The organism is Jonesia quinghaiensis DSM 15701 (assembly GCF_000423205.1).
GTDB lineage: Bacteria > Actinomycetota > Actinomycetes > Actinomycetales > Cellulomonadaceae > Jonesia > Jonesia quinghaiensis.
Genome location: NZ_AUHN01000005.1, coordinates 461,191 through 508,625, shown reverse-complemented (window position 1 = coordinate 508,625; position 47,435 = coordinate 461,191). Strand labels below are relative to the sequence as shown.

The following is a 47,435-nucleotide window of genomic DNA, read 5'->3' as shown; positions in this document are numbered from 1 at the left end:
CAGGATCAAACTCTCCATAAAAACCAAACAAAAACCAACCACAAAAAGCAGTCAGCCTTCATCCATACAAAGAAAATCCCAACCCCACAACAACCACAAAAAGCAGTCATCGCAAAATTGAATAAAAACGATCCCCCAACCACCAACAAATGGTAGCCAGAAAACCACAAACAAACTCTACAAAACAAACACACTATTGAGATAACAAACAACAAACCCACCACGCGAAACCAACCAAAAACCCGGCCAATCCCGCCGCTAAGGCAACTTCTCAACCCTACCAGAACCTCACCAGCGATGCAAACCCCGTGTGTGACACACAGTCACACAACAACAGCCCAACACCAACCAGCAAAAACCCACACACAAGGCCAAGAACAACCCGCCAAGCGGGCCGAGAAACAACACTACAACACCCCACCCCCACAACGCAACAAACGCTAAATATCAACGATTCTTGCGTGTGAACCACTGTCGCGAACCAGATGTGCACTGAGCGAAGATGGCGGCTGTGAGGTGCAGGTCACGCTAGAGAGACTCTTCAGGCTCAGCATCATCAGTGGCGAACGCGGCAGGGCCATTGTCGAGGAGTAGGCGGAACTGCTCTTCATCGAGGATACGCAAGCCCAACTCACGCGCTTTGGTTTCCTTCGACCCTGCATTGGCACCAACAACGACGAAGTCCGTTTTCTTCGACACTGAGCCAGATGCTTTCCCGCCACGGGACAAAATGGCCTCCTTCACACTGTCACGCGTGAAGTTTTCTAGCCCCCCAGTCACCACGACAGTCAGACCGTCCAATGTTTTCTCGATGGACTCATCCTGGATGTCCTCCATCGAAACGCCTGCATGGTTCCACGCCTCAACGATGTTAAGGCGCCAGCGGTTACTCTCATCCTCGCTGAACCACTCGATCACTGACTCCGCGATCGTTGTGCCCACACCATCAACGGCAGCGAGCTCTTCAACAGTAGCTTGGCGAATTCGCTCAAGAGAGCCAAATGCGGCTGCGAGCGCACGTGCAGCAGTAGGGCCAACATGCCGGATAGACAAGGCAACCAACACCCGCCATAGCGGTTGAGTTTTCGCTTTCTCGATCTCGGTGAACAGTTTTTCAGTTGTTGCCGTTGGAACAGAGGGCTTACTTGCTGTCGCTTTGGAGTAAAAGTAGGGAATCAGCTCCCACTTTGTTCCCGACTTCAGTTTGCGTTCGCGCCAGACGACGATGTCCTGCAACCCTGCTCTCAGCGCACTGGAGGGGTCCGCTAAATCAAACAGTTGTGCTTCACTCGTTAGCAGTGGCACAAGTTCGGGCCCTTCAAGTTCTGGCGCCTCCGGGCCAACGGGCCGTGAACTCTCCGGGTCGCACAGGGCAACCGCTGCTTCCCACCCCAGCGCTTCAATATCAAACGCACCACGCGAGGCAATGGCAAAAACTCGTTCACGTAACTGAGATGGGCACGAAGCCGCATTGGGGCATCGGAGGTCTTTGTCGCCCTCTTTCGCCTCACGGATTTGTGTGCCACACGAAGGACAATGCGTAGGAGCCTGCCACTCAGGTAACCCTTCCGGGCGCAATGACTCCACGGCACCAAGGATTTCTGGAATGACGTCGCCAGCCTTGCGCACAATCACCGTGTCGCCGGGGCGCACATCTTTACGCCGTACCTCATGAAAGTTATGCAGCGTAGCCATACTGACCGTGGAGCCAGCAACAAGAACAGGCTCCATCATGCCAAAGGGAGTGACTCGACCGGTGCGCCCGACATTCACCTGGATATCAAGGAGACGAGTAGTGACCTCCTCTGGCGGATACTTAAACGCAATAGCCCACCGTGGTGCACGACTCGTTGATCCTAAGTGCTTCTGAGACGACACCTCATCAATTTTGATGACGAACCCGTCAAGTTCATGCTCAATGGAGTGCCGGTGATCCCGGTAGTACTCAATCTTTTGTTGAACAGCGTCGAGAGTAGTTTCCACAGAGTTGTGGGAAGACACTGGAATGCCCCACTGCTCATACAGGGTGTACATACCTGACTGGCGTGAAAGGTCACTGGGCGCTGCACCCTCCCATTCCACAGCTCCCACACCGTGGGCGTACATCGATAAACGACGGGCCGCGGTAACACGGGGATCTTTTTGCCGTAGTGACCCGGCTGCGGCATTGCGAGGGTTCGCAAATGTTTTCCCACCATCACGTGCTTGTTTTTCATTGAGGTCAGAAAAATCGCTGACCTTCATGAAAACCTCACCACGGATCTCAATCAGCCGCGGGTGCGTGGCAGGATCCCCCGCCAAACGGTTGGGGATTGAGGAAATTGTTCGAACATTCAGCGTGACGTCTTCACCAGTGCGACCATCCCCTCGAGTCAGCGCACGCACTAACTCTCCACGCTCATAGGTGAGCGACACAGCGAGCCCGTCGATTTTCACTTCACACAAATAGGACACCTGCGAACCACCTAGCTCGCTATGAACACGTCCCGCCCAGGTCTGTAATTCCTCCAGGGAGAAAGCGTTATCTAGCGACAGCATGGGCTGGCGGTGATCCACCGCTTCAAACTCAGTGGAGAAGGTACCGCCAACTTTCTGGGTGGGTGAGCCTTCCGGGACACTCCCCAGTTGCTCCTCAACAGCAACCAACTGCGCAAGAAGCGCATCGTAATCAGCGTCCGGAACAGACGATTCACCGGCAATGTAGTACTCAAACTGGTACTGGCTCACAAGACGAGCAAGTTTTTCCCACTGCTCGCGGACAGAAGCATCGGATGCGGCATCCATGTGCCGGGCGGCAGCAGAACCTGACGCAACATCAGGGCCAGTCATTGGGGCAGCAAGGGAGCCATCTACTGAGAGGTTTTCATCGGTGGTCACCCTCCTATTTTCCACGGACCTCTGACATGTGCGCGCCGTGTCCAGTCCCCACACCACACTCCGTTGCGAGGTTTTGGGCTAAACGATACAGATGTCGTCCCACCTGAGTGCTCAAGGCCACTGGCGTAAGGTAGGTGACCATGAGTATGAGCGAGAACACGCAGGCCACCCCTGCCGGCATCGACCATGACCCCTACGCCTGGCTCGAGGAGCTCGACGCCCAGCGATCCCTCGACTGGGTCACCGCACGAAATGAACACGTCACGGGAAGCATCGGCGCCACATACGAATTTGCCCTGAAAAAATCAGCAATCAAAGAAGTCCTCGACTCAGACGACAAAATTCCACTCGTCAGCAGCGTCGGCGGTTACCTCTACAATTTTTGGCGTGACGCTGACCACCCACGCGGTGTATGGCGGCGCACCACACCCGAAAGCTACGGCACTGACAACCCCCAGTGGGAAACACTGCTCGACATCGACGCGCTCTCCACACAAGAAGATGTCCCCTGGGTGTTCCATGGCTCAGAAATTCTCCGCCCAACCTACGACCGCGCGATCGTCAGCCTCTCCCGCGGCGGGTCAGACGCCGACGAAGACCGAGAGTTCGACCTCACCACCAAAACATTCATCAGCCCTGAAGACGGCGGATTCTTCCGCCCAGAATCAAAAGGCGGAATGAGCTGGATTACACGCGATGAAGTGTACGTCTTCACCGACTTCGGTCACGACGAACATGGCAAACCCACGCTGACCTCCTCAGGGTACCCACGCATCGTGAAACAACTCTCCCGCAGGCAACAACTCAGTGAAGCGCGCACCGTATACGCAGGCACCGAAGAAGACATGTACATTCGCGCCTTCCACTCCCACACCCCCGGTTGGGAACGAGATTTCGTGGCAAGATCCCTAGCGTTCTACCGCTCGGAACTGTACCTGCGCGAGGGAGATAACCTCACTCTCATCGACGTGCCACTATCCGCAGAAGTTGGGGTTCGCCAAGAATGGCTCCTCATCGAAACCCGCGATGAATGGACACTCGGCGAAACCACCTACCCGGCAGGCGCCCTGCTGGTCACCCGGTTCGACAACTACATGGCAGGGAAACGTGACCTCACCGTCGTGTTCTCCCCCACCCCCACCCAATCCCTCGCAGGGGCTTCCTTCACACAGAACTACCTGACCCTGAACATCCTCGACAACGTGAAAAATCGTGTTGAGGTGTTCACCCCTCCCACCGGGGACAGCAACGCGTGGGAACGCGCCTCAGCCACTGCGATACCTGCCCTCGGGACAACCAGCATCAGTGCAGTAGACAGCGATGAAAACGACGATGTGTGGGTCGTGACAACCGACTACCTCACGCCAAGTTCGCTCTACCGGGTCAGCGTCACTGACCTTCTCAACCACGACACACTCGGTGAACCACTCAAAACGAGCCCTGCCTTCTTTGACGCAGAAGGGCTAAGCATCGAACAGCATTTCGCAACCTCACAAGACGGAACACGTGTTCCTTACTTCCTGGTGTCCCGCACGGACACCCCCCGAGACGGCACCACACCCACCGTGCTCTATGGGTACGGCGGATTCGAAATCTCCCTCACCCCAGGGTATTCAGGTGGGCTAGGGCGAGCCTGGCTAGAACGTGGAGGCGCCTACGCTGTGGCAAACATTCGCGGAGGAGGAGAATACGGGCCGCGCTGGCACCAAAGTGCACTCAAAGAAAACCGGCACCGCGCGTACGAAGATTTCGCTGCAGTTGCCCGTGACCTCGTCACCCAAGGAATCACCTCACCACAACACCTCGGTGTACAAGGCGGATCCAACGGTGGGTTGCTCACCGGAAACATGTACACCCAGTACCCTGACCTCTTTGGCGCTGTGGTGATCCAAGTTCCATTGCTCGACATGAAACGCTATTCGCACCTTCTCGCAGGAGCATCATGGATGGCAGAGTACGGCGACCCTGATGTTCCTGAACAGTGGGAATACATCAAAACGTTCTCGCCTTACCACCTCATTGACGAGCAACGTGACTACCCTCCCGTACTCCTGACAACCTCAACACGCGACGACCGGGTTCACCCCGGCCACGCCCGCAAATTTGCGGCACGCCTCATTGATGCAGGAAAAGATGTCACCTATTACGAAAATATCGAAGGCGGACATGGAGGAGCAGCGGACAATGACCAAGCGGCCTTCATGTCAGCACTTGCGTACGAGTTTTTGTGGGGAAGGTTGACGTCACGTGGCTGATCAACAACCAAACATCACTGTGGTTGCGGCACTCGTTCTTGACCACGACGAAAACTTGCTCCTCGTCCGTAAACACGACACCACAACGTTCATTCAACCTGGTGGCAAGCCCGATGCCGGAGAATCAGTCACCCAGACAGCAGCCAGGGAACTAGCCGAAGAAACGGGACTGGAGTTGCCCCCAGAACGTTTCATCGAAACCGGCACCATCAACACTAAGGCCGCCAACGAACCAGGTCACAGCCTGACAGCGCACTGCGTCACCGTCCGGTTGCTCCCCGGTGAAGGCACAACCATCAGTGCAGCAGCAGAAATCGCGGAAATCCTCTGGGCAACGCCACAACACGCGGTGACGCTCTCTATCGCACCGTTGCTCCGCGACCACGTGTTACCGGGGCTACTCGGCGAAGCAACACCGTAAACTCGCCACAGGACTCCACCGAACGGCTATCCGTCACACCTGACGGATAGCCGTTCTGGCATCGTAGCGAAGGAATCGCGGGTACCACAGCATCAAAGCCCACAGCACAATAATGCACGCAACGCCACCGGCGACAGCCGCCCACCCCTCACCAAACCACTGAGACTGTGTACCCAACCACACGTCACCAAGGCGCGGACCACCAGCAACCACCACAATGAAGACGCCCTGCAGGCGCCCCCTCATGTGATCAGGGGTCGCGGTTTGCAAAATTGTTTGGCGGAACACTGCGGAAATCGCGTCACTCGCGCCAGCAAAAAACAATGCCACCGCCCCTGCTACCAGATAGCCCCAACGGATCGTCTCTGGAGACGACTCCCCCGCCGCGACCATCAGCGCACCAAAAGCGATCACTGACACCCCCCACGCGGTAATCGCCACCGCGATGATGAGACCTTGACGATGCATCGCAGTTAAGCCACCAGAAAACAGCCCAGCAGACATCGCGCCAACCGCAAAAGCTGCAGTCAACACACCAACAGTGGTTTCCTCGCCACCAAGCACCACAACACCCAATGCAGGGAACAAAACCCGCGGAGACGCAAGAATCATCGCGGCAAGATCAACCAAAAACGTCATGCGGACATCAGGTTGTGTCCGTAAGTAGGACAGCCCATCCAACACCGATCGCAACCCAACCCGGCGGCGCGGTGGGGCCGCAAGCGCACCGGCGGCGGTGTTTACCGGATCCGTTTGAGATGGAGAGGTTGGTGCGCTCGGTGGGATGCTTGGCAGCCGAAAAAGTGCCCACAGTGCACAGGTGAACAGCACTGTGTCAACAGCGTAGGCAATGCCGTAACCCCCCGCACCGACGAGGAGGGCTGCGAGCAGTGGCCCGCCAAATAGTGCAGCATTCCAGGTGATGGTCATGAGGGAGTTAGCGGCCGGGATTTTCTCCGGTGGCACGATGCGCGGCAAGATTGCTTGGCGCGCTGGGTTGTTCACAGCAAATGCTGCCGATTGCACGGCAACGAGCGCGTACAGCAGCCCGACGCTTTGGAACCCTGCGAATGCTTGTGCTGCTAGCAGAGCAGATGTCACCCACAGGACTGTTGAGGCGATCAGGGCAATTTTCCGGCGGTCGTATGCGTCAACAAGTGCGCCGCCGTAGAGCCCGAGCACCACGAGGGGGATGAGCGCAGACAGACCGATCATGCCCACAGAGAACGTTGACTCCGTGATGGCGTAGACCTCGAGGCCAACCGCAACCACCGTGATTTGGGCGCCGATGTTTGACACACCTAGCCCCCACCACAAGCGAGCGAATTCGGGGGAAGACTTCAGAATTGAGGTGTCAACAAACACAGACGCCATGCGTCACGCCGTCGCTTTCTCAGCCACGTATTCAGCTGTTTTGATCAAGGTGTGAACCTTACCCCGCGCATCGTCGACTGAGCCTGTGGCGATGCTGGTGGCTGCGGTGTGCTGGTAGCCGATGGATACGTCGGTGAGGCCGGAGACGGGAAGTCCGATGCGTTGCCAGTTGGTGGTAAGCACGTCACCCAACCCGCGGATGTCTACACCTGCACACGATGATTCCTGTGGGGCGGGTAGGGCGCCGTGAAATCCGATGCCGCGCTCCACGCAGGTGGCGATTGATTCCCACACTTGTTCATTCCATGCACCAAGGTTTACCCCCAGCGCTGGACGCGTTTGCTCGCCCTGCGAGGACACACCGGTGAGTTCTTCGATAGCTCGTGCTGCGGTGGGGATTCCGACCCAGGAATCTCCCGTGTGCACCGTCACGCCTGCTTGCGCCATGACGGGGCGTAGGGTGCGTTGCAGGGCCTCGATAGCAACACTTGGTTCAACCCGTGGAAGCCTGGAGTAGCCCGAGAAGGTAGGCACGACACCGGCCAGCACAGAAGCGATGTTGGTTTCGTCTACTTGGACGTGAACTGACACACCAGGAACAAGCTGCCCGATACGGGTCACTAGGTCGCTCAGCCCCTCACCAAGTGCAGACGCGACGTCCCGCACCGCACCGTGGTCGGCAAGGACCCGGTCACCGTGGTTGAGCCACAGCTGTGACGCCAAGGTCCAGGGGCCAAGAACACTGACCGTTAATGGTGTAGATGTGCCGTGGGCTGCAATACTCAGCGCTTCGTACTGGTCCTCGAGGGCTCGCAACACACGTTGCGCGTCAAGGCCTCGGTGAGACGACAGTTTCCAGCCGTGGGGGCCTTCCTCAAAACCGAGGTCAACGAGCGTTCCCAAGGTACGTGCCGTGAGGGTGAAGTGCGGGTGTGACGGGTACAGCGGGATGAACGGAACAGCGGTGACACCCCACGGTGCGGTCTGGGAGTCTTCGAGAATCTGTAATTGTGCGGTGAGGTGATCCTGCGCGGCTGCACGTGGCCATAAACCACTGGGCAACACTGTGGTCATGCTGATACTGCGGCTGACTGCGCGGAATTGGTGAGCGTTGCATGGCGGTCAGAAGCGACCACTGTGGCTTGGCCAACAACTCTGGTACCGCGGAACAACACGATGGATTGACCTGCGGCAACACCGCGAAGTGGTGATTCCAGTTCAACTTCGACCAGTGCTGTGTGATCCTGTGACTCGCTGGCCCCTTCAACGCGGGTGCATTTTTCAGCGAACTCTTCTTTACCGCGTGGCATGAGATCAACTGCTTGAGCGAGGGGAACAACACGTGCCCGCCCTGGGATAGCGGCACCGTGAGCGCGCACTTGCCCCTCGATGGCGAACCAGTCGCTGCCTTCTTGCGTCAGTGAGGCATCGGCGAGAATGTCTTGAGCGAACCAGACGGCTTTATCGCCGACGATACGGTTCACTGACAGCAACTCTGATGGGCCCACAATGACCGTATTGTCCTTGGTGCTCACACCGAGCACGTAGCGTGGCTGACCATCGGGGGCTGGGCGCCCCAACGCCAAACCTTTACGTTGTCCAACGGTGTAGGCGTAAGCGCCATCGTGTTCCCCGACCACGTTACCCTCAGTGTCGAGGACCTCACCTGGCCGAGAACCTAACCGTTCACGCAAGAAACCCTTGGTGTCACCGTCTGCAACGAAGCAAATGTCGTAAGAATCTGGCTTGTTTGACACGCTCAAACCACGCCGTTCCGCTTCAGCACGCACCTCATCTTTGGAGGCGTACCCACCCAACGGGAAAATTGCGTGCCGTAAACGTTCAGGGCCCATAACAGCAAGAACGTAAGACTGGTCTTTGGCATCATTTGGTGAGCGGTGTAGCTCACGCATTGTCACTGTTTCACCGGAAGCATCAATGACATCACGATCAATCACCTGTGCATAGTGGCCGGTAGCAACAGCATCAAAGCCGAGCGCCATCGCTTTGTCGAGCAACGCTTCGAACTTAATGTGCTCATTGCAGCGCACACAGGGGTTGGGTGTTCGCCCCGCTTCATATTCAGCGACGAAGTCGGCGACAACAGTGTCTTCAAATTTTTCTGACAAGTCCCACACGTAGTACGGGATACCCAGAATGTCAGCTGCCCGCCGCGCATCGGAGGCGTCCTCAATGGAACAGCACCCACGTGAGCCCGTGCGGAACTGGTTGCGGTTACGTGACAGTGCCATATGCACGCCCACGACCTCGTGGCCGGCTTCAACTGCCAGGGCCGCTGCAACGGCAGAGTCGACCCCGCCTGACATGGCGGCGAGTACCCGCATGATTCTCCTTCATAGTGCGTTGTTCGCTGAATTGTTGGGCAGTGTGCGTTGATCAAGTATTGCTGCGTTGCCATCGGCAACAACAGGTCATGCTACGAACGGGCAGGGGCAGTGGTTGCTAAACCTGCCCTGCGTGCGCGTTCCACCACGAGTGGAAGAACGCTCATAACGTGGTCAATGTCCTCTTGGGTGCTGCTTGCACCGAGGGAGAAGCGCAGGGCTCCACGGGCAGTGAGCTCGTCGAGTCCCATGGCGAGCAACACGTGGGAGGGTTGCGGTATTCCCGCTTGGCACGCTGAGCCGGTCGACGCCTGGACACCATGGGAGTCGAGAAGGTAAATCAGGGAGTCACCCTCGCACCCCGTGAACGTGAAGTGCACGATCGAACTAAGCCGAAGGTGCGCGTCAGGGCCGGTAGGATCAATGCCGCGCAGGGTTGCGTCAGGCACAGACTTCAGGATGCCTGCGATGAGGCGGTCACGGAGGTGCTGTTCATTTGTGGTGCGTTGAGTGAGGTTCTTTGCGAGATCGGCGGCGGCAACACGCCAAGCATGGATGGCTGCGGCATCAATTGTGCCTGATCGCACTTGGCGTTCTTGGCCACCCCCATGCAGAAGAGGCGCGAGGGTGAGTTCACGTCGAGCAATGAGGGCACCCACCCCCACCGGCCCACCAACCTTATGGGCGGTAATGGTCATGGCATCTAACCCACTGGCCGCGAAATCAAGGGACAAGTGGCCAGCGGCCTGGACTGCGTCACTGTGCACCGGTACACCATGCTGGTGTGCTAGTGCAGTGATGTCGCGGATGGGTTGGATTGTTCCCACCTCGTTGTTCGCCCACATGACTGAGATCAGCGCGGTCTCTTGCGCGTGGTCTGCCAGTTCACGGCGCAAAGCTTCGCAGTCCACCAGTCCGTTGGCATCCACAGGTAAAACAACCAGGTGCGCGCCTTCATTAGTGGCGAGCGCTTGGGCTGGGTCAAGGATTGCGTGGTGCTCTATCGCGGAGATGATGATGCGTGTGCGCTGGGGGTCAGCGGCACGCCGGGCCCGGTAAACACCAGTAAGTGCGAGGTTGTCAGCTTCGGTTCCTCCGGACGTGAAGATGACTTCGCTGGGCCGGCAACCGTAAATTGTGGCGAGCTCTTCGCGGGCTGCTTCAACGACGCTGCGTGCTCGGCGACCAGCAGCGTGGAGGGAGGACGGGTTACCGACAACCCGGAGTTGTTCTGCGTAGGCCTCGATCGCCGCTGGCGCCATAGGTGTGGTGGCAGCGTGGTCGAGGTAACTGATGCGTGCGGGCTTCACAGCGATTAAGTCTAGTGGTTTGATCTGACACTGCCCGGTGAGTGTGACACGGCCAACGGGAGGGCTCTTGGCTATGGCGGGTAGCATCGGCAGGAGATCAGCCAGATATCTCAAGAATGGTGGAGGGTGACGTGAGTTTCCTGAGTAACGATGTGTTGGAGTCAGTGCGTGGGCGTGCGGGTGAGTATGACCGCACCAACACGTTTTTCCACGAAGACCTTGAGGAACTGCGCGCGGCCGGATACTTGGCGGCGTTCGTGCCGCAAGAATTCGGCGGCAGCGGATTAAGCCTTGAAGACATGACACAGGAACAGATGCGATTAGCAGGTGCTGCACCAGCTACCGCCCTAGCTATCAATATGCACCACGTGTGGGTGGGAGTTGCCCGCGCTGTTCACCGCACCGGTGACTCCTCCATGGATTTTGTGTTGCGTGATGCGGCGCGCGGTGAGCTGTTTGCTTTTGGCGTCTCTGAAGCCGGAAATGACCTCGTGCTCTTTGGTTCAGACACTCGCGCTACCCCTGACGGGCACGGAGGGTGCGCATTTTTTGGTACCAAAATCTTTACGTCACTTTCCCCTGCATGGACCCGGCTGGGAACATTTGGGGTAGACAACACCGACCCACAAAACCCCATCAACGTGTGGGGTTTTGTGGACCGTGACCCTGCTGGAGTCACCATCGCTGATGACTGGGACACCCTCGGTATGCGCGCGTCGTTTTCTTGCACCACCACGCTACATGGTGCGCTAGCACCGGCGGAGCGCATCGTACGGCGGCTACCTCCCGGCCCCAGCGCAGACCCCATGATTTTCGGGATTTTTTCGACGTTCGAAGTGCTCTTGGCTTCCGTGTACACCGGTGTCGCCCAGCGAGCCCTCGACGTCGCAGTTGCCACCGTTCAACGGCGCACCTCAAAGGCAACAGGCACCACCTACGACCAAGACCCAGCAATCCGCTGGAAACTTGCTGACGCGGCGATCGCTTTGGACGCGATCTACCCGCAAATTACCCTCGCAGCAAGAGACCTGGATGCTGGGGTAGACCGCGGGGCCATGTGGTTCCCGCAGTTGTCTGCCATTAAATCCCGGGCCACTGAAACCGCACTCGATGTTGTCAATAAGGCGGTGCGCGTATCAGGTGGGTCCTCGTACTTTAACCGCAGCGAACTCTCCCGCCTCTACCGGGACGTACTCGCCGGGCTGTTCCACCCCAGCGACGATGAATCAGTGCACAACGCTTGGGCTACTACCCTGCTGGGGCCAACGACGTAGGTGCCACATACCGGTGGGGTGGGATCTGAAAACAGATCCCACCCCACCGGTTGTGTTAGACAGTATGTCCTTAGGCGGAGGCTTCACCCTGCGATGCTTTGTACTCACGGATCGCTGCTGCAGCTTGTGGCAGCACGTCTTGCAGTTCACCTACAACAGCGAAGTCGCTGATTTCGAAGAGCGGGCAATCCGGGTCAGAGTTCACCGACACGATCACCCCGGATGCTTGCATCCCACCACGGTGGTGAGGTGCACCAGAAATTCCAGCACCGATATACACACGTGGGGCAACAGTTACACCAGTTTGGCCAATCTGCGCATCGTGCTCAATCCAGCCTTCGTCAACAGCGTCACGGGTTGCGCCAACGGCGCCGCCCAACGCATCAGCGAGTTCCTCCACCTGAGAAAAGTCACCCAGTGTGCCCCGGCCGCCTGCCACAACATAGGGAGCTTCAGCCAAGCGGGGGCGACCCACTCCGCCGTGAATTGGCGGGTGAACGGTGCGTGAAACAAGTGACACCGACGTGGCAAGGGCTGACGGGGTCACAGTGACGGTTTCTACCTGGACGTCAGCAGCCGGCTGGGCGGGCGGCGTAGGGATCACAGCGTTGGCTCGCACAGTGGCAACGGCAACGTCTGTGACAACCTTGCAGTCGATGTCCCACGACCCAGCGAACACTCGCTTGTAGCCGACAAAATCGTCGCCTTCAAAACCAACAGTGACTGTGTCAATAACAAGCCCGGCACCAATGGCGTGAGCCAAGCGGGCGACAACCTCTTTGTTTTGGAAAGTTGGTGAGGCCAAAACTACCCGGGCAGTGGTTTCTTTCACCACGCCCGCGAGCGCTTCTGCTGCCGCTGGGGTGATGTGTGGGCTGATGTCACCGTCAAGTGCTGCGACCAGGAACCGGGAGACGCCGTAGGTGCGTACTTGTTCCAGTGCGGTAGCTGACGGTTCGTGGAATGACACAGCAACGGGTGTTCCCAGGGTGTTGGCGAGGGTGAGTAGTTCGAGCCCTGCTGAGGTGAGTTGGGTGTCTGCTGTGTCAAGGAGGACGAGGATGTTTGGTGTTGTCATGGTGTGTGCCCCTAGATGAGGTCGTTGTCGATCAGGTAGCGGGCGAGGGCGAGGCCGCCGTCGCCTTTGTCCACCACGGGTGGGGTGATGTCGCGTGGGGGGCGGGGTGCGCTTTTGACAACGTGGGTGCGGGCTGCTGCTTCACCGACGTCGTTGGGGTTCAAGGCAATGTCTGTGAGGGACCATTGGATGATCTCTTTGGTGCGGGCTGCCATGATGAGTTTGAAGTTGGGGTAGCGGGGGGTGTTCACATGATCTGTGACCGATACCACAGCTGGCGCTGGTGCGGTGATGACTTCGGTAACTCCGTCGAGTTCGCGGGTTACTTCCACCATGCCGTCGCTGAATTCAAAGCGGGTACCCAGTGTGAGTTGGGGAAGTTCGAGTTCTGCTGCGAGCAGGCTGGGGATAACTGACCCGAGGCCATCAAGTGCTGCCATGCCAGTGATGATGAGGTCGATGGGGCCGGATTCGCTCAGTTTCCTGATGGCGGCGGCCACTGCTGTGGCGGTTCCAAAGACGTCAGACCCACCAATTGCTGGGTCAGTGACATGGACGCCGGTGTCCGCGCCGAGTTGGAAGGCTTTGCGGAGTGCGCCTTCAGCTTCGGTGGGGCCAACGGTGACAACGATCACTTCGTGTGCGGCTCGGTGCTCTGGGCCTGCTGCTTCGACAAGTTGCAGCGCGCATTCGATAGCGTTCTCATCGAGTTCGTTGAGTGTGCCGTTCTCTACCCCGCGCGCCACGCGACCTTCCTCGGTAAAGCTGCGGTCTGAGTGAATGTCTGGGACGTGCTTGACAGGTACCACGATTCTCATCGCGTGCAACTCTTTCGTCGTTCCGATTGGTCCAGTGCTCAGCCTACATGCACTTGGGTACCTCCAACGTTGAGGTCCGCCTGGACTTTGCGACAATAGATGTATGACAACTTATGTTGGCGATCCATCCCGCATCCCGGTTCCTGCGCTTGGCGTGCATCCACGTGATGGCGGTGTTGATGTTGCGGTACATGCCGCACACGCCGACGCTGTCGATTTTTGTGTCCTTACTCCGGCTGAAACCTCTGGTTCCCCGTGGGAAGAGCGCCGGATGCCACTGACCCAGAAAAGTTATGGGGTGTGGCATGGATTTGTTGACGATGTTCCCTTAGGGACCCGGTATGGGTTCCGGGTACACGGCAAGTGGGATCCCCGATCTGGGTTCCGGCACAATGCAGCCAAACTTCTCGTTGACCCTTATGCGCGGGCTCTCGACGGTGACTTGTCATATGACGAGGCCACCTATGGTTATCTTCTCCATTTCACTGAAGACCACTCACGTGACGGTGACATTCACGGTTTAGCTGACCCGCGCGACACCGTAGACATGGTCCCGCACAGCATTGTTGTTCCGTCGTTACCGACACAAACGTCCACTCGGCCCCGCGTTCCTTGGCAAGACACAGTCATTTATGAAGCGCATGTGCGCGGCCTGACTCAACTGAACCCAGATGTGCCGGAAGATTTACGGGGTACTTATGCGGGCATCGGGCATGAAGCGACGGTACGACACCTCACAGAGCTGGGGATCACCACCATTGAATTGCTCCCTATCCATGCTTTTGAGTCTGAACCGCATTTGATTGACAAAAACCTCACGAACTACTGGGGTTACAACACACTCGGATTCTTTGCACCGCACGCACCATACGCCACCCAAGCGGCACGTGACGCTGGGGGCCATGCGGTGATTGATGAAGTCAAAGCGATGGTCCAATCCCTGCACGCGGCAGGGATTGAAGTGATCCTTGATGTTGTGTACAACCACACCTGTGAAGGTGGCACCGGTGGGCAACATGTCTCCTGGCGCGGATTGGATGCAACGGGGTACTACCTCCACGATGGAGCGACCCCCGCAAGTTTCGCTGATGTCACCGGGTGTGGAAACACCCTCGACTTTTCGCGTCCTCGCGTTGTTCAAATGGCACTTGATTCGATGCGCTACTGGATGACCACCTTCGATGTTGATGGGTTTCGACTTGACCTAGCGGTGACCCTCGCTAGGGACCCTGAAGGCTTCAACCCGAACCACCCGTTCCTTGTGTCCATGCAAACCGACCCTGTTCTGTCTCAAGCGAAAATCATTGCAGAACCTTGGGATATTGGCCCAGGCGGGTGGCAAACTGGGAACTTTGGTGCTCCTGTTGCCGAATGGAACGACCGTTACCGTAACTGTGTACGCGGGTTCTGGCTATCCGATGCGCGGGCGCTGTCGCACGGGCATCGTGGGTCTGGTATTAGAGAACTCGCCACCCGCCTGGCAGGGTCTGCAGACCTCTTTGGTCACTCCGACCCGCCATTAGCGCGCGGAACTGTAGCCTCAATAAACTTCGTCACCGCTCACGACGGGTTTACGCTTGCCGACCTCGTGGCATACGACCATAAACATAATGAGGCCAACGGTGAAGACGGGCGTGACGGCAACAACGATAACCAATCGTGGAATCACGGCGTTGAGGGTCCACTGTCCCCCGACGACTCATCGCACGTCATTGCCCCCACAAGACGCCGGTCTATTCGCAACCTCTTAGCAACCCTGCTGCTCTCCGCAGGAACACCCATGCTCACCGCAGGAGACGAACGTGGGCGCACCCAACGAGGGAACAACAACGCCTACTGCCAAGACAATGAGATCTCGTGGATGTCATGGGAACTCAACGATTGGCGTCGCGACCTCCAAGACACCACCCGCTATCTCCTCGAGCTACGGCGTGAACACCCTGCCCTGCGCGTTGAGGACTTCTTCTCCGGTGGGCCACAAGCCCACGATGATGACCACCAACCCGACCTCGGGTGGTACGGCACCGACGGCAGCCCTCTAACCCAAGACCAATGGAATGACCCCGGAACGCGAATCTTCCAAATGTTCCGCCGCGGGCGTATTCCAGGAACCGGCGATGAAGCAGACCCCCATGTCCTCCTCATCGTCAACGGAACCCTCGAACCCGTCAGCGCGACACTACCGAAACAAAACTCGATGCGTTCATGGCACATGGCATGGTCCAGCGAGTGGGAACGCCCCGACACACCCGATGAAGCACGCGATGTGCCACTCGGACCCGGAGCTGAGGTAGCACTAGAGCCATTGACACTGCAACTCTATGTCGCGCCAGCGGAGGCGTAATCTACCAGCACAGACATATCTTCACCACTGTTTCCAGACACCTGCCCGACCAGGGCGAAATCACTCCAGATGTTCGGTAGCGTTGTCCCTGTGACCCAACAACGCCGCCGTGCAGCAGCAGTGACCCCAGCACACCGCGCCACAGACATCACGGGCATCGGCCGGATTCCGGTCATTGATGTCTCGCCGGTCATCGCCGAAGGGCGATGGCCAGCGAAAGCTGTCGTGGGCGAAATGATCCCCGTCGAAGCGACCGTGTTTCGAGAAGGACATGATGCGGTGGCAGCCACCGCAGTGTTGACCTCGCCGCGCGGTAAAAAAATCACCGCACGCATGGTCGACATTGCCCCAGGGCTTGACCGCTTCCAAGGGTTTTTAGCCCCCACCGAAACCGGACGCTGGAAACTTCGTGTTGAAGGCTGGTCAGACCCTTACGGGACCTGGGAGCACGATGCTGGGGTAAAAATCGCTGCTGGCATCGACGCAGAATTGATGTGCCTCGAAGGCGTTGCGCTCTTCACCAAAGCAGCACGTCAACGAGGCCTCACACCTGTTGAACGCGCATCGCTACGTGACGCCATCCGTGTACTGAAAGACACCTCAGTTACACCACAAGAACGTTTTGAGGTAGCAACCGCACCAGCACTGTCATCGATCATGCGCTACCGTGCGCCACTGCGTGAGCAGGTCACCTCATCCCCCACCTACCCCATCACGGTGTCGCACAAGCGGGCGTTGTTCTCATCGTGGTACGAGTTTTTCCCACGTTCTGAAGGCGCTGTCGAGCTAGAAGATGGCACATGGCGGTCCGGGACCTTACGCACAGCGACCCAGCGCCTCACTGACATTGCACAGATGGGTTTTGACACCATCTACCTCACGCCAATCCACCCCATTGGCACCACAAACCGCAAAGGCCCAAATAACACCCTGACTGCTGGACCCAACGACCCCGGTTCCCCCTATGGGATCGGTTCACCCGACGGCGGGCACGACGCTATCCACCCGGACCTCGGGACATTCGAGGATTTCGATTTCTTTGTCGAAAAAGCTCGCAGTCACGGCATGGAAGTGGCATTGGACATCGCACTGCAATGCTCACCTGACCACCCCTGGGTCACTGAACACCCCAACTGGTTCACCACCCGCGCTGACGGCTCCATCGCGTACGCAGAGAATCCTCCCAAAAAATACCAAGACATATACCCCTTGAATTTCGACAATGATCCCGAGGGAATTTATGTCGAGATTTTACGGATTATTCGACTCTGGATTTCACACGGTGTCACTGCTTTTAGGGTAGACAACCCACACACAAAGCCCTTGAACTTTTGGGAACGGCTCCTCGCTGCCGTGCACGCCACAAACCCCGACGTGATATTCCTCTCGGAGGCATTCACCAAGCCTGCGATGATGCGCACCCTCGCGGACATCGGATTCCACCAGTCCTACACGTACTTCACGTGGCGCAACACCAAGCAAGAACTAGAAACCTACATTCGTGAAGTGTCTGGACCAGCTGGATCCTCCATGAGGCCGTCATTTTGGCCCACCACTCACGACATTTTGCCACCCTACTTGCAACACGGCGGCGTACCAGCGTTCGCTATTCGCGCAGTCATCGCGGCTACCGCCTCACCGCTATGGGGCATCTATAGTGGCTATGAACTGGCAGAACGCACACCGCGTCCGGGTGCCGAAGAACTTATCAACAACGAAAAGTACCAGTACACTTCCCGAGACTGGGGCAAAGCCCAAGACATCGGGATTGCACCACTGTTAACAAAACTCAATGAGATCCGCCGAAATAATCCTGCACTTCAGCAATTACGGAACGTGACCGTTCACCACACTAGTGATGACAATATTCTGGCGTTTTCCTCTCACCTCCCTGCAGCTTTCGCCGACGGGAAAGATAACACCATCATCACGGTCGTGAATCTCGACCCACACAACACCCGCGAGGGGACGGTGTGGCTAGACCTCGAAGCCCTCGGCTTCTCCAATGACGTGGCAGACATCGGGCAACCGGCGTTTCGTGCACATGACCTGCTGACTGGGCAGGCCTTCGACTGGGGGAGACAGGCCTTCGTTCGGCTCGACCCTATTGCTAACTGTGCACACATCATCCACGTGAGGCCCCTGTGACTCAATCATCTGATTTCATGAACCCCAGCCCCATCGGGGGGATCAACCCCTACCTCAACTCAGTGACCCAGTTCCCTGGCGTATCTGGCGAGACCTCGGGGCTGTCCAACGACCCGAACTGGTACAAAACGGCTGTGTTCTATGAGGTGATTATCCGCGCCTTCAACGACACCACCAACAGTGGCACCGGGGACCTCCGCGGACTCATTGCCCGCCTGGACTACCTCGAATGGTTAGGCGTCGACTGCCTGTGGCTTCCCCCGTTCTACCCCTCCCCCCTGAGGGACGGCGGATACGACGTCGCAGACTACACCTCCATAGCCCCTCAACTGGGCACAATGGAAGACTTCCAAGAACTCATGACCGAAGCCCACCGCCGCGGCATTCGGATCATCATTGACTTGGTCATGAACCACACCTCAGACCAACACCCGTGGTTCCAATCATCACGCCATGACCCAGAAGGCCCCTACGGCGACTTCTACGTATGGAGTGACGACAACACTCGATACTCCGACGCTCGAATCATCTTCACCGACACCGAAACCTCCAACTGGACCTTCGATCCAGTACGCCGCCAGTACTACTGGCACCGGTTCTTCCACCACCAACCTGACCTCAATTTCGAAAACCCAGCAGTCCAAGAAGCGATGATTGACGTCGCCCGATTCTGGTGTTCACAAGGTGTCGACGGTTTCCGCCTCGACGCAGTGCCTTACCTTTTCGAAGCAGAAGGCACCAACTGCGAAAACCTCCCAGAAACACACGCGTTCCTGCGCGACCTGCGGAAAATGCTCGACAACGAGTTCCCAGGTCGCATCATGCTCGCCGAAGCAAACCAGTGGCCCGAAGACGTCATCCACTATTACGGGACAGAAGAAGAACCCGAATGCCACATGTGCTTCCACTTTCCCGTCATGCCCCGCATCTACTACGCACTCAAAGACGGTAAAGCGCGCCAAATCATCGACATCCTCAACGACACCCCCGCCCTCACCGGCGGGCAACAATGGGGAACATTCCTGCGCAACCACGACGAACTAACCCTCGAAATGGTGTCCACTGAAGAACGCGCCTCCATGTACCGCTGGTTCGCACCCGACCCACGGATGCGCGCCAACGTGGGAATCAGACGCCGCCTAGCACCGCTACTCGACAACTCCCGCAAAGAAATCGAGCTCGCCAACGCACTGCTCCTGTCCCTGCCCGGAAGCCCCTGCCTGTACTACGGTGACGAAATCGGCATGGGCGACAACATCTGGCTCGAAGACCGGGACTCCGTGCGCACCCCCATGCAATGGACACCCGACCGCAACGCCGGGTTCTCCGGGGCAGACCCCGGCAAGCTCTACCTTCCCGTTGTCCAATCACTGGTGTACAACTACCGCTCCATCAACGTTGAAGCACAAGTTGAACAACCCACCTCCCTCCTGCACTGGATGCGCGGCATGCTCGCCGTACGAAAGCGCCACGCCGCATTTGGTGCCGGAGAATACGCCGCCCTGGACTGCGACAACGAATCACTCTTCGCCTACACGCGCTACACAGACGACGAAACCATCACCTGCATCGTGAACTTCGCAGCCACCGCCCGATCTGGCCGCGTCCACATGCCAGGCAAAGCCGGATACAGCGTCGTCGATATTTTTGGTGGCGCCGTTGTAGGACACGTTGACGACACAGATCACCTGTCTGTCATGCTCGGATCACGTGAGTTCTACTGGCTCGCCGTCCTGTCCGTGCCAGACCCAGCGAACATCTAAGCGCACAAGGAACCCGATGCCCACTCGACCCAGCACAGCCCCCATTCCACTGACAGTGGACCCCGAGACACTGACACGCATCGCGCATGGCACCCACCATGCGCCGCACAGTGTCCTCGGGCCCCACGTCCACACCCCGGAACGGACAACCAGCACCCAATGGGCGACAGTGCGCGTCTCCCGCCCCCTCGCCGTCAGCGTCACCCTCAAAACCCCGCGTGACACCTACCCCATGACCCATGAACTCGAAGGAGTCTGGGTCGCGGTCATCCCCGCACCAGGTGGCACAGCACCGGAATACGTCGTCACCACGGACTACGGCAGCGGCGAACACACCATTGACGACGCATACCGGTACCTACCCACCGTCACCGAGTTCGACCAACACCTCATCCGAGAAGGCCGCCACGAACAACTCTGGACAGTACTGGGCGCAAACGCACGCCACTACCGCACAGGATTTGGTGAAGTAACCGGGACCTCCTTCGCCGTGTGGGCACCAACAGCACGCGCCGTACGAGTCATCGGTGACTTCAACGGGTGGGATGGCCGCTCACACGCCATGCGCAGCCTCGGAAGCTCAGGCGTGTGGGAACTATTCCTGCCCGGAGTCGGTGAAGGAAGCGTCTACAAATACGAAATCCACACCGCTGATGACACCTGGGTTCGCCGCGCCGACCCCATGGCACGCGCCACAGAAGTACCACCCGCCACAGCAAGCATCGTGAACTACGGGGATTACACCTGGCAAGACACCAGTTGGATGGCAGGGCGCGCCCACACAGACCCCCACACCCAGCCGATGTCCGTGTACGAGGTCCACCTCGGCTCATGGCGCCAAGGGCTCAGCTACGAACAAGCAGCCATAGAACTAGTGGCACACGTCAAAGACATGGGCTTCACCCACGTCGAGTTCCTCCCCGTTGCGGAACACCCCTTCGGCGGGTCATGGGGCTACCAAGTCACCTCGTACTACGCCCCCACCTCACGATTCGGTTCACCCGCCCAATTCAAACACCTCGTTGACGCACTACACCAAGCAGGAATCGGGGTCATCCTCGACTGGGTACCCGCACACTTCCCCAAAGACGAATGGGCTCTAGCCCGATTCGACGGAACCTGCCTCTACGAACACCCCAACCCACAACTAGGCGAGCACCCCGACTGGGGCACACTCATCTTCAACTATGGCCGCAACGAAGTACGGAACTTCCTCGTCGCCAATGCAAGTTTCTGGTTGGAAGAGTTCCACATCGATGCCCTGCGTGTTGATGCCGTGGCATCCATGCTCTACCTGGACTACTCACGCAACGACGGAGAATGGCAACCCAACCGCCACGGTGGGCGGGAAAACCTTGAAGCAATTGCGTTCCTCCAAGAAGCGAACGCCACAGCATACCGGCGAAACCCCGGCATCATGATGATCGCCGAAGAATCCACAGCATTCCCCGGTGTCACCGCACCCACCCACGGCGGCGGGCTCGGCTTCGGATTGAAATGGAACATGGGGTGGATGAACGACACCTTGCGGTACATCCAAGAAGAACCCGTAAACCGCCACTGGCACCATGGCACCTTGACCCACACCATCAACTACGCATTCTCTGAGCAATACCTGCTACCGATCTCCCACGACGAAGTTGTGCACGGCAAAGGGTCGATCTTTGGAAAAATGCCAGGTGACGAGTGGCAAAAATTTGCCGGAGTGCGATCCTTGTACGCCTACCAGTGGGCGCACCCAGGCAAACAACTCCTGTTCATGGGATGCGAATTCGCCCAGCGCGGCGAATGGCGTGAAGCTGGCTCCCTCGAATGGGGATCACTGAACGACCCACACCACAGTGGTGTGCGTGACCTCGTGCGAGACCTCAACGAGGTGTACCGAACACAACCGGCACTATGGGAGTTGGACTTCAGCCCAGAAGGCTTCAACTGGCTGGAATACCGCGACTCAGACCACAACACAGTCTCCTTGGTGCGGCATTCAGCGAACTTCCCCGCAGTTGTTGTTGTGGCGAACTTTGCGGGAGTCCCCCACGAAGAGTTCCGTGTACCCCTGCCACACGGCGGGCAATGGCGCGAAATTTTGAACACGGATGCTGCCACCTATGGTGGATCCGGCGTCACCAACACAGCACCAATCACCGCTGAAGATCACCCCTGGGGCGACGGCGCACAACACTCCGCTGTCCTGCGTGTTCCACCTCTTGGTGTGCAGTACCTTGTGCCAGTCACCGGTCGCTAAGGTACCTGTCATGTGACATTCAACCGGTGAACTGAGGAAGATAAGCAATGGGGTGGGTCCCTCTTCGAAGAGGGACCCACCCTATTGCGTACTACAGCGCGGACAGCGGATTTATCGCTTCACACAGACACTCATGAACACCGTTCAGTGCCTGCTGGGTGAATCACTTTAGAACAGAGCTGACGCCAAACGACGACGTGCAGGAGCAACCCGGGCATCGTCTGAACCGAGAATCTCAAAGTAGTCCACCAGGCGTTTGCGAACATCTTCGCGATCCTCGGCAAAGACCTGAGGAACCAAAGAGATCAGACGGTCCAAAGCGTCTTCTACTTTCCCGCCCATCATGTCAAGATCCGCAACAGCAAGCTGTGCCTCGACGTTCAACGGTTCGCGCGCAGCAGTATCACGAACTACGCCAAGATCCGCATCGGCAGTGCGTTGAAGCAGCCCCACTTGGGCAAGACCAGCTGAAGCCATCGCATCACTTGGGTCTTGTTTTACCGCCTTCGTGTACGCAGCGATCGCAGCATCAAAGTCATTACGTTCAATCGCGTCATACGCTTCTTGGTGCAATGGCGGCAGTTCTGGTTCCTGTGGTTCCTGGGTCTCTTGCGCCTCTTGAGGTTCTGCTGGCGCTAACACCCCAGTCACACCGTTCGCTTCAGCAGCCTGGAGGAACTGGTCAATAACCCCAATAACTGTTCCATGATCGTGGTTTCCGACAAACAGAGGAACCGGTTGACCAGCAATCAACCCAACGACTGCAGGGACATCTTGGATTTGGAAAGCCGCCGCGATACGTGGCCACGCTTGGACATCCACCCGGCCCAGGAGGAACTTGCCGTTCATTCCGTCAGTAATCTGGCTCAGCGTTGATGCCAGGTCTACACAGTTTTGGTCTCCTGGCGCCCACAGCAAGACCAGGACGGGAACCTCAGTGGACTGCTGAACGGCGGATGAGAAACTCTCCTCCGTCAAGTCCACGACAAAACCACCAGCCGCAGGAGCTTGCCCCTGGGTAGGTGCCGTAGAAGCTACGGGGGCGGCCAGTGATGACAGATCCACGGCACCGCGGACACTCAACGGAAACTGCGCCGATTCACTCATGTCAGTGTTCTCCTGTCTCAGGGATAGAACGGGGACGAGGCGCAAGCACTACGCTTGCGCCTCACAACACCCCAGATATGTCAGATTAATCAGGGACTGAAGCGCCTGTCGTTTTCAACAGACGGCCAAGAGCCTGCGGTTTGACCGCCTGCTCCTTCGGCGGCACATAAATCCCGACGATAGCCGTTCTCTTCACGGTCAATGCGTTGGATGCCTTGGTGCCCTTTTTCAAGAACGCCTTCTCCATCGCCGATGGAGTGACAATCGCACCGCTTTCGCCCTTGAGAGTGCCCGACAGGTTCAGCGATGTCACGATAACAGCGCCACCATCAATAGTTTTCAAGGCGTGCCAGTCACCAGAGGGTTTAATGGTTTCTTTGTACGTTCCCTCGACCTGTTTGGCAGCATCTTTCATGTATTTGCGCAGATCGGAGATCTCATCAACGAATGTGTCATTCTCCGTTTCAAAGACCTCTTTAGCGTCACCAGCAGGCTTCTTCAACAAACTGACGTACTGGTCGATAGCTTCTTCGGGTGACACCTGAAGAGTTTCGTCAAGATCAGAGATTTCCTGGGTTCCAACACCGCTGGCAGCAAACGTGGGCACCGTGATGCCGGGGAACAGCGCGAACCAGCCCCATAATTCATAGTTTGTTTGGGCTGATTCCTGCGTGTAAATGACGAATCGTTCAGCTTCGAGGTTTTGCGGGCGCTCGGAAACACCAAAAACAGTACGCGGCCACGTTTGTCGTGTTGTCATGAAGATTGATTGCATGGTTGACGGGAGTTCCGTCAAACTGTCGTCACTCTTCTGCGCTTTCGCGATTTTGTATTCAGCTTCACGGATCGTTAAAGCCGGACCGGTCACTCGATCTTCCAAAGCATCAGGGTCTTTTTCTGCGTCTGCTGCACCGAGGCTTTCACCGACCGTCTGGGCGATCGATGCCATTTGGTTTTCCGTCAGGACAGGGAACTCTGCTTCAACGAGCTCTTGATCCACCTCTAACGGGGGCAACTCTGGGGTACACGCGGTGAGCAACGCTAAGGCAAGAATTGCAGCGGTGGATCGAATGAGGGCAGGGCGTGGGTTTTTCATCGTGGCATTAATCCTTACGCTTGCCGGTTCTTGTCATTGTCCATTTTTGCGGCAGCTTCACGGTATGACTGGTACAGCGCCCGTCGCGTGCCGGGGCGTGGTGCATCGTGATCTGTGGGAGCCGCACCTGGTTGCGTGGCAGGTGGTTGAGCGGAAGGTGATTGTTGTGGAGCCTGTTGAGGCTGCTGCTGCTGACGCGGCTGACGCGGGGCCTGGGTTGGTGACTGTGATGGGCGGGGCACTCCCCCAACTCCCTCACTTCGCGGGGTCGGCGTATAAGCAGGTTGCCCTGTGGGACGCTGCTGAGGAGCTGAATCTTGGTGGCGTGCAAGCGCCTCGTCAACAACCGCAGCGTCTTGGTCCGTGTGTGAATACTGCCCCGGACGCATTCTGGTGTCGGGAGTGGGGGTCGCTTCGTGGGAGAGACCCCACGCAGCTCGCCAACTCGATGCCGATGCTTGTGAATCTCGTGGCAACCACGACTCTCCGCCCGCAGGTTGTTGGCCTGGGACGGTAGGAATACCTGACGTCTTCGGCCTGCGCTGCTTTTCAGTGAGTTCGCGAAGTTCTTTGCGGGTGAAGCCGATTGCTTGAAGCGTTCCTGTGTCCAACATGGCGGCTGCCTCTGGTGTTAACCCGTAAGGCAAGCCGGTGTTTGAGCCGTCACGGGGATTTTCGACGGGACGCGCTTGCGGAGCACCTGGGAACGGGGAGGATTGCCCTCCCCCAACGGTTGGCATTTGTCCCGTTCTAGCGGAAATGCCAGCTGCTGTGTTCATGGCTGACTCTGCCGCAGATGGTGCACCGAACTGTTGTCGCTGCCCTCCAGCTGCACTGGCAACCGAAGGTGCTGAGTGTGAACTCATCGACGAGGTGGCACTAGGCATCGACCGGGATGATGCCGCTGAAACCTGCGAGACTCCTGCCCCCGCTTGCGGCTGTGGCGCGAAGTCAGCACTGCGCGAACCCGGGGCAGTGGGGGTTTTCGTTGTTGGAACATCCCAGGGCGCTGGTTGCTGGCCCGGCGCTGCTGACGTTGCGCTCTTGGCTGAGGCGCGTGCCGCGCTACGCCCTGAACGACGCGCTGCTGAACGAGATGCACCTGCGGTAGCTTCCGCTCCCTGTGGAGCAACGCTACGCACTGAGCGAGCGGAACGGCCAGTGCTGGGGGCTACAGCTTCAACTGATTGAGATTTGCGCGGGCGCGAAACGACAACGAGGAGCAGCAGGCCAAGCACTGCAAGGACACCACCGCCAACGATCCCTGGCACAAGAAGAGGAGTTGTCACCTCACGCTGCCACGTCATGGACAACTCAGGAGCCGCATCGCCATCACTGCCTGCGAGAACAACAATGGGGTCCTCGACTGAGGTCAATTGAACTTGCACTTGACCAGCGCCAGATACGGACTCAAACCACATGTCCGATGATGTCAATGCCGGGCCTGTGTCTTGCTCAGCCTCCTCCGCTGAGTCCTCACTCGCCTGCTCATCATCTGCGGGCTCAGCGTCTTCAGCCGCCTCACCATCAGCATTTTCGCCGTCCGCAGCAGGCTCTTCCTCCACCGGCTCAACCAGACGCGTGGTCAAAGACTCCCACGAGGCAACACCGCTGACTTCCTGGTATGACGTGTCAGCGAGCCAACCGCGAGCATCATTGACCCGGGCCACAACCAGGGTCACCTCTGCTTCACCACCGGCACGAGCCACGATGGTGACATCGTCACTGACCTGCCCCAAGACACCGGGTGCGGTCATGACGTAGCGAGCCTCCGAGGTACTCGGGGCTGTGAGTGTGACAACCTCATCAGGCTTCCACACTGTGCCGGAAGCGACACCGAGACCGGCGATCACTACACCGACGACAATAAGAAAGAGAGGTAAGAACTTCTTGCGCAATGGATTGCCCCTTCGAGACGACCACCCCAGACTACCGGGCACGTCAGGGGTATGACCAAGCCAACCACGACCTGCACAACCTTGCCTACACCTCTTCACGACTATTCGCTACACGCAAAAACTCGGCATATGGTTGTGTTCTAGATCACTAGAAACGCGCGGTCGGCCGTGACACAGCGCCGTTTCCTCTTCTCCTCTCTAGAATAGATCACGCACCACACGGAGAGATCATGAGCCTGGAGGCTAGAAGTGGCTGAAGACCGTCCCACATTCCCCATCGCGATGCGCGGCTACGACCGCACACAGGTCGACGGCCGGATACGTGCGCTTGAACAGACCATTGAGCAAACACAGGCTCAGGCACAACAACTCCACGAGGAAGCTGCCGGCGTTCGCGCGCGCAACGAGCAACTCCAACAACAGTTGAACGACCTCACCCAGCAACTTAACGAGACAGAACGCCCTTCATACTCGGGCCTGGGGTCGCGCATCGAACAGTTGATGCGCTCCGCTGAAGAGCAATCCAGCGACATCCTCACCCAAGCTGAAACCCACGCCCACGACGTCACATCACGGGCCGAAGCCGCTGCACATCAGATGCGTTCACGCGCCGAAAGCGAAGCGGCGGAAGTCCTCACCGCTGCCCGCCGTGAAGCAGAAGAAGTTCGCCGCTCCGCGCATAACGCCGCAGAAAGCTCTCTTACATCTGCCGAGCGACGCGCCGAAGAACTCGTGGGCTCCGCGGAACGCGAAGCCCAACGCATCTCCACGTCAATCGCGACCGAAGAAACAGACCGCCGAACATCATTGGAACGCGAACTCGGCACCCTGCGCGCAACAACTCAGCGCGAAATCACCGAATACCGGGTCTCTTCAGAACGCGACATTGAGGAAATGCGGGCACACGCCATTGAAGAAACCACGGCACTGCGTGAAGAAACCCAAATTTACGTATCAAACCTACGGTCGTCCGCTGAAGCCGAAACAACTGCGCTGCGTCACAGAACAGATGCAGAAACAGCCCAGCTGCGGTCAAGCACCGAAGAATACGTCGCTCAACTGCGATCGACCACCGAACGTGAAACCACAGAACTTCGCCAAACCACGGAAAATGACGTAGCTCAGCTGCGCGCAATGATCCAACGCGAAGTCGACGAGCGTCGCACCGAACTTGACCGTGAACTCGGCGAACTACGACAAGCAACCGAACGTGAAATCGCTCAATACCGGCAAGCACAAGAACAAGAAATTGCCGAACAACGCCAAATCATTGAGCAAGAACTAGGCGAACTGCGTACACACACCACACGTGAAGCGAACGAAGCATTGGAAAATGCGCGCCGCGAAGCAGCACACCTGACAGAAACAGCCACTCGCGAAACCGCTGAAATCCGCGATCAAGTAACCCGTGAAACGGCTGAGATGCGCTCTGCCACGGAACGAGACATCCAAGAAGCACGCGAACAGACTCGCCTAGAAATTGAACGAGTCATCTCTGAAGCGCACCGCACAGCACAAGAAACACTGAACGCGGCACGCACCGAAGCCACCGCCATGCTCGATGACGCACGCAAGTCACTCGCGCAAGCAGAACTTGACATTGCGCAACGCCACGAAGAAGCGCAACTGGCCGACTCCCAACTTCACGCACGTACCAAGGGAGAAACCGACCGGCTCATCGCCGACGCGGAACACCACGCAGCTGAAGCGGAAAAGCGCGCAGCCGAGGCGCTGGCAACCTTTGAAAAGATTCGCCGCGACAGTGATTCCTACGCGAAGGACACCACAGATGGTGCCCGCCTGAGTGCGGAAAATATTGTTGCCGATGCCCGCGACCAAGCCGATGACATTGTTCTCGATGCTCAGCGCGCCGCAGAGCGCACAACCGCCACTGCCCGCCGCCAAGTGGAAGACTTGGCGCGGCAAAAGGAATCCATCACCACGTACCTTGATGAGTTGCGTTCCATCTTGGCTGCCGAAACTGTGCCTTCCCAAGCGACACTGGAAAAGGTTGCAGTTGTGGAAGAAAACTTCCAGGCCGCAGAAGAGCAACGCGCCGCAGAACTGCACGCAGACCTTGCAGACAATGGTCTTAACGCCACCTACGCTGCACCAAGCGAGGGCGTGAGCAGCGCCCATGACGAACAGGTCACGACAACCGACACCCACGTTGATGACGTTGACCTTGACGACACCGACGACACCGACGACACCGACAGCGTCCAGGGCATGGAAGTTAGTGACGACGTGCAAGAACGTGACGACGCCGCCGAGGCCCAGGGACCACACACCATTGATCACGCTGAGGCGAACGACAACGCGGATCACGACGTGGAAACACGCGCCATTGACGTCGTTGACACCAGCAGTGCCCACACCACCGACAGCGCCGACAGCACTGACAAAGACGATGTAGATGGTACTGCCGCTCTCGAGAACAGCGACCGGGAAGACGCAGGTGACCTCGAGGACGCAGACGATGACATGGACGAGGATGACTCGGACATCGAACTCGATCAAGACCCGCGCAACGCCCCCACCAACCCCGCACTAGACGCACAAGAAGAAGCAGAAGACGCCGAACTCGTCGAGGACATTCTCGACGAAGAGAAAGAAGTAGGGCCCAGCACGCCGGGCTACCAAACACCGGCCCAAGCTGCCCGCAAGGCGGCATCCGGGCGCCCTGCCCCCATGTCCGCAGCCAATGGTTTCTCAGCAGTCCCCATGCCACCACACAAAGCATCGTCAACTGATTCAAGCGAATCCGCGAACAGCGCTGACGGCGCAGAAGGCACTGACTCCGTGAATGGTTCTGCAGCGACAAAGAAATCAGGGCGGTAAAACCACAGTGAGTGACACAGCCTGGCGGGACCAAAAGACAGCAAATGCTCAGCACCTCGACGCCGAACTCCAACGCCGCCGAGCCAAAGAGTCAGCGCAAGCACGCGAACTCATCGCTCAGTATCTGCCGAAACTTCAGTCTCATGGTCCCGCCGCTGTGCCACTCACCGCCCGGGCATACTCTGGATCCACCACCTACCGCACCGGTTTAACCGGCTGGTATCTCAAACAAAATCGCAGTGTCGCCATTGACACCGCCGGTAACTTTTACGTTCTGAGTACCCAGGGGTCACTGCGAGAACGCTTCACAGGCGTCACCATCACACCCAGCGATCCCCCACTAGTCCTTGGGTTAGGCGGGCGTGATGGTGAATCCCTTGACCTGCGTGAAGCATTGGACCGGGTTGTGAACTCAACCCACTCGGGCTAGCAGGTCACTGAGGGCTTTCCCCACGGCTGCTGGTTGCTCAACAGGTGTCATATGCCCTGCGTGAGGAACAACCGTCATGATGCTGTTCGGCAAGGCGCCGTGAATGACTTTCATGGCTGCGGGGTCAGCTTGGGCGTCGTTCTCCCCCACAATGACAGCAGCCGGGCCGTGATAACTGCGGAGCACACCGACAGAATCTTCTCGCGCTGCCATAGCGCGCTGACTCCACGCAACGCCGTCAGGGCGTTGTTCGGAAATCCACTGGCTCATCAGGCGGATCTCTTCGTCTCGCGCAGCAAGGTCTGGTTCACTCAGTGTCGCGGTTGCCATTCCCGCCACAGGGTCAACTGACTGTTGTTCCACAACCTGCGCCGCAATGGTGAGGCGCTTCTCCCGAGCTTCTGGGGCATCGGCATTAGCGCGAGTGTCCAAGAACGCTGCACCGTCAATAGGGTGGTTTTGTTCGCGCAGTAACGCCATCAACACGTAACCGCCCATCGAGAGCCCAGCCACGACAACAGGGCCACCGCCTAAACCTTCAAGAACATCGGCGACTGCTTGCGCGGAGTGCTTCAACGATGGTTCCGTTGGGAGGACGTCGCGTGAACCACCCATCCCGGGCAGATCAACCCCAAGTACAGTCCATTGAGGGGGAAGGTAGGGAACGCAGGACTGCCACATGCGGCTGTCCACAGGGAAACCGTGCAGCAGAACGAGCGAACCCGCGGTGCCTTGTTGGAAGGTGTGAGTGTGTAGCGCTTGGGATGTCGAGTCAGAGCGAGTAGTCATACTTTGTGCCTCCTGTTGGCAATGAACGTCGCAATAAACTACGGGCCGATGCCAGCCCAACTATTCCTGCATGTCCCAGCAGTGAGTGTGCCAGTGGCGGCGCGCATCGAGCGCAGCTTGGGGGCCAAACAGGGATTCGTTGGCCCACGCCACAATGTGACTGGTCCACGCTGGAACTACCCGGTGGCATCCTGGGCACACGTATTCCTTGTCGTTGCCACGCACTGGCTGAACTGTCCAGTCGTCGCCACGCCGGGTTACCGTTCGCCTTCCACCTGATACACGGTCAAGGTTGAGCGCCTGGTGCGGTGCGTTGTACGGGCGCTTTCCTGAGCGGCGGGAAGAGGGCATGCATCCATTGTGCCGCGCGGTGCGGGGATGTGCGAACCTGTACGGTTCGTGGCGCTCAATAACGTGGCCGGGCCCTTCTTCCCAGCCCCTGACACAGCAAACACTCAGTTAGGAGCGTTAGAGTGAGTTTCGAACATATCTATTCCCACCTTGGTAACAAAGGACAACCACGTGAAGATTCGCCCTATGCGTTCTTTGGTTGCAGTGGCTATGGCATCAGCTTTGGTGCTGGCTGGCTGCTCCTCTGACGAGAGCACAGATGACCCCACCGACACCCCAACCGCCGGGCAGGAAACCCCTGCAGAGGCTGACACGACTTCCGCAGCTGATGCAGCCGCGTTGGAAGGTGTCACCGTCGAGGTGAAGGACGAGGAGGCACCAACAGTGTCCTTCGATGGTGAACTGTCCTTTGAGGGCAACGCGGCGCTTGCTGTGACACCAGGTGATGGGGACGCAATCGCTGAGGGTGACCTCGTGGCTGTCAACATGTCTGTGTTTGATGGCAGCACCGGTGAAGGAATCCAGTCCACGTACGATGAAGGCAACCCCACGCACTTGCTGATGGACGGGACACAAATCCCTCAAGCATTCGTCAACGCCATGGTAGAAATCGGTGTAGGCGGAACAGCTATCCTTGCGCAACCAGGCACCCCAGCCCAAGAAGCAAGCGACGAGATGCCAGAAATTCCCGCCACCCCTGCATACGTGTACGTGGTCGAAACTGAAGCGAATGTCCCTACCACTGCTCAAGGAAGCGACGTTGAGCAAAGTGATGACTCACTACCTACAGTGACACTCGACGACACCGGCAAGCCATCTGTTGAGATCCCAGACGGGTTCGAGGGCACTGATGACATGCAAGTCATCACCTTGAAAGAGGGTGACGGCGCAGCGGTCGCTGAAACAGACTTCGTGTGGGCACAGTACACCGGCTGGCAGCTTGACGGCACGGAGTTCGACTCCTCATGGAGCCGCGGAATGCCCATGGGCTTCTCCCTCACCCAAGTGATCCCCGGTTGGACTGAAGGGTTGACTGGTGTGAAAGCCGGATCCCAAGTCATGCTGATCATCCCCGGTGACAAGGGCTACGGCGAAGGTGAAGGCCAAAGCGAGTCAGGCCAACCACTGGGTGACTTGATCTTTGTAGTTGACGTCCTCGGCGTGAACTAAAACCACAACCACACAATTGGTGTGATGTTCGCCGGTGGGGAGACTTTCGTTTCCTCACCGGCGTTGTCACACCCTAGGGTATATACATGGCAGAGATTCTCACCGAACACGGTATCCGCGAGGTACTGGAATGGGATGAGTTCGGAGTAGCGGCGCGCGAGTTGGCTCAGCAAGTCGTTGATTCTGGGTTTGTTCCTGATGTTGTTGTCGCGATTGCACGCGGCGGTCTTGTCCCGGGCGGCGCTGTGGCGTACGCGTTGGGCACTAAAGGTGTTGGCACGATGAACATCGAGTTCTACACCGACATTGGTCAAACCCTCACTGACCCTCGGGTTCTTCCTCCACTGATGGACACACAGGAACTACCGGGGCAAAAAGTTTTGGTTGTTGATGATGTGGCGGACTCTGGCCGAACATTGGCTTTGGTCATGGAAATGCTCGCAAAGCAGGGCGCCGATGCGCGTTCCGCCGTGCTGTACACCAAACCACGGTCCATTATTCGCCCCACCTACTCGTGGAAAGACACCGACGAGTGGATCACCTTCCCCTGGTCAGCTCTCCCACCCATCGGCCAGGATCACTCCATCGACGCGTGACACCACCTCGGTGACGTGACACTGGCGTCCGGGGTGCGTAGTCCGGGGTGCGTGGCAGCACTTGGTGAGTGATAGCGCGTTGTGAGAGACAGCAATGGCGGGCAAGCAGTTTCACTGCTTGCCCGCCATTTTCGTTGCAGTCTAGTGCCAGAGTGTTCACGAGGGACGTGATTGCCACGCTGGCAGATCCATTAGGTCTGTCTGGGCCAGCGGCACAAGCCCGCCGTCAAGTCGACGGAGCCTTCCGTGTAACCAGTGCTTGCTCGTGCCAGTAAACCTTGTAGGGTACGCAATCTGTTGGAGTCGTTGTGCAGGGGTGCGTAGTAAGCGTTGCAACAGAAGCGAATCGTGGCTTGTTGAGCTTCTTGTTCGATGGATATTGGCATCAGGAAACAGGAACCGCGTGATCATCGAGCCGACACCGGCAGCCGGGGAACTTCATGAGCGTGACGTCACGATTGGCGAGCAGCCGCAGCACCTCATAATCTGCATGCTTGGATTGTTTCTCTCAGAGTGAAACAATCCAAGCGCAAAACCGGATATGCATCGAGCGTGCACGTCGCCGTGAGCGACACGCTGGGGATTTGAGACGCCCTTACTGTTGAGCGAAAGCATGACAAGGCCTGAGTTTCGTGGTTACTCCTACCCTGCTCAAGTCAATTCCGTACCACTTTCGGTACGGTTTTGACAGCGAACTATTCACCTCATTCGCCGCCGACGTCGAGGTCGTTAATGGTTTGACGGAGCAATCCGAGATGCTCGGCAATGTGGTCAAGGAACTTAGTTGAGGTGAGGAACCACTCAGCGCCTGCACGACGACTGCGTTTTCCGCAATGGTCTACCGGGTGTACCTGCAGCCTCAGCTCCCACTGTGGCCTTTGCCGTAGCAGCATCTTCGGCCTCAGCAGCGACGTGGTCCTCCGCACGTGCAGTCGGTTACTCTCCGAGCAGCATCCAGTTCGGGTGAAAGGTCTGGTCGTTTCAGGAGGGTTCGAACTCGGCTTGCAGCCTGCAGCCTGCAGCGCAAGAGTTGGCCCCGCTGGAGTATTGCCTCGATTAAGGCCGCAATCGTGACCCGGTTGTTGTACCCGTAGTTCCCGGCCTTCGCTCCAGCAAGCTCGGCTTGCTGCTCAAGTGTGAGCCCTTCACGGTCACCTCTGAAGGTGTCACTGAGGCGGCTCGACTCGGTTTCAAGAACCACTTCAGCCTCACCCCTCCTGTCGTATGGGAGTCTGATGTCGCTCATGCCGTAACCAACTGCATCAGTTCGGTGTAGTCGGTCACTACGTCGTAGGTGACGTCATTGCCGTTCTTCTCACTGAGGGAAGCGAAGAACTTGCGGGCACATTCGATCTTGGCCTCCTCAACGCCCTTGAGTTGCAGTGTGGACAGCGAGCCCTTGGTCTCTGCGACGAAGTAGACGTGCTTCACGCTGCCCTCGGTGAAAGCGATAGCCCAGTCCGGGTTGTAGTCGCCAACGGGCGTGGGGATGAAGAACCCGCGCGGGAGCTTTGCATAGACGGCGACCTCGTGACTGGTGTCGAGTTCGGTGACGAACTCTCGCTCGATCTTGGAGTCGGTGACCACGTAGTCGTAGACGTGCTTCTTGAGCTTCGCCCCTGCCTTCGAGAAGTCTTGGGCGGTCTGATTCTCGGTGAAGATCGCAGAGTCGAAGCGGTCTTCGAGCGTATCGTAGGCGAGGTGCTCGACAATGACCGTTGCCTTCTGTTCGTTGATGAGTCGGGCGGCCTCGGTGATGAACTGCTCGGGGTTGAGCCGGAACTTGGCAAAAGTTCCTGGCGTGACGCCGCGGAGGATCGCTGCGACCGTGCGCCGGGTGAGCTGGGTCTTCTCGGTGATCTCACCCAGCAGGTCGTACTTCACCTGCGAGTTTGCGCTGACGGTTTCGGTGTGCGTCTGCGTGGTCTGCACCGCGAAGCCGGAGCCGCTGGTCAGGTCGTCCGCCTCTAACCGCTCGTGCTGCTGGCCGGCTTGCACGACGTATTGCAATGCGGCGACATTGAGGTGCTTGTCGAGGTGGTCGATCGCCTTACGGATCAGTTCGCCGGAGTCGAACTCGACCTGGTAGACGGCGCGGTGGTTGATCCTGCCCCACAGGTCCTGGAACTCCTTGCGAGCAAAATTTGCCTCGTTCAGCGGTATCTTCTTCGGCTTACGATCATCGGTGGGCACCGGCAGGTCAAGGTAGAGAAGATCAACCAGCGGCCATACGAAGTCGATGACAGGCTTAAGTACCTCAGAAGTAGGGGCGGCGAGTGTCCCGTCTTCCTTGGCCTGCTTGTAAGCGTCGGAGATCGTGTCGTCGTCGTTCACGTAGTCGTTCTTGACCAGGTACTTGTAGAGCGCCTGGGCGACGGCCTCCTCGATGACCGACTCGCCCGAGAGCGTCTGGATAGTCTTGCCAACGAAGAATTTGACGCTGGCCTTGCGCGGCCGGGCGGCGAGCGACTCGGAGATTTCGCGTTGGAGGCCGGTCACGAAGTCGGTGTAGGACTCGTCGGTGACGACGGTCAGCTCGTTGATGTCGTGCACCGTGACGGGGTTGTCCATCCGCTCCCCGTGCTGGTCAACGGCGAGCCGCAGCCCGCGTCCGATCTCCTGGCGACGGGAGATCGTGTTGTCGCTCTTTTTGAGCATGCCCATGACAAACACGTTGGGGTTGTCCCAGCCCTCACGCAGTGCCGAGTGGGAGAAGATGAAGCGGACAGGTTCGGCGAAGGACAGCAGGCGTTCCTTGTCTTTGAGGATCAGGTCGTAGGCGTCAGTGTCGGTGGACTGCCCCTTGTCGTCACCGCGACCGGAGACCTTGCCGTCGATCTGGTGCTTGGTCTTCTTGTCGATGGAGAAGTAGCCCTCATGTACCCGGCGCACGTCGTCGCGTCGCAGGTAGGCCTGGTACTCCTCGGTCGCCGCGTCGATAGCAAGTTCACCGAGCACCTCGTCGCGGATCGCGGCGTACTCCTCCTCGAACATGCGAGCGTAGTCTCCGAGGGTGTCCTCGCGGCTGTAGTCACGGTACTTGGAGACCTCATCGATGAAGAATAGCGAAAGCACCTTGACGTCCTGACTGAACAGCTCGCGTTCCTTGTTCAGATGGGCGCGGATGACCTCGCGAATCTGGATGCGCCGCTTGGTCTCCTCTGTCACATCACGGTCGGCAAGCTGCCCAGCCACGACAACATCACCGTTGCTCAGCTCGATCACGTCGCGGTTGGCGTCCACCTCGGTGATGAACAAGCCCTTGTACGCCTCGATCCCGTTGGAGACATCGTGAAGATTGGCGCCCATGTCGAGGCGCTTGACCTGCCGTTTGATGCCTGAGGCCGTTTGTACCTCGATCTCGACCCGCGCCCGAGGCTTGGCACCCTTGGCGATCTCGATGGCGTCCAGATACAGGTACGCGGTCGATCCGGCGAGGCCCTTCACGGTGATGCCTCGCACGGCGATCTTCTTTACGAGCTTCTGGTTGTAGGCATCCAAGGCGTCGAGGCGGTGCACCTTGGTGTGATCGACCTTGTGGGTGGCGGAGTAGCGAAGCAGCATTAGTGCGTTGAAACGCGACAGCGCTTCAAGCGACTTGGGGGCGCCGATCTTCTGCGGCTCGTCGATGATCACGATCGGGCGGTTGGCGCTGATCACGTCGATCGGACGGCGGGACTGGAAGTCGTCCAGCTCGTCGTATATGCGGCGGTTATCCTTACCGGTGGCGTTGAACGCGTGGATGTTGATGATCATCACCTGCACCCCGGCATCCGAGCTGAACCGCTCCAACTCGTGCAGCTGGGAGGAGTTGTAGATGAACGAGCGCGGCTTGGTGCCGTAGAGCTTCTGGAAGTGCTCGGCGGTCACGTCGAACGACTTCTTCACGCCCTCGCGGATCGCGACCGACGGCACCACGATGATGTACTTCGACCAGCCATACCGCTTGTGCAGCTCCATGATCGTCTTGATATAGACGTAGGTCTTGCCCGTGCCCGTCTCCATCTCCACGTCAAGGTTCGGTGCGCCGGGAGCGGCTGCACTGGAGGCGAGCTTGGCCGATAGCGGGAGGTTCCGTGACCGCTGTACTGCGTGCACGTTCTCCAGCAGTTGCGCTCCTGACAGGACGATCTCAGCGTTGCGCAGGCCGGCATCCGAGCGTTCCTCGGCCTCGAACAGTGCCGGGGCGGTCACGGGACGGACCTTGCCGGGGTCGATCCGGTAGGAGATGCCGTCATGCTTCGGCTGCCCGGCGAAGGTCTCGACAACAGCATCGACGGCATCGGTCTGGTACTGCTGGACTTTGAACTGTAGCTTCATCGAATGTCTTTCTTTCTGCAATCGGCGCTGTTCGTCGTCGCTGCTAGAAGGTTGCGGGCGGCGTGAATGCATGTGCTCACGCTGATCCTGGTCCTCTAGCGGTACCGCTGGCGTCGTCATCCTTCTTGCGTGAGGGCACGGACTGCGCGCCTTCGTCCCCTGCGTAAGAAAGCTCCCATCGTGGCTTCGTGCGGGTGCCGCGGTTGACGACGACGCCGTGGCGGCGCAGCTTGGTCAGGAGGTTCGTGATCTTGGTTGCCTTCTGCTGATCGGTGAGCGCTTCGCTGAGTGCGGGCCGGAGCAGGTCCTCTACGTCACCACGGTCTGCGTGTCCCTGCGCGCGGAGAAAATCGGTCAGCAAGGCTGCGTAGTGAGCGTCCGCTTGGGGCCGGGTACGGATGTAGTCGGCCATCGCACCGGTTAACGCTGCCACGCGAGGAGTGATCCGGCGGTGGGGTCTACGGCCCTCGATCAAGCCGACTCTCCGCAGATGTCGGGCGGCCTTCTCGCTGATGTCGAGTCCCTTCTGCACCCGATCCAGCGCAAGCACGTCTTCGAGGGGAAGGTCGGTTTGGACCATGAGCAGCTGGGAGTAGGACTCGTCAATCACCGTGCCCGGGATGGTGAGCTTGACCTCACCAACGGTGCTGAGGTCGTAGTCGGGCAGCGGCAGGAAGCGACGGACCTGGTCCTGCACCATCCGGTGGATTCCGTAGCCCATCTGGTCGATGAGGTTTAGCTCTGTCATCGCCTCCACAAGGAACGGGTTGCGGTACTGCCGCGGGGTGCGCTCGTCCAGGGCGTAGTCGTCGGGTGCGCCGTCGTAAAACTCGCCAACGCTTTCGAACACGATGCGGTCGGGGTGCTCGGTGACGATGATCCGAGAGTTTCGCGTATAGTCCTGGTGCGCAATGCAGTTGTAGAGCGCTTCGAGCAGGCTGCGTTCGTCGTACTTGCTGATCTCTCGATAGATCAACTCATCTGGGGGTAGGAGCCGGAGCTGCACGTTGCGGATGCGCTTCGCGAGCGCCGTGGTGTTCAGCAGGAAGGGCAATCTGAAGTGCTCGTTCGCCGGCTGCTCGCCAACGAGCTTCCAGGTCATCTGCGCCGGGTGCGGGGTCAGCAGATGAGTTGAGGTGTCAGCACCGAGCAGAAGGAGCGCGGCTCGGGTGATTTGACCGTCTCGGGTTAACCGGGCCTTGGCCAAGAACGTCGCGTCATCCCATGCTGCGATGTCAGCCGCAGGGATGCGAGACGCGTACCGTTCGGTGAACCCTTGACGTGCGCGGGTGAGCGCCGCGGGATCGAGGTGAGCGAGCGTGGCGTCAGGAACCACGACCGCTGACCAGTCGGCACTGATGGTCTGCCGCCGAATCTCATCCAACTTGTCGAGCGAGAGCGGCACCAGGCTCTCACCTGCACGAGCGCGGTAGTCGCCCTTCCACGAGATCGGGATGCCGCGAGGCGCAGCCGGCACCTCCAGAAGCACCGCGCGCTTGTCCGAGTGCATGACCTCGTAGACCTCGCGGACGGTCAGCCCTTGATCGATGGACTGATGGATGTGGTGCTTCAAGGTCTGACGCTGCTGCACATCGTTGAGATGGGTCGTGCCCACGACCTTCCGAGCGTTCGAGACCCCGAAGACGAGCCACCCCGACGTGAGCCCGCGGAGGTTCGCCTCGTTGCTCAGCGCCGAGACGTACTCACCGGTCTTGTCTGCAGAGAACTGCCGCGCAGCCTCCTTGAACTCGACAACCTCGTTCTCCCAGCCGGCCAACAGCCGATCGAGGAGTTCGCTGAGTTCGTCGTTCGTCAGGGTCATGTCGTTCCTTAGATCGTTCGTACCTCAGTCGCGGGCGACACCTCGCGGAATACCTGTTCGGCGTTGATCCGCGCGGCGTCGGACTCAAAGGCGTCGTCGCGGAACACCGCACGCAGCGGGCCACGCTCGGCGATCACTCGCACCACCTCGGGAGTCACAGACTCCGCGAAGCACGCGACCAGCGCATCGGCATCCACGGACAGCACCTCCCGGCGATCGATGAACTCGCGCGTCATCGGTAGCGACAGGTCAAGTCCCCAGTCGAGGAGCACTTGGAACAACAAGTCCTCACTGGAACGGTCCGGCTTGATGCTTGGCGCCAGAGAGTCGAGACGAAGCTGTTCTGTGTCATCCGCAGTTCTCAGAACGTCGGCTTTGTTGCTCCCAGCAACGCGCAGAGAGCGGAAGCCGACATCGAGATCAGACCCCAAGAGGCCTGCCTCTTGCTTTACCTGCGCGCCACCCCGACGCAGGCGCTCGCGGGCGACATCAGCGAGAGTGGTGAACCCGCGCTTCCGTCCGTCTGAGCCGAGATCGAGAGCTTCGTCGAGCTGCACCAGAACGAAACGCCGGTTGCCCTGATCGGCAGCATTGAGATTCATGACTGCGTGCCCCGTCGATCCTGAGCCCGCAAAGAAGTCGAGAATGATCGCGTCTTTGTCGCTGCTCGTTACGGCGTCGATCCAGGTTCCCAAGACTCCAACATCTTTGGGATAGTCGAACATCTTGCCGTCGAGGAGCTTCGTCAACGCGTCGCTCGCGGGGGCTCGCTCCTGCTGGATCACGGGGCGGATGGCCTGCCGGTCCATGTCGCCCAGGAGCCGCTTGAACCGCGGCGTGGTGGTGTGATCCGCGCCGAAGAGGATTCGGTCTTGCGCGATGCGCTCTTCCATGGCCTCGCGCGATAACCGCCACCCGTACTCATGCATAGGAACAGGCTGTCTGGTGACGGGGTGAAGGACTTCGTACTGCAAGTTCTCCCGTGGATTTGGACTGGCAAGATTGTCTCGCGTGAAGATCTGCCCGAGCTCGTCGATATCGCGGTATGCCTTGAGCCCAGCTTCGACATCCGGCTTCGTCTTCCACCAGTCTCGGTAGAGCACAGTCGCACGCCCGGCGTCATGCCCAGATTCCTCCCAAGCCCGGCGACCTGCCTCCATGACGTCGTCGTAGCCTCGCTTAGGCCCTTTGAAGCGTACGTCGAGGCCGATGAGGGTTGTCTTACTCCGTGCGTAGATGAGCATGTAGTCGAGCCCACCCGAGGTGAATCGAGCATCATTCTTCCCCGAGCCCTGCCATACCACGTCGGCGAGGAAGTTGTCCGCACCGAAGACCATGTCAAGCAGCGATCTCAGATTCGCGTGCTCGTGATCGTCGATAGCGACGATCATTACCCCGTCATCGGTCAATAGACTCCGAGCCAACTTCAGCCGGGAGTAGATCATGCTCAGCCAGTCGGAATGGAATCGGCCGTTCGCCTCGGTGTTCGCGACGAGGCGGTCTCCCGCCTCCGACCTCTGGCCCGAGCGGGCGAGGTACTCGGCACTCGACTCGGCGAAATCATCGTCGTAGACGAAGTCATTTCCAGTGTTGTAAGGCGGGTCGATGTAGATCAGCTTCACCCTGCCGAGGTACGACTCCTGGAGCAGCTTGAGGGCGTCTAGGTTGTCGCCTTCGATGAAGAGGTTCTTCGTTGTGTCGAAGTCAACGGACTCCTCACGAAGAGGCCGGAGGGTCTTCGCGATCGGAGTGTTAGCGGCGAAGGCCGCCGCACGCTTACCGGGCCAGTCGAGCCGGTACCGCTCCTGCGCCCCCTCGACCACGTGGTCGGAGAGTTCTTGTCGGAGAAGATCAAAATCAACGGCGAGGGACACGTTGCCCTCCGCATCTCTCGATTCGGTGATGACCTGCGGGAACAGGTCGGCGAGCCGTTCGAGGTTGCGACCAGTGATGTCGGGCGTGTGCAGCGTGCGCTTCTCCATCACACACCACCGACCAGCGAGCGACGGTCATATGGTTTTGACCTCAGTGTGTGGCGAGCGTTCACTGAACACCTGCCCGACGTTGATGCGCTCCGCATCGTCCGCGAAGTCTTCGTCGAGGAACACAACACGGAGCGGCTGACGCTCCGCGATGGCCGCGGCAGCCCGAGAGAGAGAGAGAGAGAGAGAGAGAGAGAGAGAGAGAATCGCGTGCCTCACGCGGACGTGTACACAGGATCAACGTGCCCTCCTCAACGTCGTACACCTCGAAGCTATCGATAGTCTCCTTCTTGATCGGCATCGTGAGTTCCAAGCCCCAGTCGAGCAACACCTGGAACAACAGGTCTTCACCCGTACGGTCGGGCTTCACGCTGCCGATCAGACCGTCAAGCTCTCCCTGACCAAGCACGTCGGCATGCGCGGACGTGTCATACATGTTCGTCGAATCGACGCACAAAGCACGGAATCCATTGTCTGTCCCAAGAGCCGCGCGGGGGGCACCGGCCTTCTTCAACCGGTCGCGCGTGACTTCCGAGATCGAGGTTCCCTCCTGCCCGGCGACCCGCTCGGGTAGTTGAACCAGGATGAACCGCCGCTGGCCACCATCGGCTTCATTCACCGCGAACACCGCGTGGCCGGTAGTCCCTGAGCCTGCAAAGAAGTCCATCACAACGTCATCGTGACGGGTTACCCATCCGATGATCCGCGATAGGAACGCCACACTCTTCTCGGTATCAAACTCATCGGTCTCATTGCCGCTCAGCGTAAGGTCCATCCAGTTGTCGCTAAGCAACTTTCCCTCACTCGGTGGCACGTAGTACTGGACCACGGCATCGCCGTTCTGGCGCACGAAGTTGAGCTTGACGTTCGTCGCAGTCAGATGGTCAAGGTAGTAGTCATCCAGGCTGATGTTGTTAGAGTGCTGAGCGAGGTATGCCTCGTAGTTCTGAACTGCCTCCCTCGCCCGACCTTCCTCCCAACGCCACTGTCCCGAGATGGGAGTAGAGCCGAAGAGTTCGTACCGCATCGTGGGGCGGTCGGTTCCTCGCCAGAAGGTGTCCCACTTTCCCGACTTCGATTCCACATGAGCAAGTGACAGCTTCGGCAAACGGACCGCTCCACTACGCGCGTACATCAGTACATACTCATGGCCTTGCGATAGCGCGCTCACATCTTCGAACTGGGCTTGAACGTTCTTGATCCCGCGCCGGACGGCGATCGTGTTCTTGTGGCTTCCCGACCCGAACACTTCGTCACAGATCTTTATCAGGTTGTGCACTTCGTGTGAGTCAACACTGATGAAAATGAGGCCGTCCTCGGCTAGGAGGTTCCTTGCCAACTTTAGGCGCGGATACATCATGCTCAGCCAGTCAGAGTGGAACCGCCCGTTCGACTCCGGGTTGGCGGTGAGTCGAACCCCTGTGCCATTGCTCTGCCCGGACCGCGTCAAATACTCGTCGGTCGTTTCCGCAAAATCGTCGTTGTAGACAAAGTCGTTCCCGGTGTTGTAGGGCGGGTCGATGTAGATCAGCTTGACTTTGCCGAGGTATGACTCCTGGAGCAGCTTGAGTGCGTCGAGGTTGTCGCCTTCGATGAAGAGGTTCTTCGTGGTGTCGAAGTCCACCGACTCCTCACGAACAGGACGGAGGGTCTTGGCGACCGGTGCGTTCGCTGCGAAGGCGGCGGCACGCTTGCCGGGCCAGTCGAGCCGGTATCGCTCCTGCGGACCCTCTACGATGTGGTCGCTGAGTTCCTGACGCAGCAGGTCGAAGTCAACCGCTCGCGCGAGGTTGCCGTCGACGTCTGAACTCTCGGTGACGACGCTGGGGAACAGTTCGGCGATCTTGTCGATGTTGGCCTGCGTGAGGTCGGGTGATGTCATTCGTAGTCTCTCCACGGGCTACCTCTGCTGTTCCAGTTCGTGTTGCTTCGTCTTGAGTGCCCGGCGGAGGGCGACCTTGCGGTTGAACTGTGGCTCAGTTCGGAGCTTGCGTTCCAAGGACGCGACCTCGCGTTCGAGCTTGCCGACCTCTTTAATTCTGTCAGCAACCTCCGACATCGCCTCGCCGGGTCGCACCTCTATCTCGGTCAGAGGCTCCAGGAGAGCTGCGTACAGCGCGGGCAAGCTAATGGCCGTTGGAAGTGGGTGCCGGTCAACATCGGCGGCTATCCAATCAGTGCTGAAGTACCGGCTAATCTTCGGGGAATTTGAGCCCGGCTGCTTGTGGGCCGCTACCATGCGCACCTGCTCATCTCCCGAGATGTTTCGCGCCAGTTCGAAGACTATGGGTGATGGGATCACCTTGTCAATCGCCGCCAAGACGTGTTCAGAGACGTCTTCGTCCTTAGCATCGATGCGGAAGACCTGAATCTCAGGAACGGACTCGTTATCAGGAAGGTGGATTGTGGGCTCAGCAAGCTTGAACGCCCAGGTAATGCGTGCGACGTCAGAGACAAAGCGCTCTCGTGTCGACGTCGAGACTGTGCCTTGCTCGTAGAACCGTTCTTTCGGTATTCGTCGTCCGAACTTCGCGGCTTCGGGCCAGCAGTACAGCACATCTCTCATGACCGACCGCTGCTACTGCTCGGGGGGACGACTGCGACGAATGCGATCAGCTCGAAGTCGTCAAGCCCCGCAATCGTCTGCGTGAGCGCTGTCGTGTACCCGCCGGTGAAGAGGCTGTCAATGTCACGTTCTTCGGTAACTTCGATCATCGAGTGGATTGCGTCAGTCAGCAACTCCGAGTACTTCCCCATGCGAGCCCCCTCGGCCGTAGCCTCATTGAACGCCTTGACGACGTCCTCGACTGGTTCTTCAAAGGGACGGCAGCCGCTCCGAAGGAGGTCAAGGAGGTGCTTGGCTTCCGTGTGATTTGAAACCACGTCGCCGTGCTCGTCAAGGTAGACGAGATAATGCGGGTGGAGCCGGTTCCCTCGGTTGATGTGTTCGTCAGCGTTGACGTTGCGGAGCGCAAAGATCACACCTGGCACGAGGCCTTTGTCTGGTGCCGCCGGGATCACCGCGTGAAGTCCTTTAGGTACGGCGGCGAGGTCACCATATTCCTTGATGTAGCCGAGGAGATCCATCCGGAAGTCGTTGAGGCCAAGGTCGGTGATCGAGACACCAGTTCGAACATCTTCAAGTTCGATGACGTCGTCCTGGAGCTTGCGGAGCTGTTCCTTCCGGAAGACCGCGTCAGAGTCTTCGAGGGTGAGCACATTGTCGTCGGCAGTTCCGGCGATATCAGCGATGACCATGCGGCTTTCGACGCGGTCCTTGAGGTTGATGTACTCATCGAGAGTGATGTCCGGCCAGAAGTTGACGAGCTGGATCTCTTTGTTGATGGACCCAATCCGGTCGATGCGCCCGAAGCGCTGGATGATGCGTACGGGGTTCCAGTGGATGTCATAGTTGACGAGGTAGTCGCAGTCTTGAAGGTTTTGGCCCTCGCTGATGACATCGGTGCCGATGAGCACGTCGAGGTCACGAGTGTCTTTCGGCATGGTTACCTCGCGTTGCTTCGATCTCGGCGAAAACAGGGTCATGATTTGCTGGAAGTCTAGCCCCGTACCGAGTGTCGTCTTCGCTCCATGATCACCCCCTGTGATGACGGCGCTCTCAAGGCCAATATCTTTAAGCACTGGGGCAAGCTCGCGGTATAGGTAGTTTGCAGTGTCTGCAAATGCGGAGAAAACGAGTACCTTACGGTTGTTGTCGTTAATGGGGTGCTGCGACTTATGCTCAATGAGACGACTCAGTTTCTGGAGTTTGAGATCGTGCACTGGAGTAATCTTATTCATCTCGTCGAGCAACTCGCAAAGGATTTCGCGGTCATTCCACAGGTCGCGTTGCCACGATTCAATATCGATGTCATTCAAGTCGATTTTGATCTTCTCGCCATACGAGAGCGCCTCAATGTTGGCGTCGCCTTCGTCACCAGCGTCGAAATCCATGTCGGCGAGTTCTGGGCTCAGATCAGCCAGATTGCCCGCGTGGTTACTGATCAACTGGTAAGTCCGAGTAACCGATGCCTGAATCTTCTCCAACGTAAGGCGAAACGCGTCGACAGAACTCTCTAGTCGTTTGAGCAGGTTCACTGTCATGAGCTTCTTCAATCCCTGCTCCCTGCCGCGTTGCCCAAGGTTCGACCGTGCGGTACCTCCGGTCACGTTGTAGAGGTCTTCATACTTTGAAAGCCTGCTCTTGAAGACGTACTCCAACGGCGTGTAGACAGCCATTGTGAGCGCATCCAAATGCTCGAAGATCTCGTTGAAGGTCGGCACAGTTGGCAAATCGGTCAACGGCTCCCGGACCGAGACCGGTGAGCGCCGCTCAGGGAACGATCCAACTTCCGTAGTGTCATAAAACGCTTGAATGTGTTTCCGCGACCGAGCGATAGTCACAGAGTCAAGCAGCTCGAAAAAGTCGAAGTCAAGCATCTGCAAGATCCGATCCGTTGTCCGATCCGCAGCACCAAGCTTCGACCACTCATTGAATACACGCTGCGCATCAGAAAAGACCTTCTCCACCGAAGTCGAAAGGTCAAGATGCTGTGAGAGGTTCTCGGACTCACCCTCGTAAGCCAGCTGGAGCTGATTCTTGAGATCATTAAATCTGTTGTTCACAGGAGTAGCCGAAAGCATTAGCACCTTGGTCTTCACCCCCTCGCGGATGACCTTGCGCATGAGCCGCTGGTAGCGCGACTCTTTCTCCTCGGCATAGTCAGCATTGCGGAAGTTGTGCGACTCATCAATCACGACAAGGTCGTAGTTGCCCCAGTTGATGCGGTCAAGGCGCAGCCCGAGCGACTCTCCCTTCGTGCGGGAGAGATCGCTATGTGCGAGCACGTCATAGTTGAAACGGTCACTTGCGAAGATGTTGGTTGTAAGGTTGGCGTTGTAGTTCGTCCAGTTCTCCGCGAGTTTCTTTGGGCACAGCACGAGCACAGACTTGTTACGCAATTCGTAGTACTTGATGACCGCGAGCGCGGTGAAAGTTTTGCCGAGTCCGACGCTATCGGCGAGGATACAGCCGTTGTACGTCTCCAGCTTGTTGATGATGCCGGTAGCCGCATCGCGTTGAAAGTTATAGAGACTCTGCCAAACCTTCGTTTCCTGGTATCCGGTGCGGTCGTTCGGAAGCACATCTTCAGTGAGGTCGTCGAGGTAAGCGGAGAATAGGTTGTAGAGGATCAGGAAGTAAATGCGGGCGGGAGAGTTCTCTGCGTAGACGGTCGCGATGTGCCCATAAACCGCTTGTGTCACGTCATGCAGTTGTTCGGGGTCATTCCAGATCTGGTCAAAGATGGCGAGGAATTGCTGAGTCTCCCCTACTCCCTCGAACTTTGTAACTACATTCGAAACGGCCGAGCCACGCTCGTAACCGAGATCAGCCGTTGTGAACCCCTGGATCGGAAAGTATGCGGCGTGATCATCAAGTGCCGCAAGAGCCTGAATCGCTTTGTCATTCGCGTTCGAACGGAACGACACTTTGGCGCGAATCCAGTCAGCGCACTCACGTGCGATAGCGCGCTGGGTCAGCTTGTTACGCAGCTTGATCTCGAACTCGGACCCCGCGAGTGTTGACTCCGCTGTTGGGGCAACGAAGAACTCGCGACGTTCCTTGCGAAGCTTGTCAGTCACCTTCTCTGTCACAAAGGTAGGCGACGTAAAAATGAACTTCAGCTCTTCGATTTGCCCCAGTTCCTTACGGAGGGCTTCGAATGCGAATATCGAAAAGGACGAAGCGGCGATACGCACCTTCGAGCCTGATCTGATCTCGGCCTTGAGGTCCTCCCCAAGCAGGTCATTAACGTTGTTGATAATCCGCAACTTCAGCCTTCCTACTCATACGGCTCAGCAGCAGTGCTTCCGCAACGAACTCGGTAGTCAACTTCGGTCGTTTGGAACTTCCAGAGGCGCCCGATTTTGTGGACAGGCATATTCTTCTCGGCGTTCCAGGTATGTAGCGAGCGTCTCTGGTAACCCCGTGGTAGGAGGTCATGTCATCGGCAGAAAGCCACGGCACGGTCACAGTTTCCCTCCCTCTCAGCCCGAAGTCAGTTCTACGATATCGTGCACAACCGGAAAAGAGCGGGATTTCTCCTAATGTGAGCAGGTGTGGTGCGTCGGAAGCCAGAGCGCAAGGGGGCTACGACAGGTTTCGTAGATTCCTCAAGGAACTCCCATTCGGGCTGACACGAACGGATGCATGCGCCACCCCGAATGGTAATTTCTGGCCTTTTCCGTCCTCTTCTGACGTCAAGCAGAGGGTACGCGAAAGGCCCGGAAGCAGCGGAAATCCGCTGGTTCCGGACCCTTCGACCGCCCACTACAGGGTCCAAGGTTCTCTAAGAGTACCTCTTAGAAATCCCAGTCTTCGTCTTGTGTGGTCACTGCTTTACCGATGACGTAGGAGGACCCTGACCCAGAGAAGAAGTCGTGGTTCTCGTCTGCGTTGGGTGACAGTGCGGAGAGGATGGCTGGGTTGACGTCGGTTTCATCCTTGGGGAACAACGCCTCGTACCCCAAGTTCATGAGTGCTTTGTTGGCGTTGTACCGCAGGAACTTCTTGACGTCCTCAGTCAAACCAACACCGTCATACAAGGACTCGGTGTAAGCGACCTCGTTCTCATACAACTCGAACAGAAGTTCGTAGGTGTACGCCTTGAGCTCTTCCCGGCGTTCTGGGGTTTCCGTTTCCAAGCCCTTTTGGAACTTATACCCAATGTAGTAACCGTGCACAGCCTCGTCACGAATAATGAGGCGGATCAGGTCAGCT

The 47,435-nt window shown here is 58.2% G+C and carries 33 protein-coding genes (1 of these 33 running past the window's edge); 13 read left to right on the top strand and 20 right to left on the bottom strand.

The features are described from left to right. The first annotated feature begins 312 nt into the window (after nt 1-312). Nucleotides 313-444: a hypothetical protein gene (locus G538_RS18425; RefSeq protein WP_281170252.1), complete on the top strand. Its 132-nt coding sequence runs from the start codon at nt 313-315 to the stop codon at nt 442-444. 84 nt (nt 445-528) lie between these two features. Here G538_RS18425 and ligA read toward each other — a convergent pair whose 3' ends face one another. After that, nucleotides 529-2,784 (bottom strand): NAD-dependent DNA ligase LigA, encoded by a 2,256-nt coding sequence (ligA, locus tag G538_RS15230; protein WP_035833404.1) that lies wholly within the window; start codon nt 2,782-2,784, stop codon nt 529-531. Nucleotides 2,785-3,017: 233 nt separating this feature from the next. Here ligA and G538_RS0105410 point away from each other — a divergent pair, with 233 nt between their 5' ends. Both G538_RS0105410 and G538_RS0105405 read left to right on the top strand, forming a co-directional pair. Then, entirely contained in the window at nt 3,018-5,132 is a 2,115-nt protein-coding gene (locus G538_RS0105410; protein ID WP_029068524.1) for a prolyl oligopeptidase family serine peptidase, read from the top strand. After that, a complete protein-coding gene (locus G538_RS0105405; RefSeq protein WP_029068523.1) occupies nt 5,125-5,553 on the top strand; it encodes an NUDIX hydrolase in 429 nt (142 codons plus the stop codon). Before G538_RS0105410 ends, G538_RS0105405 begins: the two co-directional genes overlap by 8 nt. 33 nt (nt 5,554-5,586) lie before the next feature. Here the strand turns inward: G538_RS0105405 and G538_RS0105400 are convergent, their stop codons facing one another. The 4 genes from G538_RS0105400 to G538_RS0105385 all read right to left on the bottom strand — a co-directional run bounded on the left by G538_RS0105400 (nt 5,587) and on the right by G538_RS0105385 (nt 10,582). Next, on the bottom strand, nt 5,587-6,927 hold the full coding sequence (locus G538_RS0105400) for an MFS transporter (RefSeq protein ID WP_029068522.1): 1,341 nt from the start codon (nt 6,925-6,927) through the stop codon (nt 5,587-5,589). Nucleotides 6,928-6,930: 3 nt separating this feature from the next. Further along, complete coding sequence (locus tag G538_RS0105395; RefSeq protein WP_029068521.1) at nt 6,931-8,001, bottom strand: uroporphyrinogen decarboxylase/cobalamine-independent methonine synthase family protein; 1,071 nt, start codon at nt 7,999-8,001, stop codon at nt 6,931-6,933. Then, the gene (gene mnmA / locus G538_RS15225; RefSeq protein WP_035833251.1) at nt 7,998-9,272 is read right to left on the bottom strand and encodes a tRNA 2-thiouridine(34) synthase MnmA; all 1,275 of its coding nucleotides are present in this window, start codon (nt 9,270-9,272) and stop codon (nt 7,998-8,000) included. Before mnmA ends, G538_RS0105395 begins: the two co-directional genes overlap by 4 nt. A gap of 92 nt (nt 9,273-9,364) precedes the next feature. Beyond that, a complete protein-coding gene (locus G538_RS0105385; RefSeq protein WP_029068520.1) occupies nt 9,365-10,582 on the bottom strand; it encodes a cysteine desulfurase family protein in 1,218 nt (405 codons plus the stop codon). 116 nt (nt 10,583-10,698) lie between these two features. Here G538_RS0105385 and G538_RS0105380 point away from each other — a divergent pair, with 116 nt between their 5' ends. Then, nucleotides 10,699-11,856 (top strand): acyl-CoA dehydrogenase family protein, encoded by a 1,158-nt coding sequence (locus G538_RS0105380; RefSeq protein WP_029068519.1) that lies wholly within the window; start codon nt 10,699-10,701, stop codon nt 11,854-11,856. A 70-nt stretch (nt 11,857-11,926) separates the two neighbouring features. Here G538_RS0105380 and G538_RS0105375 read toward each other — a convergent pair whose 3' ends face one another. Both G538_RS0105375 and G538_RS0105370 read right to left on the bottom strand, forming a co-directional pair. Further along, the gene (locus G538_RS0105375) at nt 11,927-12,934 is read right to left on the bottom strand and encodes an electron transfer flavoprotein subunit alpha/FixB family protein (RefSeq protein WP_029068518.1); all 1,008 of its coding nucleotides are present in this window, start codon (nt 12,932-12,934) and stop codon (nt 11,927-11,929) included. Nucleotides 12,935-12,945: 11 nt separating this feature from the next. Then, complete coding sequence (locus G538_RS0105370) at nt 12,946-13,752, bottom strand: electron transfer flavoprotein subunit beta/FixA family protein (RefSeq protein WP_029068517.1); 807 nt, start codon at nt 13,750-13,752, stop codon at nt 12,946-12,948. Between the two features lie 103 nt (nt 13,753-13,855). On the opposite strand from G538_RS0105370, the gene glgX reads away from it, so the two are divergent. The 4 genes from glgX to glgB all read left to right on the top strand — a co-directional run bounded on the left by glgX (nt 13,856) and on the right by glgB (nt 22,252). Further along, nucleotides 13,856-16,096: a glycogen debranching protein GlgX gene (gene glgX / locus G538_RS0105365; RefSeq protein WP_029068516.1), complete on the top strand. Its 2,241-nt coding sequence runs from the start codon at nt 13,856-13,858 to the stop codon at nt 16,094-16,096. A 69-nt stretch (nt 16,097-16,165) separates the two neighbouring features. Then, nucleotides 16,166-18,244: an alpha-1,4-glucan--maltose-1-phosphate maltosyltransferase gene (locus G538_RS0105360; protein WP_084618101.1), complete on the top strand. Its 2,079-nt coding sequence runs from the start codon at nt 16,166-16,168 to the stop codon at nt 18,242-18,244. A 17-nt stretch (nt 18,245-18,261) separates the two neighbouring features. Continuing rightward, on the top strand, nt 18,262-20,007 hold the full coding sequence (gene treS / locus G538_RS15220) for a maltose alpha-D-glucosyltransferase (protein WP_084618117.1): 1,746 nt from the start codon (nt 18,262-18,264) through the stop codon (nt 20,005-20,007). 16 nt (nt 20,008-20,023) lie between these two features. Continuing rightward, complete coding sequence (gene glgB, locus G538_RS0105350; protein ID WP_029068514.1) at nt 20,024-22,252, top strand: 1,4-alpha-glucan branching protein GlgB; 2,229 nt, start codon at nt 20,024-20,026, stop codon at nt 22,250-22,252. Between the two features lie 168 nt (nt 22,253-22,420). Here glgB and G538_RS0105345 read toward each other — a convergent pair whose 3' ends face one another. The 3 genes from G538_RS0105345 to G538_RS17245 form a co-directional block, all read right to left on the bottom strand. Next, nucleotides 22,421-23,359, bottom strand: coding sequence for a tetratricopeptide repeat protein (locus G538_RS0105345; RefSeq protein WP_029068513.1), 939 nt, complete (start codon nt 23,357-23,359; stop codon nt 22,421-22,423). 85 nt (nt 23,360-23,444) lie between these two features. After that, nucleotides 23,445-24,455 carry a DUF8094 domain-containing protein gene (locus G538_RS0105340; protein ID WP_029068512.1) on the bottom strand — a complete coding sequence of 337 codons (1,011 nt, stop codon included), beginning with the start codon at nt 24,453-24,455 and terminating at the stop codon, nt 23,445-23,447. Between the two features lie 14 nt (nt 24,456-24,469). Further along, complete coding sequence (locus G538_RS17245) at nt 24,470-26,353, bottom strand: hypothetical protein (protein WP_051196592.1); 1,884 nt, start codon at nt 26,351-26,353, stop codon at nt 24,470-24,472. A 249-nt stretch (nt 26,354-26,602) separates the two neighbouring features. Here G538_RS17245 and G538_RS15210 point away from each other — a divergent pair, with 249 nt between their 5' ends. Next, nucleotides 26,603-29,194: a hypothetical protein gene (locus G538_RS15210; protein WP_051196591.1), complete on the top strand. Its 2,592-nt coding sequence runs from the start codon at nt 26,603-26,605 to the stop codon at nt 29,192-29,194. A gap of 7 nt (nt 29,195-29,201) precedes the next feature. Continuing rightward, nucleotides 29,202-29,624 carry a hypothetical protein gene (locus G538_RS0105325; RefSeq protein WP_029068511.1) on the top strand — a complete coding sequence of 141 codons (423 nt, stop codon included), beginning with the start codon at nt 29,202-29,204 and terminating at the stop codon, nt 29,622-29,624. On the opposite strand, the gene G538_RS0105320 is transcribed toward G538_RS0105325, so the two are convergent. After that, on the bottom strand, nt 29,607-30,413 hold the full coding sequence (locus G538_RS0105320) for an alpha/beta fold hydrolase (protein ID WP_029068510.1): 807 nt from the start codon (nt 30,411-30,413) through the stop codon (nt 29,607-29,609). The genes G538_RS0105325 and G538_RS0105320 overlap by 18 nt on opposite strands. Before the next feature lie 60 nt (nt 30,414-30,473). Continuing rightward, nucleotides 30,474-30,764, bottom strand: a complete 291-nt coding sequence (locus G538_RS0105315; protein ID WP_029068509.1) for a hypothetical protein — start codon at nt 30,762-30,764, stop codon at nt 30,474-30,476. A 171-nt stretch (nt 30,765-30,935) separates the two neighbouring features. On the opposite strand from G538_RS0105315, the gene G538_RS0105310 reads away from it, so the two are divergent. The 3 genes from G538_RS0105310 (at nt 30,936) to G538_RS17950 (ending at nt 33,318) form a co-directional block, all read left to right on the top strand. Beyond that, the gene (locus tag G538_RS0105310) at nt 30,936-31,934 is read left to right on the top strand and encodes an FKBP-type peptidyl-prolyl cis-trans isomerase (RefSeq protein ID WP_029068508.1); all 999 of its coding nucleotides are present in this window, start codon (nt 30,936-30,938) and stop codon (nt 31,932-31,934) included. An 86-nt stretch (nt 31,935-32,020) separates the two neighbouring features. Further along, nucleotides 32,021-32,530, top strand: a complete 510-nt coding sequence (locus G538_RS0105305; protein WP_029068507.1) for a phosphoribosyltransferase — start codon at nt 32,021-32,023, stop codon at nt 32,528-32,530. Nucleotides 32,531-33,162: 632 nt separating this feature from the next. Further along, nucleotides 33,163-33,318 carry a hypothetical protein gene (locus G538_RS17950; RefSeq protein ID WP_157544305.1) on the top strand — a complete coding sequence of 52 codons (156 nt, stop codon included), beginning with the start codon at nt 33,163-33,165 and terminating at the stop codon, nt 33,316-33,318. A 113-nt stretch (nt 33,319-33,431) separates the two neighbouring features. Here the strand turns inward: G538_RS17950 and G538_RS0105290 are convergent, their stop codons facing one another. From G538_RS0105290 to nrdF, 8 genes are all read right to left on the bottom strand, one after another. After that, nucleotides 33,432-33,776, bottom strand: coding sequence for a hypothetical protein (locus G538_RS0105290; protein WP_029068506.1), 345 nt, complete (start codon nt 33,774-33,776; stop codon nt 33,432-33,434). Then, nucleotides 33,773-36,922: a type III restriction-modification system endonuclease gene (locus tag G538_RS0105285; RefSeq protein WP_245566798.1), complete on the bottom strand. Its 3,150-nt coding sequence runs from the start codon at nt 36,920-36,922 to the stop codon at nt 33,773-33,775. The genes G538_RS0105290 and G538_RS0105285 overlap by 4 nt, the downstream gene beginning before the upstream one ends. Nucleotides 36,923-36,926: 4 nt before the next feature. Continuing rightward, entirely contained in the window at nt 36,927-38,672 is a 1,746-nt protein-coding gene (locus tag G538_RS0105280; protein ID WP_029068504.1) for an RNA-binding domain-containing protein, read from the bottom strand. A gap of 8 nt (nt 38,673-38,680) precedes the next feature. Continuing rightward, complete coding sequence (locus G538_RS0105275; protein ID WP_029068503.1) at nt 38,681-40,654, bottom strand: site-specific DNA-methyltransferase; 1,974 nt, start codon at nt 40,652-40,654, stop codon at nt 38,681-38,683. Between the two features lie 61 nt (nt 40,655-40,715). Beyond that, nucleotides 40,716-42,536 carry a site-specific DNA-methyltransferase gene (locus G538_RS15205; protein ID WP_051196590.1) on the bottom strand — a complete coding sequence of 607 codons (1,821 nt, stop codon included), beginning with the start codon at nt 42,534-42,536 and terminating at the stop codon, nt 40,716-40,718. A gap of 18 nt (nt 42,537-42,554) precedes the next feature. Further along, on the bottom strand, nt 42,555-43,220 hold the full coding sequence (locus G538_RS0105265; protein ID WP_029068502.1) for a DUF4391 domain-containing protein: 666 nt from the start codon (nt 43,218-43,220) through the stop codon (nt 42,555-42,557). Further along, entirely contained in the window at nt 43,217-46,486 is a 3,270-nt protein-coding gene (locus tag G538_RS0105260; RefSeq protein ID WP_029068501.1) for a helicase-related protein, read from the bottom strand. The genes G538_RS0105265 and G538_RS0105260 overlap by 4 nt, the downstream gene beginning before the upstream one ends. A gap of 531 nt (nt 46,487-47,017) precedes the next feature. Then, on the bottom strand, nt 47,018-47,435 hold the final stretch of the coding sequence (gene nrdF / locus G538_RS0105255; RefSeq protein ID WP_029068500.1) for a class 1b ribonucleoside-diphosphate reductase subunit beta. 560 nt of this gene lie beyond the right edge of the window; 418 of the gene's 978 nt are visible here — the last part of the coding sequence; the start codon falls outside the window, past its right edge — the gene reads right to left on this strand; its stop codon occupies nt 47,018-47,020.

Excerpts from the sequence above, each read along its gene's own strand:
- ligA (WP_035833404.1), bottom strand. The coding sequence starts at position 2,784 with ATGGATGCCGCATCCGATGCTTCTGTCCGCGAGCAGTGGGAAAAACTT.
- G538_RS0105375 (WP_029068518.1), bottom strand. The coding sequence starts at position 12,934 with ATGACAACACCAAACATCCTCGTCCTCCTTGACACAGCAGACACCCAA.
- G538_RS0105360 (WP_084618101.1), top strand. The coding sequence starts at position 16,166 with ATGTTCGGTAGCGTTGTCCCTGTGACCCAACAACGCCGCCGTGCAGCA.
- G538_RS0105280 (WP_029068504.1), bottom strand. The coding sequence starts at position 38,672 with ATGACCCTGACGAACGACGAACTCAGCGAACTCCTCGATCGGCTGTTG.
- G538_RS0105285 (WP_245566798.1), bottom strand. The coding sequence starts at position 36,922 with ATGCATTCACGCCGCCCGCAACCTTCTAGCAGCGACGACGAACAGCGC.
- G538_RS0105395 (WP_029068521.1), bottom strand. The coding sequence starts at position 8,001 with ATGACCACAGTGTTGCCCAGTGGTTTATGGCCACGTGCAGCCGCGCAG.
- treS (WP_084618117.1), top strand. The coding sequence starts at position 18,262 with ATGAACCCCAGCCCCATCGGGGGGATCAACCCCTACCTCAACTCAGTG.
- glgB (WP_029068514.1), top strand. The coding sequence starts at position 20,024 with ATGCCCACTCGACCCAGCACAGCCCCCATTCCACTGACAGTGGACCCC.
- glgX (WP_029068516.1), top strand. The coding sequence starts at position 13,856 with ATGACAACTTATGTTGGCGATCCATCCCGCATCCCGGTTCCTGCGCTT.
- G538_RS0105290 (WP_029068506.1), bottom strand. The coding sequence starts at position 33,776 with ATGAGCGACATCAGACTCCCATACGACAGGAGGGGTGAGGCTGAAGTG.
- G538_RS0105305 (WP_029068507.1), top strand. The coding sequence starts at position 32,021 with ATGGCAGAGATTCTCACCGAACACGGTATCCGCGAGGTACTGGAATGG.
- G538_RS0105410 (WP_029068524.1), top strand. The coding sequence starts at position 3,018 with ATGAGTATGAGCGAGAACACGCAGGCCACCCCTGCCGGCATCGACCAT.
- G538_RS0105400 (WP_029068522.1), bottom strand. The coding sequence starts at position 6,927 with ATGGCGTCTGTGTTTGTTGACACCTCAATTCTGAAGTCTTCCCCCGAA.
- G538_RS0105380 (WP_029068519.1), top strand. The coding sequence starts at position 10,699 with ATGGTGGAGGGTGACGTGAGTTTCCTGAGTAACGATGTGTTGGAGTCA.
- G538_RS0105315 (WP_029068509.1), bottom strand. The coding sequence starts at position 30,764 with ATGCCCTCTTCCCGCCGCTCAGGAAAGCGCCCGTACAACGCACCGCAC.
- G538_RS0105320 (WP_029068510.1), bottom strand. The coding sequence starts at position 30,413 with ATGACTACTCGCTCTGACTCGACATCCCAAGCGCTACACACTCACACC.
- mnmA (WP_035833251.1), bottom strand. The coding sequence starts at position 9,272 with ATGCGGGTACTCGCCGCCATGTCAGGCGGGGTCGACTCTGCCGTTGCA.
- G538_RS0105370 (WP_029068517.1), bottom strand. The coding sequence starts at position 13,752 with ATGAGAATCGTGGTACCTGTCAAGCACGTCCCAGACATTCACTCAGAC.
- G538_RS0105265 (WP_029068502.1), bottom strand. The coding sequence starts at position 43,220 with ATGAGAGATGTGCTGTACTGCTGGCCCGAAGCCGCGAAGTTCGGACGA.
- G538_RS0105275 (WP_029068503.1), bottom strand. The coding sequence starts at position 40,654 with ATGGAGAAGCGCACGCTGCACACGCCCGACATCACTGGTCGCAACCTC.
- G538_RS15205 (WP_051196590.1), bottom strand. The coding sequence starts at position 42,536 with ATGACATCACCCGACCTCACGCAGGCCAACATCGACAAGATCGCCGAA.
- G538_RS0105345 (WP_029068513.1), bottom strand. The coding sequence starts at position 23,359 with ATGAGTGAATCGGCGCAGTTTCCGTTGAGTGTCCGCGGTGCCGTGGAT.
- G538_RS0105340 (WP_029068512.1), bottom strand. The coding sequence starts at position 24,455 with ATGAAAAACCCACGCCCTGCCCTCATTCGATCCACCGCTGCAATTCTT.